Source organism: Bradyrhizobium sp. USDA 4011 (assembly GCF_054063415.1).
In genome coordinates this window covers 1,643,410-1,700,557 of record NZ_JBSSGG010000001.1, presented here as the reverse complement: position 1 = coordinate 1,700,557, position 57,148 = coordinate 1,643,410, and the positions used below count along the sequence as shown (strand labels likewise).

Below are 57,148 nucleotides of genomic sequence, written 5' to 3'. Positions count from 1 at the left end.
CGAAACCGAGCTCACCGCAGCCGTCATCCGCAGCTTCGACCAGACGCCCGATCCGCGGGCCAAGTTCCTGCTGCAGGAGCTGGTGAAGTCGCTGCACGACTATGTGCGCAAGACCGATCTCACCTTCGAGGAATGGGATCACGCCATCGGCTTCCTGACCCGCACCGGGCAGAAGTGCACCGACATCCGCCAGGAATTCATCCTGTTGTCCGACGTGCTCGGCGTGTCGATGCTGGTCGATGCGGTCAACCACAGGGATCGCGACGGCGCGACCGAGACCACCGTGCTCGGCCCGTTCTATGTCGGCGAGCACAAGGTGACACCGCACGGCACCGACATCTCGGCAAGCCTGCCCGGCGAGCGCATGTTCGTGCAAGGGCGCGTCACCGATCTCGACGGCAAGCCGCTGGCCAATGTGCCGGTCGATGTCTGGCACGCGGACGACGACGGATTCTATGACTCGCAGAAGCCGAGCTATGCCTCCGAAGGCCCGTCCTCGCGGGCGCGCTTCATCACCGATGCCGACGGTCGCTTCTTCTTCCGCACCATCGTGCCGTGCAGCTATCCGATCCCGACCGATGGTCCGGTCGGGCAGATGATCACGCAGACCAACCGGCATCCGATGCGGCCGGCGCATGTGCACTTCCTGGTCAATGCCAAGGGCCATGAGCCGCTGATCACGCATGTGTTCGTCGAAGGCGACAAGTACATCGACTCCGATGTCGTGTTCGGCGTGAAGGACGAACTGATCGCCAAGGTCGAGCGGCACACCGATCCTGTGATGCCCGACGGCCAGCGCTCGGATGGCCCGTGGAGCCTGATGACCTACGAATTCCACGTGAAGCCCGGCGGCGGAATGGCGCCCGCGCCGCTCGGCACCAAGGTCGCTGAAGACGCCTGATTACTGTCGTCCAAGCATTCTGCCCAATTCATGTGCGGCGCACAAGAATTGGGCGAATCGCATTTTTGGCAACGCGCGGAGACTCCGCGCGCGCTGCGGCAAGTTGCGCAAGACATCCACCCGCTCCTCCAACGAGTGAACCAACAATGATGTTCCTGGAAACGCCGCCGAAAGTGATCCCGACCGAAGTCTTCTCCGCCGTGCCGGCCGAATTCCGCCGCAAGGTGGCGAGCGAATGGGCCGACGCCAACCGGCCGGGCGCGGTGACCGACTGCTTCATCGAGGGACCGTCGTTCGATGCCGCCGGCAATCTCTACATCGTCGATATTCCATTCGGTCGCATCTTCAGGATTGCGCCGGACGGGTCATGGACGCAGGTCGCCGAATATGACGGCTGGCCGAACGGGCTGAAGATCAATCCGATGGGCCGCATCCTGATCGCCGACTACAGGCACGGGCTAATGGAGCTCGATGCCAGATCGGGCGAGGTCATGCCGCTGCTGCGCTCGCGCAATTCGGAATCGTTCCGCGGCTGCAACGATCTGCACATCGCCACCAACGGCGACATCTATTTCACCGACCAGGGCCAGACCGGGCTGCACGATCCGACCGGCCGGGTCTACCGCTTGAAGACCGGCGGGCAGCTCGACTGCCTGATCGACACCGGCATCAGCCCGAACGGCTTAGTGCTCGATCCGCACGAGGCGGTGCTGTTCGTCGCCATGACCCGCGACAATGCGGTGTGGCGCGCGCCGTTCATGAAGGACGGCAGCGTATCCAAGGTCGGACGGTTCTGCTCGCTGTTCGGCCCGAGCGGACCCGACGGCATGACGATGGACAGCGCCGGGCGGCTGTTCGTCGCGCACGCCTCGCTCGGCCATGTCTTCGTGTTCGCACCGAACGGCGAGTGCATCGCGCGGATCAAGTCCTGCGCCGGCCAGAGCTGCACCAATGTCGCGATCGGCGGCGCCAACCGCGACCGGCTCTACATCACGGAATCGGTGACGGGCACAGTGCTGGTCGCCGATATCAGCGGGCTCGACGGATAGTCACGCACCGGCGCTCGAACGAAGCACGTTGTCGCTCGGTGCGATGGCGGTGTGGGCGAATCTCAACGTGTGACCGCGCGTAATGCGGGCATTGCGGGTGCGGATCGGAGGATCCGCGCCGTTGCGATTACGTGAGACGGCGCAACAACCGCTGTCGTCCCGGCGAAAGCCGGGACGACGATGTGGAGACATGATCTCTCGTTTCCACTATCTTTGCGCTGGGCGAGAGGCGACCCACGCAGAACGAGGCGATCGTGCAGACAAGAAAGTTCGGCAACAACGGCCCGCAGGTCTCGGTGATCGGGCAGGGCACCTGGTATCTCGATCGCGGTGACCGCAAGGCAGCGATCGCTGCGCTGAAGCGCGGTATCGACGCCGGCATGACGCATATCGACACCGCCGAGATGTATGGCGACGCCGAGCTTGTGATTGCGGACGCGATTGCCGGCCGCCGCGACGAGCTGTTCCTGGTCTCGAAGGTCCTGCCGAGCAACTCCTCGCGGCGCGGCACCATCACCGCCTGTGAGCGCTCGCTGAAGCGGCTGAAGACCGATCGCCTCGATTGCTATCTGCTGCACTGGCGCGGAACCTATCCGCTCGCCGAGACCGTCGCGGCGTTCGACGAATTGGTCGCGGCCGGCAAGATCCGTTCCTGGGGCGTCAGCAATTTCGACGCAGCCGATCTCGATGAACTGCTCGATGTCGCGGGCGAGGGCGAGATCGCCTGCAACCAGGTGCTCTACCATCTGCGCGAGCGCGCCATCGAGCACGCCGTGATCCCGTGGTGCGAGCAGCATGGCGTGGCCGTGGTCGCCTATTCGCCGTTCGGCCACAATGATTTTCCTTCCGCATCGAGCAAATCCGGAGCGGTGCTGCAATCGATCGCGCAAACGCACCAGGCGACACCGCGCCAGGTCGCGCTGGGCTTTCTCACGCGGCTGCCGTCGGTGCTCGCGATCCCGAAGGCGTCGAACGCGGACCACGCAGCGGAGAATGCCGCGGCGGGAACGCTCAAGCTCAGCGGCGACGAAATCGCCGCGCTCGACGCGGCGTTTCCGCGCGGGCCGAAGCCGCGCTCGCTGCCGATGCTCTAGTTCGCGGGATTCACTCAAGCTCCGCTCCACACAGTTCTTAACAAACTGTTGCAGTTGCGGCCGCGCACGGTCTGCGGAGGCCGGTCGCGCGCTGGTGCATATCGGAGTCCCGTTTTCGGGCATTGTTCTTGCGGCGGAATTGGCGTTCTGTACGAATAGCAGATCCCCCTTATTTTGCCTTCGAGATTGCCGTGACACCGCCCCCCGCCGTAGCCGCCAGGCTGGACAGCGTTCCTCTTTCATTGCCCGCGAAAACTTCTGTTGCACGCAAGGCGCCGGCCCGCACCGACCGGCCGTTCAAGGGCATTGCGCTGATCCTGCTGTCGACGGTGTTTTTGGGCACCTCCGACGTCACCGCGAAATATCTGTCGTCCTCGCTGCCTTCGATCGAGATCGCGTGGATCCGCTTCCTGGTGTTCGCGTTGATCATGACGCCGGCGATGCTGCCGGGCACGCCGTTGTTCGCGCTGCGCAGCGGCCGTCCCGGCCTGCACGTGCTGCGCGGCGCAGCGCTGCTCGGCTCCTCCTTGATCTTCATCACGGGGCTGGGCTTCCTGCCGATCGCCGAGGCCTCGGCCACCAGTTTCGTCTCGCCGCTGTTCGTCACCGCGCTGTCGATCGCTTTCCTCGGCGAGAAGGTCGGCATGCGGCGCTGGATCGCAACCGCGGTCGGCCTCGCCGGTGTGTTCATCATCCTGCGGCCGGGCACCAGCGCCTTCCATCCTGCCGCGATCTTCCCGATCGTCTCGGCGCTGGCCTGGGCCGCCACGCTGATCCTGACGCGGATGATGAGCGGCAGCGAACGTCCGATCACCGTGATGACCTATTCGTCCATCGTCGGCGTCGCCATCGTCAGCGCGCTGGTGCCGTTCGTCTGGGTCACGCCGAGCTGGCACGACATCATGTTCGGCATCCTGATCGGCGTTGCGTCCACCGTCGGACAGTGGATCGTGGTGCTGGCGTTCCGCTACGGCGATGCCTCGGTGCTGGCGCCGTTCTCCTATACGCAGCTGCTGTGGGTCAGCATCCTCGGCTTCCTGATCTTCGGCGAAGTCCCCGATCGCTGGACCATCCTCGGCGCCGGCTTCATCGTCGCCTCCGGTCTCTACACCGCGCACCGCGAGCGCATGCGCCGCTCGCAATTGCTGGCGGTGGCCAGCGAGCCGTCGCCAAACGCCTGAGGGTGCACTTGCGTTTTCGGACGAAGCGGCTATCCCTTCCGTTAGAAAATGCATCAAAATGAGTGGGACAAAACCCACGCGGGAGGAAACATGCGCGCAGCGATCTTCAGAAACGGCGAGATTGTCGTCGACCAGATGCCGGAACCGAAGCCGGGCGCCGGCCAGGTGCTGGTCAAATCGCTCGCCTGCGGCATCTGCGGTTCCGATCTGCACGCGCGCAAGCATGCCCACCGCATGGTGGAGCTGAGCAAGTTCCTGCCCGGCCGCACGCCGATGGACCTGTCGCGCGACGTCGTGTTCGGTCACGAGTTCTGCTGCGAAATCCTCGATTACGGCCCGGGCACCACGCGCAAGCTGAAGCCCGGTACGCGCGTCTGCTCGCTGCCGGCGCTGCTGACGCCGGAGGGTCCGAAGGGCATCGGCTATTCCAACGACTATCTCGGCGGCTATGCCGAGCAGATGCTGCTCAGCGAGCCGCTGCTGCTCGAAGTGCCGAACGGGCTCGCCGCCGAGCACGCCGCGCTCACCGAGCCGCTTGCGGTCGGCGTCCATGCGGTGGCGATGGCCAACATCAGGGGCGGCGAGGTGCCGCTGGTGATCGGTTGCGGGCCGGTCGGCCTTGCGGTGATCGCGGCGCTGAAGATCAAGGGGCTCGGTCCGATCGTTGCCGCCGACTACTCGCCGGCGCGGCGGCTGCTCGCCGAGAAGATGGGCGCCGATGTGGTGGTCGATCCCGCCAAGACGCAGCCTTATGCGAGCTGGGCCGAGCACGCCCAGATGACCGAGGCAGAGAAGGCGGCGCGGCCGCCGATGCAGGCGCTGCTGCCGCCGCTGAAGCCCGCGCTGATCTTCGAATGCGTGGGCGTGCCCGGCGTGTTGCAGCAGGTGTTCGAGGGCGCCCCGCGCAGCGCGCGCATCGTCGTGGTCGGGGTCTGCATGGAGACCGACAAGTCCGAGCCGATGCTCGGCATCATCAAGGAGCTCAACGTCCAGTACGTGCTCGGCTATACGCCGGAGGAGTTCGCCTATTCGCTGCGTCTGATTGCGGAAGGCCAGGTCGATGCCGCATCGCTGGTCACCGGCCGCGTCGGCATCGACGGTGTCGCGCAGGCCTTTGCCGATCTCGCCAATCCCGAGGCGCACACCAAGATCCTGGTCGAGCCGTGGCGTTGAGTTGCCTGACGGCGCCGCGCGATTTGCATTTCGCGGGACCGAACCTATAGTTCGCTGTCTCTTATGCACTGACAGCACCCATCTCATGCGCGTTTCAATCATTACGGGAGGCGGCTCCGGCATCGGCGCCGCGGTTGCGCGCCGGCTGGCCGGCCCCGATCAGGGGCTGATGCTGCATGGCCAGGGCGCCGAGGCCAGCGGGCTCGCGCGGCTGAATTCGGTCGCGGAGGAATGCCGCAGCAAGGGCGCCAAGGTTGCGGTCTCTACCGGCGATCTCGCCGTGGTCGGCGCCGGCGCGTCGCTGGTCGAGGCTGCGCGCGCCGCATTCGGGCCGATCGACAGCATCGTGCACGCCGCGGGCTTCGCCGATCGCCGCGATTTCGCCAGTCTGCCGCGCGCGGCGCTGGAGCGCGCTTTCGCGGTGATGGCGGCGGCATTTCATGAAATCGCGGCGGCTGCACTGTCCGATCTCGCGCGCAGCGCGCAGGGTCGCGTCGTCGCGGTCTCGAGTTTCGGGCCGCATCGCTTCGTGCCCGGCGCCACTTATCCGGGATCGGCCGCCGCGAAGGCCGCGCTCGAAGTGCTGGTGAAGTCGCTCGCAATCGAGCTCGCAGCTTCGGGCGCCACCTCAAATGCCGTGATGCCCGGCTACACGCGCAAGGATCCCGGCCTGTTCGGTGCGCTGGACACCGCGACCTGGGAGCGGGTGGCGAAAGCCAATCCGATGCAGCGGCTGGCCGAGCCCGACGAGGTCGCCGCCGTCGTGGTGTTCCTGCTGTCGCCGGAAGCGGGCCACATCACCGGCGCTACGCTGCCGGTCGATGGCGGCCTGACCTTGATGTGACGGCATGAGCGAGGGCGCGTCCGCACAGCAGGCTGATGTCGTCGTGCTTGGCGCCGGCATGGTCGGCGTCTCGGCTGGCCTTGCCGCACGGCAGCGCGGTCTCTCCGTCGTCATCGTCGACCGCCGCGAGCCGGGCAGCGAGACCTCCTACGGCAATGCCGGCATCATCTCGTCCGGCTCGATCCTGCCGCTCAACACGCCACAGCTTTTGAAGAACCTGCCGAAATATCTCACCAACACGCATCCGGCGCTGCGCTGGAATCTTTCGTGGGCGGTCGCCAACGCCGGCTGGGTGATCCGCTTCCTCGCTGCGGCGACACCGTCGCAGACCAAACCCCGGGCCGCCGCGCTGCACGGCCTGATCGGGACGTCGCTGGCGCTGCATCGCGACTGGATCGTGCAGGCGGGCGCCGGCCATCGCATCAGAGAGACCGGCTGGCTCAAGGCCTGGCGCGGCGACGGGCTTGCGACCGCCAAGGCCGAGCAGGCGGCGCTCGCCGAATTCGGCATCAAAAGCGAGGTGCTCGATCGCCAGGCGATCTCCGCGCTCGAGCCGAACATCATTCCTGCCTACAGTGTCGGCCTGCTGCACACCCAGACGGCATCGGTCGATTCACCGGGCGCGGTGGTCAAGGCCTATGCGCAGATGCTCGCCGCCAGCGGCGGCACGGTGCGGCAGTCCGAGATCCGGCGGATCGAGCAACAGGACGAAGGCTGGCGCGTGCAGCTTGCCGACGGCGAGATCGCCGCGCGCCATGTCGTGGTCGCGCTCGGGCCGTGGTCGGCGGAGCTGCTGCGGCCGCTCGGCTATCGCGTGCCGCTGGCGTTCGAGCGCGGCTATCACCAGCATTTCGTGCCGAACCCGGCACGCAAATTGCTGCGGCCGATCCATGATGCGGAGGGGGCATTTCTGATGACGCCGATGGAGCAGGGCGTTCGCGTCACCAGCGGCGTCGAGCTGACCGCGCGCGACGCGCCGTCGAACTATGCGCAGCTCGAGGCCGTGGTGCCGATGGCGCGCGGCGTGGTCGAATTCGGCGAAGCGGTCGGCGAGCGCTGGCGCGGCGCGCGGCCGACGCTGCCCGACAGCCTGCCGATGATCGGACCAGCGCCGCGGCATCGCGGTCTCTGGCTCGCCTTCGGCAACCAGCATATCGGCTTCACCACCGGTCCCGGAACGGGCGCCGCGGTCGCGGCAATGATCGCGGGCGCCGCGCCGCCGTTCGAGGTGAAGGCATTTTCGCCGGGCCGGTATATCGCGTGACTTGCGCGAGGCCGCCTGCGATGCTGGGCCCGCAAGGCGCGCGCAAGACGTGTGGCAACCGAGGGGCAGGATGAACTACGTCTGGGATTTCGGGATCCTCGCCAAGTACAGCCATCTGTTCTGGCTCGGGCTCGGCTGGACCATGGCCTACACGATCGGCACCATCATCCTGGGCACCTTGATCGGCCTGATCGTCGGCATGCTGCGGCTGCGGCGGATTCCGGTGATCGACTGGCTCCTGATCGCCTATATCGAAGCCTTCCGTTGCACGCCGCTGTTGGTGCAGATCATCTGGTTCTACTACGCTTTTCCGGTCGTGATCGGCGTCAACATCCCGGCGCATGTCGCAGCGGTCAGCGTGCTGTCGCTCTATGGCGGCGCGTTCTATGCCGAGATCGTGCGCGGCTCGATCGAGAGCGTGCCGATCGGGCAGTGGGACGCGGCGAAGGCGCTCGGCTTCCGCGGCTGGCGCCTGATGCGGCTCGTGATCCTGCCGCAGGCGCTGAAGCCGATGATGGCGCCCTATGTCAACCAGTCGGTGACGCAGCTGAAGAACACCTCGCTGGTCTCGATCATCGCGGTGCCCGATCTTGTCTACAACGCCACCCTGATCAACGCCGACACCTACAGGCCGCTCGAGGTCTACACCATCGTGGCGCTGATCTATTTTGCGATCCTGTTTCCCTCGACACTGGTGGCGCGCCGGCTGGAGCGCGGGCTGACCTACGACAAGGTGTGATCGTTCTTCTCCCTCTCCCCGTTCTTACGGGGAGAGGGTCGGAGTGAGGGGCTGCTTCCACGAGTCTGGATCGCGGTGAGACCTGTACCCCCTCACCCGGATCGCATCTGGCGATGCGATCTGACCTCTCCCCGCAAGCGCAGGGCTGTCCGGGGAATGATTCACTGTGTCGCGGTGCATGCTCGGCGAAACCGAGGCAAATCGGTCTTTTCTGGTTGTCGAGACACAGAAGGCCGAGCATGCGATTTCGCGATAGCATTTTTAGTAGGCTGCTTGAACCGATCAATCGGCGGCAGTTTCAGGCGGCTGTGGATCGTCTGGACGGGGATGCCTATGACAAGTCGTTCAAGAGCTGGGATCACCTGGTAGCGCTGATCTATGCGCAGTTGAGCGGGAACAACAGCCTGCGCGCCGTGGTGACCGGCTTCAACGCCAATCCTCAGCATCACTATCACCTGGGCACCGGCAGGTTGTCCCGCTCGACACTGTCGGATGCCAACAGCCGCCGCCCGTCCAGCATTTTTGCGCAAACCTTTGCACGATTGTCGGCGATGGCAAGCCGGCAGTTGCGGGGCGAAGGCACGGAGATGGTGCGCCTGATCGATGCCAGTCCGATCCCGCTTGGCAAAGTTTGCACCTGGGCGGCGTGGAACGGCCGCATCCGCGGCATGAAGCTGCACGTGGTCTACGATCCCAAGGGCGATATCCCGAAGTGCGTCGAGGTGACGGCTGCCAACGTCAACGATATCGAGATCGGTCGCCAGACTCCGATCCAGGCCGGCACAACCTATGTGTTCGACAAGGGATATTGCCGTTTCGACTGGTGGCATAAGATCAATGACAGCAAGGCTTTCTTCGTGACCCGGCCGAAGACGAGCATCCGGCTACGCGCGGTCAGGCATCGCACCATCCGCAACAGCAAGGGGGACGGCTTCAAGATCATCGTCGACGACGAGGTGAAGCTCACCAGTAAGGGCGACTCGCGTTTGCCGATACCGCTGCGGCGCATCAAGGTCAGGCGGGAGAACGGCGGCGTGATCACGCTTCTCACCAACGACACGACCCGAACGGCTGTCGAGATCGCCGCCCTCTACAAGAGCCGGTGGCAGATCGAACTGCTGTTCCGCTGGATCAAGCAACACCTCGACATTCGCAAGTTCCTCGGCACCAATGACAATGCAATCCGCCTGCAAGTCCTTGCTGCGATGATTGCCTACCTACTGTTGCGCATTGCCGCGCGGTCCCACTGCATCAAAATGCTGCCGCTCAGGCTCGCCGAACTCGTCAGCCAGTTCCTGTTCACCCGGCGAGCCTTCGCCAGCATCGAAAAGCCTCCGCCAATCAACCCTGGCCGTCGCAAATCCACAACGTCCCTCGACCAGATGGAACTCTGCTATGGTTGAACTTCCCCGGACAGCCCTGCCGCAAGCGGGGCGAGGTGAAGACGAGCGCGGCTAGATGTTCAGCTCCACCGGCACGTCCTCCGGCTTGACGCCGGCGAGGCCGAGGCCCTTGACGAACCATTCGCGCATCTGGCCGATGCCGCGGTTGTAGTCGATCCACACCGACAGGAAATCGCGCCAGCGCTTGTCCTGTTCACGGCGCACCGCGGTGCCGCTCGCGATCGTCACCGAGGGCGAGGCCAGGATCTTGTAGGTGCCGAGGTTCGGATTCTTGGCGATCGCGGTCAGCCCGAGCACCAGCGCGTTGACCACGCAATCGACGCGGCCCGACGACATTTCCAGCATCACCTCGTCGCGCGACTTCAGCGACTTGATGGTGGCGTTCGGCGCAAAGCGCCGCGCCACCGCCTCGTTGGCCGAGCCGACGTCGACCGCGATCTTGACCTCGGGCTTGTTGATGTCGGCCCAGGTCTTCGCCTCCAGCCCCTTCTTCAGCATCGCGCCGAACGGATGCGGGAACACCAGATTGGTGAAATCCACCACCAGCGCCCGCTGCGGGGTCGGATTGAGCGCAAAGCCGAGATCTATCTTGTTGGCCTGCAGATCGAGGATCGAATTGCCATAGGTCGACTCGACATATTCCAGCTTGACGTCGAGCAGCTTGGCGAGGTCGTTGGCCATCTCGATCGAGAAGCCGGACCAGGTGCCGGTGGCGAGGTCCTTGTTGAAATAAGGCAGCTCGCCCGGCAGCACGGCGATCCGCAGCACCTTGTTGGCCCTGATGCGATCCAGGGTGTTGTCGGCCTGGGTCTGCGCCGCGGCCGGGGTTGCCATCGCGGCCGCGAGCGCCGCGCCGCTGCCGATCCCGAGCGCATAGCGCAGCGCGTCGCGGCGATCTTCGGAAATTGCGATGTCGTCGGATTGAGTCAAGCGGGCCTCCCTGCACCAGATCGGGGAAGCCTAGCGTCGGTATCCGGTGCCAGCAAGTGCGCACGCCTGCGCCATTGGTAGGCGAGGGGAAGGGGGGATGCCTAGCTTTTCACCTCGCCCCGCGCTTTGCGGGGAGAGGTCGGATCGCATCGCAAGATGCGACCCGGGTGAGGGGCAGGTCATGCTGCTCAACAAGCTGCAAGGTGCTCTCCGGATGGAAGCCCCTCACCCTAACCCTCTCCCCGCAAGAACGGGGAGAGGGGAAACGACCACCATCAATACGTTTCCGGCACGTACATCTCCGGCGGGATCGGGCCGCGGTGATAGTCGGGGTTGCGGACCCGCGGCGGCAGCACCACCGGTTGGTGGGCGACCTGCTGGTAGGCGATCTGGCTCAACAGGTGCGAGATGCAGTTGAGCCGGGCACGCTTCTTGTCGACAGCATCGACGATCCACCACGGCGAGTCCTGCAGATGCGTGCGCTCCAGCATGGTCTCCTTGGCCTTGGTGTAGAGCTCCCAGCGGGTCCGCGCCTCGACATCCATCGGGCTCAGCTTCCACTGCTTCAGCGGATCGTGAATACGCATCGAGAAGCGGAACGCCTGTTCTTCGTCGGTGATCGAGAACCAGTATTTCAGCAGGATGATGCCGGAGCGGATCAGCATGCGCTCGAATTCCGGCACCGACCTGAAGAACTCCTCATACTGCTCGTCGTTGCAGAACCCCATCACCTTCTCGACGCCGGCGCGGTTGTACCAGCTGCGGTCGAACAGCACGATCTCGCCGCCGGCCGGCAGATGCGAGACATAGCGCTGGAAGTACCATTGCGTGCGTTCGCGCTCGTTCGGCGCCGGCAGCGCCGCGACGCGGCAGATGCGCGGGTTGAGCCGCTGGGTGATGCGCTTGATGACGCCGCCCTTGCCGGCGGAATCGCGGCCCTCGAACAGCACGACGACCTTCTGCTTCTCGTGCTGCACCCAGTCCTGCAGCTTGACCAACTCGCCCTGCAGCCGCAGCAATTCGCGGAAGTAGAGCTTGCGGTCGATCGACGGCCGACCGGCGGCCCCGTCGTGGTCAAACTCGTCGAGCCTCACGTCGTCGAGCTCGAGCTCGAGTTCCTCGTCGAGGCTGTCGGCCATCTCCTGATGGATGCGGGCGCGCAAGGCTTCCTCGCGTAAGGCTTCGTCGCGCAAGGCGTCATCTCGGGCGGCTTCATCGGTGAGGTCGAAGGCGGTCATGACGGTCCGTCTTTCAGTGTGTTAGATGGATCGGCGGGAGCATTGACGGGCGATGTTACCCCTCTATGACATTGGCATGACCGCTGTTTCACGCAGCCGGCGGGACTGTGCTAACAAGCGATGACAAGATCAAAAAAGGAGACGCCGATGATTTCGCTCACGCCAAAGGACGTCCTGCCCGAGGACGGCACCGCCGGCACGCTGGTCGGACGGGTCTGGCTGCCGCAGGCGGGCGGGCCCGCCGTGGTCGCCGTGCGGGGCGACGGTGTGTTCGACGTCACCGCGCGCTTCCCCACGGTGAGCGTGCTGTGCGAGGAGGCGGATCCCGCGGCCGCGTTGCGCGCAACGCGCGGTGAGCGGATCGGCGATTTCGAGACCATCCTCGCCAACACCCCGCCCGATGGCCGCGACAAGGCGAGGCCGCATCTGCTCGCGCCGGTCGATCTCCAGGTGCTGAAAGCCGCCGGCGTCACCTTCGCGATCTCGATGCTGGAGCGCGTGATCGAGGAGCGGGCGCGCGGCAATCCGTCGTCGGCGGACGCGATCCGCAAGGAGGTGGTGCGGCTGGTCGGCGACGATCTCTCCAAGCTGAAGCCGGGCTCCGAGCCGGCGATGCGGCTGAAGCAGGTGCTGATCGACCAGAACGCCTGGAGCCAGTATCTAGAGGTCGGCATCGGCCCCGACGCCGAAGTGTTCACCAAGGCGCCGACGCTGTCCTCGGTCGGCACCGGGATGGATGCCGGCCTGCATCCGAAGTCGACCTGGAATAATCCGGAGCCGGAGGTTGTGCTGATCGTCTCCGGCGCCGGCGGGATCGTCGGCGCGGCGCTCGGCAACGACGTGAACCTGCGCGATTTCGAGGGCCGCTCGGCGCTCTTGCTGTCGAAGGCCAAGGACAACAACGCCTCCTGCGCGATCGGCCCGTTGCTGCGGCTGTTCGACGGGACCTTCTCGCTCGACGACGTCAGGAAGATGGATGTCGGCCTGACCGTGAGGGGAACAGACGGCTTCGTGCTCGAGGGCCATTCCTCGATCAGCAAGATCAGCCGCGACCCGACCGATCTGGTCGCCCAGACCATCGGGCCCGTGCATCAATATCCCGACGGCTTTGCGCTGTTCCTCGGCACGATGTTCGCGCCGGTCAAGGACCGCGATGCCAAGGGCGAGGGTTTCACCCACAAGCGCGATGACATCGTCACCATCGAAGCGCCGCAGCTGGGCAAGCTCGTCAACCGCATGCGTGGCAGCGACGAATGCGAGCCCTGGACTTTCGGCGTCGGTGCGCTGATGAAAAACCTGGCGCAGCGGAAGGTGCTGTGAGGATGAGCGCTACGCGTAGGTGGATTAGCTAACGGGTCCGCCCGAAGGGCGGCCCGATGATAAACTCCGCGTAACCCACCGTGTCGCCTGCAGCAAAGATGGTGGGTTACGCCTTCGGCTAACCCACCATACGCGCTGCGCGCTGACGTGCTATCTTGCTTGCTGTCGCCGCTGGCGTTGTCGAACATGTTCAGAAACCTGCGCGGCAGATCAATCGCGTGCTGCAACTTGAGGGCGCGCGGATGCATGAAATTCGGAGCGACCGCTTGTCGCGCCCTTATGTGATCCAGTTCATCCTCGTTCGCGCTGCTTCGCTTCAGCATACGGGCTCTACGCGAACAGAAGGAGTCGCGGACATGAGCGAGCAGCCATCGAATGGAATGCCTGATTGGCTCACGACCGATATGCTGGTGATTGCTGTCGCACTGGCCATCATCGTGGTTGGCATGTGGATCGCGCCGTAGCCTAGTTGCTCCGGCTGGTTGCCACGCTGAGACATCGAGGGATGATGTCACCGCCCTAGGCGCGAGGCGATGGCGTGCCCTACAAGCCGATCATCCGGAAGATCATGCCGCCGATATTGGGGCCATGATGGTGGTGACGGCGATGATGGCTTCGCGGCGGTTCGTCGCCGCCTGCGGCGGCCATCGCGCTTCTGCCGCCGTCCCGCTCGGGGCCGACAGCGTCGAACGCGGCCTTCTGCTCGTCGCTGAGCGCGTTGTAGAAAGTGTCCACGGCCGGACGCACCGTGCCGATCGCCTGAAGCATGGAATCGAGTCTCGCGCCGACCGCCGCAAGGCGTGCCGGTGGCGTGCGCGCATCGGTGGGCGGACAGGACGATTTTAATGTGTCCTCAGCCTTTGTCGCAGCGTCCCGCAAGGCATCGAGGCTCGCCCGCTGTGCATCGGTTGGCTTGACGTTGCGTTCGATAATGTCGCCGGGCCATGCGATGGCCGCAGGCTGCGCCGTATTGCAGTTGCCGTTGTCCGCCGTCGCCTCGTGCTGGCCGCGGTGCTGATCTGCCACCAGCGCGGTCACCTTCGCTTTCTGATCGTCGCTGAGCAGCCCATAGAACCTCTCCAGCGCCGGCTGAAGAATCCCGACCGCGTCGCGCATGGCCTGGAGGCGCTGCTGCATCGCGGCGAGGCGGCTCGGCGCCGTCAGCGGCACGTCCTTGGGGCATGAATTGAGAATGGTCGCGGATGCCTTCTGCGATGCGCTGGCGAGTTCGTCGAGCGCGGTGCTCTGCTCTGCATTGGGCTGAATGGCGCTCCGGAACTGCTCGATGGGGAAGCCCGCGATATCGCTTCTGTCGCTGCCGCACATGTCGGCAAGGGTTGTGGTCTGAGCGGTGGCGCGCGATCGACCCGTGGCCGGCGGCCGGGGACCGGCATAGCCGGGCAGGTAGTAGGCATAGCCGCTCAAGGCATCGTAGTCATAGGGACCGAACAGGCCGGCATACAGATCGCCATAGCCGTAATCCCAGAAGTACGGGTCATAGCCCCCGCCCCACCAGGCGTAGTCATAAAGATCGTAATAGGCATAGGGCCAGAAGATCGGGCCGACCCAGCCATAGCCGCCATTCGGATGACGCCACCACCCAACGCCATGTTGATGGCTCCAGGCGGCTCCGGCGGCGGCCGTCGTGATTGCGGCGCGCGTCATCGGATTGCGCAGGCCGCCCGGTCTCTGCATCGCGGCGCGGACCTGGTGCGAGGCCAACGCGTGCCCCACGGCGCTCGCATTGTGCCGCATCGCGGCGGGCGAGGCGGCATGGCGGCCGGCGGCTACGCTCGGCGCGACGTGCGCGGCATGAGCGGCGGGCCGGAATTGGTTATGACGCGCGCCGGAGCCGCCGCCGAGCCGCGTGCCGGCTCTTGCAGCGGGATGAATGGTGTGAAAGCCGCCGCCACGCGCGCCGCCGGCGTGGAATCCGCCGCCGTGGAAACCACCACTGTGGAAGCCGCCTCCGCCGCCATGAAAGCCACCGCCGCCACCATGAAATCCGCCCCCGCCGCCATGAAAGCCGCCACCGCCATGACCTCCACCGCCGTGGCCGCCACCGCCACCGCGGGCAGCATCGGCGCTGCCTGCGAGCAGCGCAGCCGATGCCGCGACCGCGAGGATCGTGGCGAGCGCCAACACGGTGTGTCTGCAGCGGGCAGCCCTCAGCATATTTCCTCACCCTTCGGATACTCAGTGATGCTTGACATCAACATCGAGGGCCGCCGCCGGGTTCCCGCGACGATCCGGTGGCGACGATTTAATTTGCAGCATCGTCGTCCTGGCGAAAGCCAGAACCCATTACCCCAATTGTCCGTCGTTGTATGACGCTGGGGCCGCGATCCCATCCATCATCAAATGCGCTGGTTATGGGTCCTGGCCTTCGCCCATAGGCGCTAAGATAGTTTGATCATTGCCTGATAGCGGCGCTTGCGTCTGGGGGGCTCGCGCAGATGTCGCCGGAGAGCACGGCTTGCTCTGCGCAGACAAGCGATCGTGGGTTGGGGAATGACGGCTTGGAGCAATGAGGCGATGAGCTGACGTAGCAGGCGCCATGCGGAAGGTCCGGTCAGGCGGCTTCGTCCAAGCGGGGAGAGTCCTCGAGTTCGTCGACCAACGGCTCGAGCAGTAGAGTGATCAGCAGGTGAGCGAGGATATGGGGTTTAGCGGACCGCTGGTCAGTTCCGGGAGGTCCCTTCAAGCCAATCAAGCTCTTCAGCCGCTTGAAGCCGAGCTCAATCCGCCATCGCAACCGGTAGAGGGCAATGACGTCAGCAGCCGTGAAGTCCTCGCCCTTGAGCGAGGTCGCCAGGATTACCCAATCTGCGGCCTCAAGCGTTTGCCTGGAGAGTTGATGGCCTCCCTTCTGGGCTGTCCTGCGTGCCTTGCGTCGCGCCTCCGCGGCCGCATGCGCCGGCTTTTTGACCGCAACCAAGCGCACAGCAAGCGGTTGCGCACCGGACTTGCGCTCTATCCAGATCGGTCGATCGATCATGCCGCCTGCCAAGGCCTTGCGCAGCTCTGCGATGAGATCGACAAGGTTGCCGTTGCGATCCAGCCAACGCGCGCTCTTCCAGCCCGCGCGGATCACGAAGTCCGCGCCGGCATCGACCAGATGCGCCTTGCGCTCTGGTTGCAGGTAGGCACGGTCGGCAAGACGGATCTCGCCGGCAGTCACGGGTATCCGATCCAGTGTCTCGCCTGCGCCCTCATCGGTCAGCTCGAAGTGCCCAAAGCGCTCTTGCGGAAGATCGAACGCACTGTGGATACGCCACACTGCGTTGTTTTGCCTGCCCTCGGTTCCGGCTTTGGGGACCGTCGTGGCGTCAACGATGCGGATCAGCCGACCGCGGCTTGCCTTCGGCGCACCACTCGCAAGTGCCTGACCTATCAGTTGCGCCAGCCAATCTCCGGACTGACGCAAGCGATACAACAGAGCCACGTTGGAGATGTCGACAAGGCCCACCGACGTCGCCCACGCCGCCGTCAGCCGCAAACCCCGCGTGCCCAGACAATACGCAAGGATCAGCCGCAGCAAATCAACCGCATTGGTGATCTCGCGCGGACGAACAAACGCCTTCGTCTCGCGCGCGCCAACCTCCAGAGCCTCAGCCCCACCAAGCCGAGCAACAACACGCGCCCAGTCTTCGTTCACAAGCGATTCGTGTCTCATCCCTTCTTGGAATCACATACAAATTCAACGCGCAAATCCTATTTTAGCGCCTATGGGCCTTCGCCAGGACGACATTGGGACGTTGGCACGGCTAGAGTCACCAACCAGCGCCCTCACACCGGCAACGCTGTCGAATACTTCACCTGGCTCAGCGCAAAGCTCGACTCGATCGAGGCGATGCCGTCGAGCCGGGTCAGCTTGTTCTTCAGGAACGCCTCATAGGAGGAGAGGTCGGCGGCGACGACGCGCAAGAGATAGTCGCGGTTGCCGGTCATCAAATAGCACTCGAGCACCTCGTCCCATTTCGAGATCGCGCGCGCGAAGCGGTTGAGGTCTTCCTCCTTCTGCCGCGCTAGCTTGATCGAGATGAAGACCGAGACATGCAGCCCGAGCGATTTCTGGTCGACGGTTGCGATATAGCGAGAGATCACGCCGCGCTCCTCGAGCAGCTTGACCCGGCGGTGGCAGGGCGACACCGACAGCCCGACCTTGTCGGCGAGCTCCTGCATGGTCATGCGGCTGTCGGTCTGGAGCAGGCTCAGGATCTTGCGGTCGATGGCGTCGAGGGCAGGCATTGGGATGAACTCGTTGGTTAAGGCCGGATCGTGGGAATTTATCCCAATTTTTCCTGTGCTGTCGCGCGGAATTGAGATTTTCGGCGGCCCCCGCGGCAGTAACATCGGAGATATTCGCTGGGAGCATTGCCATGGGAATCGCGCCTGAACGCCTCGACATGCTGTCCGCTCTGGCCCGCAAGGTGCTGTGGCTGTCGTCGTGGACCATCCATCACGCCAACCATGTGCGGCCCTCGACCGACGGACTGAAGGTCGGCGGCCATCAGGCCTCGTCGGCCTCGCTCGCCAACATCATGTCGGCGCTTTACTTCTCGGTGCTGCGCCCGCAGGACCGCGTCGCGGTGAAGCCGCATGCAAGCCCGGTGTTCCACGCGATCCAGTATCTGTTCGGCCACCAGACCCGCGACAAGCTGGAGAATTTCCGCGGCTACAAGGGCGCGCAGTCCTATCCGTCGCGCACCAAGGACACCGACGACGTCGACTTCTCCACCGGTTCGGTCGGCCTCGGCGTGGCGCAGACGCTGTTCGCCTCGCTGGTGCAGGACTACGTCAAGGCGCACGGCTGGCTGAAGGACCGGCCCGAGGGCCGCATGATCGCGCTGGTCGGCGACGCCGAGATGGACGAGGGCAACATCTTCGAGGCGCTGCTCGAGGGCTGGAAGCACGGCCTGCGCAACACCTGGTGGGTGGTCGACTATAACAGGCAGTCGCTCGACGCCGTGGTGCGCGAGGGGCTGTGGGCCAAGTTCGAGACCATGTTCCGCAATTTCGGCTGGGACGTGGTGATCGTGAAATACGGCAAGCTAATGCTGGAGGCGTTTGCCGAGCCCGGCGGCGAGGCGCTGCGGCGCTGGATCGACAATTGCCCGAACCAGATGTATGCGGCGCTCTGCTTCCAGGGCGGCGCGGCGTTCCGCAAGCATCTGCGCGACGATATCGGCGACCAGGGCGATGTGTCGGCCCTGATCGATCGCCGCAGCGACGACGAGCTGCTGGCGCTGATGTCGAATCTCGGCGGCCACGATATGGCGAGCATGATCGAGGCCTTCGAGGCGATCGACCATGATCGTCCGGTGTGCTTCATCGCCTACACCATCAAGGGCGTCGGCCTGCCGATGCAGGGCCACAAGGACAACCACGCCGGCCTGATGACGGTGGCGCAGATGGAGAAGTGGCGCGCCGCGCAGAACATCCGCACCGGCCATGAGTGGGACAAGTTCGAGGGCCTGTCGCAGGAGCCCGCGAAGCTCGAGGCGTTCCTGGCCGAGACGCCGTTCAACCGCGAGGGACGCCGTCGTCTCTCGGCGCCTCAAATCGGCGTGCCGGAGCGGCTGGCCTTCAAGGCCTCCGCGCAGATGTCGACGCAGCAGGGATTTGGGCTCGTACTGCATGAGCTCGGGCGCGGCGAGAGCGAGCTTGCGTCGCGCATCGTCACTGCATCGCCCGACGTCACGGTGTCGACCAATCTCGGCGCCTGGGTCAACCGCCGCGGCCTGTTCGCGAAGGCGGAGAACCACGACCTGTTCCGGCAGGAGAAGATCCCGTCGGCCTACACCTGGGAATATTCGCCGAAGGGCCAACACCTCGAGCTCGGCATCGCCGAGATGAACCTGTTCATCATGCTCTCGGCGCTCGGCCTGTCGCACCAGATCAACGGCGCGCGGCTGCTGCCGGTCGGCACGTTGTACGATCCCTTCATCGAGCGCGGGCTCGATGCGCTGAACTATGCCTGCTACCAGGATGCCCGCTTCATGGTGGCGGCGACGCCGTCGGGCATCTCGCTGGCGCCGGAAGGCGGCGCGCACCAGTCGATCAAGACGCCCTTGATCGGGATCGGGCAGGACGGGCTTGCCTCGTTCGATCCGGCCTTCGTCGATGAACTTGCCGTGATCATGGGCTGGGGCTTCGGCCACATGCAGCGCGAGGGCGTCGAGGGCGGTTCGGTTTACTTGCGACTCTCGACCCGGATGCTGGAGCAACCGCAGCGGATCATGACACCGGACCTGCAGCGCGACATCACCGATGGCGCCTACTGGATGCGCCGGCCGGGCCCGAACTGCGACATTGTTGTTGCGTATACCGGCACCGTCGCGCCGGAAGCGATCGAGGCGGTCGGCCTGATCGGCGAGAGCCACCGCGATGTCGGTCTCCTGGCGGTAACCTCCGCCGACCGGCTCTATGCGGGTTGGTCCGCCGCGCGGAATTTGCGCCGCGACCGCCGAGGCACGCAGCATTTGAGTCATATCGAGCGCATGCTGGCGCCCCTCGACCGCGACTGCGGCATCGTGACCGTGATCGATGGCCATCCGGCCTCGCTCGGCTGGCTCGGCAGCGTGCGCGGCCACCGGGTCGAGGCGCTCGGTGTCGAGCATTTCGGCCAGACCGGCACGATCGGCGACCTCTACCGCCATTACGGTATCGACGCCAACGCCATCATCGATGCTGCGGAAAGCCTCTCGGTCGGCGCCCCGGTGCGGCATCGCAAGATGGCGGTGTAGTTTCACCCTCCCCTTGAGGGCCCTTGAGGGGGAGGGTCGTTGCGCATGAAGCGTAGCGGAATGCGCAGCGGGGTGGGGTGATCTCTCCACTCGGGTACTGTTGGATGTGGAGAGACCGTCACCCCACCCCGCCGCTCATTTCATTCGCGTCGACCCCTCGCCCTCCAGGGGAGGGTGAAGAAGTCTTGTCACTCGCTTGCCTGCGACATTATATGCCGTGGGCGTGCACGAGCCGCGCCCCGCATATGGCGGGTTCAATTCGCCCTGCTTTCGTGCAAGGATGCCTGCCGAACGCTTTCCGTTCCCCTTATCCATACGCCCCCTACAAGAGGTTTCCGATGGTCAATCGCATGCAATTCTACATCGATGGCGCCTGGGTCGATCCCGTCGTCAAAGGCAAGTCCACCCCCGTCGTCAATCCGGCGACCGAAGAAGCGATGTATGAGGTTGCACTCGGCTCCAAGGCCGATGTCGACAAGGCAGTCGCCGCCGCCAAGCGCGCGTTCGAGACCTATTCCCGGACCAGCCGCGAGGAGCGCATCGCGCTGCTCACCAAGATCGTCGAGGTCTACAAGGGCCGCATGAAGGAGATCGGCGCCGCCGTCTCCGACGAGATGGGCGCTCCGCTGCCGATGGCCGAGAAGCTGCAGGCCGGCGCCGGCCTTGGCCACCTCATGAACACCCTCGAAGTGCTCAAGAAGTACGAGTTCGAGGAGACCATGGGCACCGCCGTGATCGTGCGCGAGCCGGTCGGCGTCGTCGGCATGATCACGCCCTGGAACTGGCCGCTCAACCAGATCGCCTGCAAGGTCGCGCCCGCGCTCGCCGCCGGCTGCACCATGATCCTGAAGCCGTCGGAGTTCACCCCGACTTCGGCGCTGATCTTCGCGGAAATCCTCCATGAAGCCGGTGTGCCGAAGGGCGTGTTCAACCTGCTCAACGGTCTCGGCCCGGAGGTGGGTGCCGCGATGAGCGAGCACCCGGACATCGACATGATCTCGTTCACCGGCTCGACCCGCGCCGGCGTCGATGTCGCCAAGCGCGCGGCGCCGACCGTGAAGCGCGTCAGCCAGGAACTCGGCGGCAAGTCGCCGAACGTGATCCTCGAGGGGGCCGACCTCGTCAAGGCGGTGACCGGCGGCGTGATGCACATGTTCAACAACTCGGGCCAGTCCTGCAACGCGCCGTCGCGCATGATCGTGCCGCTCTCCAAGATGAAGGAAGTCGCCGCGATCGCGAAGGGCGTCGCCGACAAGACCAAGGCCGGCGATCCGCGCGCCGACGGCACCACGATCGGTCCGGTCGTCAACCGCGGCCAGTGGGACAAGATCCAGGCGCTGATCCAGAAGGGCATCGACGAGGGCGCAACGCTCGTCGCAGGCGGCCCGGGCCTGCCCGAGGGCGTCAACAAGGGCTTCTATGTCCGCCCGACCATCTTCGCCGACGTCACCAACGACATGACGATCGCCCGCGAGGAAATCTTCGGACCGGTGCTGACCATCATCGGCGCCAAGGACGAAGCCGACGCGGTCAAGATTGCCAACGATACGCCGTATGGTCTCGCCGGTTACGTCTCTGCCGACACCGTGGAGACCGCGCGCCGGGTCGGCCGCCAGATCCGCGCCGGCAACGTCAACCTGCAGGGCGTGCCGAACGAGCGCAGCGCGCCATTCGGCGGCTACAAGCAGTCGGGCAACGGCCGCGAGTGGGGCCGCTACGGTCTGGAGGAATATCTCGAAGCCAAGGCGGTCGCCGGCTACAACGCCGCGTAAGCCGGAAGCACGAGAGACAAGATTCTGGCGCCGGGGCGGACCACCGCTCCGGCGTCAGACGTTTGGAGGAGACTTTGTCCTCTTTGCCTTCTAACCGCCGAGCGCGCCTTGGGTGTTGACGTAGAGCGCATAGATCGACTGGCTCGCCGCCATGAACAGGCGGTTGCGCTTCAGTCCGCCGAAGCAGAGATTGGCGCAGCGCTCCGGCAGCGCGATGCGGCCGATCATCACGCCGTCGGGCGCGAACACCACGACGCCGTCGAGCTCGGGATCGCCCATCCCCCAGCCGCACCACAGATTGCCGTCGATGTCGCAGCGCATGCCGTCGGGCGTGCCCGGGCCGGCGTCGATGAACACGCGCTTGTTCGCGATCGTCTTGCCGTCGGCGGAAACGTCATAGGCGAGGATCTTGCGGTTCGGCTCGCCGCGCGATTCCACGACATAGAGGATCTTCTCGTTCGGCGAGAAGCACAACCCGTTCGGGCCGAGCACGCCCTCGGCGACGATGCTGGCCTTGCCGGTTTCGGGATCGAGCCGGTAGACGTTGGGCTCGATCTCGGGATCGGCCTTGTAGCCCTCGTAATTGCCGAGCAGGCCGAAGATCGGATCGGTGAACCAGATCGCGCCGTCGGATTTCACCACGACGTCGTTCGGCGAGTTCAGCCGCTTGCCGCCGAAGGAATCGATCAGCACGGTAATCGATCCGTCATATTCGGTGCGCACCACGCGGCGGCCGCCATGCTCGCAGGTGATCAGCCGGCCCTGGCGGTCGCGGGTGTTGCCGTTGGCGAAGTTCGACGGCTTGCGGAAGATGCTGAGCACGCCGGTCTCTTCTTCCCATTTGAGGATGCGCTGGTTCGGGATGTCGCTGCACAACAGATAGCGGCCGTCGCCGAACCACACCGGGCCTTCGGCCCAGCGCAGGCCGGTGGCGATGCGCTCCACGGCGGAGAGCTTCAGCCAGTATTTCTCGAAGCGAGGATCGAGCGCGTGGATCGCGGGATCGGGATAATAGGTCGCGGGACGCCAGCCGGTGGAATGAACATCGGACATTTGCTGTTCTCGTTGTTGTGTTTCGATGGTGTTTCCTTGAGCGCATGGTTTGCTATCATTGTCGGCCTGCGACCGCAATTCGGTCCGATGATCCCCTTGAGCAAACAGGAAAGACGAGGGACGGCATGCCACGCATATTGATGACCGGCGCATCGGGTGGAATCGGCACCAGCCTGCGCAAGCTGCTGCCGCCGATCTATCCGGATCTCCTGCTGAGCGACATCAAGAATCCCTCCGATCTCGGCAGCAACGAAAAGTTCAAGGCGGCCGATCTCGCCGACCTCGCAGAAGTCGAGGCAATCTGCGAGGGCGTCGACGGCATCCTGCATTTCGGGGGCTATTCGGTCGAAGGTTCCTGGGATGCGATCCTGCAGGCCAACATCATCGGCTGCTACAATCTGTTCGAGGCGGCGCGCAAGCAGGGCGTCAAGCGCGTGATCTTCGCCTCATCCAATCATGCGGTCGGCTTCTACCCGCGGCATCACCGCATCGGCACCGACGTCACGGCGCGGCCGGACAGCCGCTACGGTGTCAGCAAGGTGTTCGGCGAAGGCGTCGGCGCGCTCTATGCCGACAAGCACGGCATCAAGGTGACCTGCATCCGGATCGGCAATTTCGGCGAGGCGCCGCTCGATCACCCGCAGGCTGTCGATCTGGCTCAAGCCGGAAGATCTCGTGCAGCTCTGCCGGATCGGGCTCGAACATCCAGACATTCATTTCGAGGTGCTGTACGGCGCGTCGTACAACGAGCGCTCGTGGTGGGACAATCACCGCGCCTACGATCTCGGCTATCGTCCGACAGGTCGTGGCGAAGACTTCCGCGAGCACGCGATGGCTGAGCAGGCCAAGCTGCCGCCCGATCCGGTCGGCGATTTCTACCAGGGCGGCGCGTTCTGCAGCATGGAGTTCGACGGCGACAGGACAGGGGTGATCGACTGGAAGAAGTGATCAGTTGTCGCACTGCGGCAGTTGCTTCACCGCTTCGGTGCGCTCGCGTTGCGTCCCATTCGAGCTTTGTCCCGATGCCTTGGGCGCGCTGCCGGGCCCGTCATAGGTCTGCGAAAAGTGCGCGAGCGGGAAGTTGAGGCTGATCTTCTGCCCGGTCAGGTTCTTCGCTTCCAGCACGATCGCTTGCGCGTGTTTCAGCCGCTCGATCAACTCGCCATTGGCCTCCAGCGTGCCGCCGCAACCGAGCGTGTAGCAGTGCGTCCTGGCGATCTGCATCGGTTCGTCCTGATCGATGCGGAGGCTGATCGTGCCTTCCAGCATGGTCCGCGTTCCGACATTGGCGGTGAGCAGCGCGCGCGTGCTGGTCTGTGGCGAGACGCTGATGGAGCCGCCCGACGGCGCGCACTGGCCGCGCGCGGCGGCAGCGACGAAGCAACTCGCCTCGGTCAGGCAGGTCTTGGTCCAGGGCTCATAGGTGAGCTCGGCCGCGCGCGGGTCGGCGGCGTTGACAATTCCGCCCAGCGCGAGCTGCACGGCGATCGATCCAAGACATATAGCTAGGTGGCGCATCGCCGTCTCCTTCACGAGGAGGCCGCGTATCGCGCTATTGCGGCTTTTTGTCGTTGGAGATGCGGACCAGATAATCCGCCTTGCTGTACTGCATGTGATCGACGCAGAGTTGCGCCAGCGCCCAGCTATCGCGGCCCCTCAAGAGCTCGATCATCAATTCGTGCTGGCGGCGCGACAATGCGAGGCCTTCGCTGTCGGCGAGGTTCTTGGCGCGCATCGGCAGCGTCAGGTTCATGTAGTCCTGCAGCGAGCGGACGAGGTAGGGATTGCCGCAGGCCGAGAACAGCGCGAGGTGGAATGCATCGTTGGTTTCGTGAATGCCGCGCATGTCCTGCGCGTCGGCCTTGAGGCAGTAGTGCCGTTGCAGCTTGCTCAATTGCTCGATCAGGCTGTCAGGCGCGGGCAGGGCAATCATCAGCGCGGCCTGGCGCGTCAGCATCTCGCGCACCTCGTAGATCTGCCGTACTTCCTCGGCCGAATAGAACCGCACCGTGGCGCCGACATTCTTCTCGCGCAGCACGATGCCCTGACGTTCGAGCTGGAACAGCGCCTGGCGAACGAAATGCCGGCTCGCGCCGTAGCGCTGCATCAGGGTATCCTCGACCAGCCGCAAGCCAGGCGCGAAGCGGCCGAAGATGATGTCCTCCTCCAGCCGGCGGATCACTTCCGCCTGTTCCTCCTCCCGCGAGGGGGCCTGGAGTTCGGGCAAGGCGGGCTCGGCTTTCATGCGCTCTCGGCTTCGGGTCGGTGCCTGAGGTCAGCATGACGTCATGGCTATTGTCAATAATGGGGGCGGATTTGCGGCAGGCCAGCCGCGCTTCTCCGCCAGATTATCTCATATTGACAATAATTCCTGCCGCTCCTTAAGTGCGGCCAACCAACACACGGGAAGAGAAGAAAATGGCCGACGGACTTCGCAAGGGACTGACCAGCTATGGCGACGCCGGCTTCTCGCTGTTCCTGCGCAAGGCGTTCATCAAGGCGATGGGCTATTCGGACGATGCGCTCAATCGCCCGATCGTCGGCATCACCAACACCTACAGCGACTACAATCCCTGTCATGGCAACGTGCCGCAAATCATCGAGGCGGTGAAGCGCGGCGTGATGCTGTCGGGTGCGATGCCGTTCGTGTTTCCAACCATCTCGATCGCCGAGAGCTTTGCGCATCCGACCTCGATGTATCTGCGCAATCTGATGGCGATGGATACCGAGGAGATGATCCGCGCCCAGCCGATGGATGCGGTGATCGTGATCGGCGGCTGCGACAAGACCCTGCCGGCGCAGATCATGGCCGCCATCAGCGCCGATCTGCCGACGGTGGTGATTCCGGTCGGCCCGATGGTGGTCGGTCATCACAAGGGCGAGGTGCTGGGCGCCTGCACCGACTGCCGCCGGCTGTGGGGCAAGTATCGCGCCGGCGAGATCGACGATGTCGAGATCGAGGCGGTGAACGGCCGCCTCGCGCCGTCGGTCGGCACCTGCATGGTGATGGGCACGGCCTCCACCATGGCCTGCATCACCGAGGCGCTCGGCCTGTCACTGCCGATGAGTGCGACGATCCCGGCGCCGCATGCCGAACGCTTCCGCTCTGCCGAGGCCAGCGGCCGCGTTGCGGCCGAAATGGCGAAGGCCAAGGGGCCGAAGCCGAGCGAGATCCTGACGCCGTCGTCGTTCCGCAACGCCCAGGTCGTCATGCAGGCGATCGGCGGCTCGACCAACGGGCTCATTCATCTGACCGCCATCGCTAATCGTTCGCCGCACAAGATCGATCTCGAGGCGTTCGACAAGCTCGGCCGCGAGGTGCCCGTGCTGGTCGACCTCAAGCCGTCGGGCGAACACTACATGGAGCATTTCCATCACGCCGGCGGCGTGCCGAAGCTGATGGCGCAGCTCGGCGACCTCATCGACCTCGATGCCAGGACCATCACCGGTCAGACCTTGCGCGAGGTCGTCGCCAACGCGGAGGACGTGCCGGGGCAGGATGCAATCCGCTCCAAGGCGAACCCGATCAAATCCGAGGGCGCGATGGCGATCTTGCACGGCAATCTCGCGCCGCGCGGTGCCGTCATCAAGCAGTCGGCGGCGAGCCCAAAGCTCTTGCAGCACACCGGCCGTGCCGTGGTGTTCGAGTCGGTTGAGGACATGACGCTGCGGGTCGACGACCCCGAGCTCGACGTAACCGCCGACGACGTGCTGGTGCTGCGCAACGCCGGCCCGAAGGGCGCGCCGGGCATGCCGGAGGCGGGCTACCTGCCGATCCCGAAGAAGCTTGCGCGCACCGGCGTGAAGGACATGGTCCGCATCTCCGATGCGCGGATGAGCGGCACTGCGTTCGGCACGATCGTGCTGCACATCACGCCGGAGTCTGCCGTCGGCGGTCCGCTAGGTCTCGTGCAGAACGGCGACATGATCCGGCTCGATGTCGCCAAGCGCAGCATCGATCTGCTGGTCGACGAGGCCGAACTGCAGAAGCGCCGCGCCGCGCTCGCCCCTGCCGGCACGCCGGACTGGGCCAAGCGTGGCTACGCGCATCTCTTCAATGAAAGGATCCTGCAGGCCGACGAGGGCTGCGATTTCGACTTCATGCGCGCCAAGGGGAAGTAGCGAGCGCCGTTCGGCGCAGTTGCCGAATTATCGATAATTCGAGTGACGCAGTACGTGATCGTGCCTGTGGGCGTTCAATTGCCTCTGTTTTATTGACAATCCCGCGGGACTGGTGGGATGATCGCGTCAATCAAAAACAGGGGGAACGTCGCGATGGGCACTTCAGCCAGGATCGTCGGGATCGCCATGGCCGCGGCAGCGTTGCTGCTGCCGGCGTGCGTCGGCGCGCAGGAGGTCAAGCACTTCCGCTTCGCCTACGACCAGCCGCGCAACACCGGCTATTCGGTCGCCGGCGATCTGTTCGCCGAGAAGCTCAAGGAATTGAGCAAGGGGACGATGATCGTCGACCAGTATCCCGGCGCGCAGCTCGGCCAAGAGCCGCAGCTGCTGCAGCTCGTGAAATCAGGCGATATCGAGTTCGCGATCGTCTCCTCCGCCAACACGGCGACGATCTCGCCGCAGGCCGGCGTGATGTCGCTGCACTTCCTGTTCCGCAACGACGCCCATGTGATCAAGGCGCTGGCGGACCCGAAGGTGTTCGACGCCATCAGGACGATGATCGACGAGACCACACAAGGCCTGCATGTGATCGGCACCGGTTCGCAGGGCGTGCGCCACATCTACAGCAAGAGGGAAATCCACAACGTCGGCGACCTCAAGGGCGTGAAGGTGCGGGTGCAGGCGACCGCGACCGAGGACACCATGTTCCCGGCCTATGGCGCGCAGACGGTGCACATGCCGTTCGGCAGCGTCTATACCTCGCTGCAGACCGGCGTGGTCGACGCCGCCGAGAACAGCATCAACGTCTATCTCGTCAACAAGCACTATGAGGTCGCGCCCGTGCTGTCGATCACCGAGCACGAGGCCAACAATGCCCTGCTGTTCGTCTCCGACAAGCTGTGGCAGAGCCTCTCCGCCGAGCAGAAGCAATGGGTACAGGCCGCCGCCAACGAGGTCAGCGCCAAGGAGCCGCAGAAAGCCTTCGAGCTGGAGCGGAATGCGCTGACCAAGCTGAAGTCGTTCGGCGTCAAGGTGGTCGATGACGTGGACAAGAAGAGCTTCACCGCGATCGCCGATCCCTATCTCGATAAGCTCGCCAAGGAGCTCGGCCCGCACGCGGAGAAGATCAAGAACCTGATCCGCGCCATCAATTAGACCAGCGTCGTCCCGGCCGAGTGCGCGATTGCGCACGGGGGCCGGGACCCATACGCCGCGGCGTTTCAGTTGAGCGATTAGGTCGCCGACTTTCTGCAACCAACTCGAGCCGGGGGTAATGGGTCCCGGCCTTCGCCGGGACGACGGGGAATTTCGAGCCATGGCCATCGCCGACAGACTGGTGCTGCAACGGCAGCGGCATCTGAAATGGCGGGCGCTGGATCGGCTCGAGCTGATCCTGATGATGCTGTGCGGCCTGTTGTGCTTCGGCTTCTCGCTCTCGGTGACCGCCGACATCGTCACCCGCACCATCGGTCATCCCTGGCTGTGGCTGCAGGAGGTGACCTCGACGCTGTTCATCTACGCGATCTTCGTCGGCGCCGCGGTCGCGACCAGGCGCAACGATCATCTCTATCTCACCGCGCTTTCGGAGGCGATGCATGGCAGGTCGCGGCTGGTCGTCGAGATCGTCATCAGGCTGGTGGTGCTGGGCGTCGCCTTTTGCCTGGTCTGGTACGGTTATCAAAACTACCTTCGCGGCTTCGGCAGTTTCCGGCTGCCGTCCGGCACGCCGATCGCGTCGCTCTATGCGGTGATCCCGCTGTCCGGCATCCTGATCGGCCTGTTCACGGTCGAGCAGCTCGTCAACGGCATCCGCAACGGATTTGAGCATCCGGAGCCGCCGGACGAGGATCTTGCGATTCCCGCGATCAATACCAGTGCGACCACGGGAGCGCAGCCGTGAGCGCACCGGTCGTGCTGGTGTTGATGTCGTCCTGCTTCCTGTTCTTCGGTTATCTCGGCGTGCCGGTGCCGTTCTCGCTGATGGCGGGCGTATTCGTCGGCGCAATGCTGTCGGATGTATCGCTCGCCGCGATCATCCAGAAGATCTTTGACGGCGTCGATTCCGAGGCGCTGCTGGCGATCCCGTTCTTCCTGCTGGTCGGCGAGCTCATGAGCTCGGCGAATGTCGTGGTCCGCATTGCCAACCTGTCGGTCTCGCTGGTCGGTCATATCAGGGGCGGGCTGTCGCAGGTCGTCGTCGTGTTCAGCATGTTCTTCTCGGAGATGTCGGGCTCGACCACCGCCGATGTCGCTGTGATGAGCAGGGCGCTCGGCGGGCCGATGCGGCGGGAGGGCTATGAGCCGGCCTTCATCGCCGCGATCATCGCCTCGGCCTCGACGATCGCGGCGCTGGTGCCGCCGAGCATCACGGCCGTGGTCTATGGCGCGGTCGGCAATGTGTCGATCGCGGGTCTGTTCATGGCCGGCGTGGTGCCCGGCCTGATGATCGGCTTCGGGCTGATGATCTATTGCTATTTCTTCGGGCCGTCGGGCCTGCGCAAGCCGCGGGCGCCGCTGCGCCAGATCGCGTTCGCCGCCGGTGACGCCGCGCTGCCGCTGATGATCCCGGTGATCCTGCTCGGCGGCATCCTGACCGGCTGGTTCACGCCGACCGAGGCCGGCGTCGTGGCGGTCGCCTACATCATCCTCGTCGTGATCCCGGCGCTGAACCGCGGGCACCTGAAAAAGATCCCGTATGACTTCTGCCTGGCCGGCCTGATCTTCTCGCTGCCGCTGATCACGATCGGCGCGGCAAATGCATTCGGCTGGATGCTGGCCTATCTGCGCGGCGCCATCTACATCGCCGACTGGATCACCTCGATCGCGGGCAACGATCCGCACCTCATCATGCTGCTGATGGTGCTGCTGTTCACCGTGGTCGGCGACTTCATCGAGCCGGTGCCGACCATCATCATCTTCATGCCGCTGGTCAACGCGCTGACCCAGGCGGGGGACATCAACGGCGTGCATATGGGCGTCGTGCTGATCGCGACGCTCGCTTTCGGCCTGATCACGCCGCCCTACGGGCTGGTGCTGCTGATGGCCTCGAAATTCGTCGGCATCAGCTTTGCAAAAGCGCTGCGGGCGGCGCTGCCGATCTACGTCGTGTTCCTGGTCACGATCTGCTTCACGATCTATTTCCCGAAGGTCGTGCTGTGGCTGCCCAAGCAGGTGATCCCGGAATCCGTCGGCTGCTTCAAGGCGCCCGGCGGCAGCGGATACATCTGCCCGAATTAAAGCCTGATGAGATTAGGTCGAGCTGGAACGGCGTCGCAAGTTCACCTCTCCCTTGGGAGAGGTCGATTTGCGCAGCAAATCGGGTGAGGGGTTACGGTCTATCGAGAGAGCAAGAGCCCTCACCCGGATTGCACTGGACGATGCTTCGCATCGCCAGGCGCAATCCGACCTCTCCCCAACGCGGAGAGGTGAACCGAGACCGCGCCAAGCCGGTTCAGCCCAAACTTATCCCGCTTTAGCCCAACCCCTATTTCGACTTGCTGGCGAACTTCTTCACGGCGACGCGGAAATCCTCGGTATGCATCGACGTGATGATCTTGTGTTCCTCGGCATCGAGCTGCTGCTTGGTCGGTGTGGTGGCCGCCTGATAGACCAGCGACTTGGTCCCCGCGATCGCGGCGGGCGGATTTTTCGCCAGGCGCTCGGCGAGCTGCCGGGTGGCTGCCTTCAGCTCGGCTGCGGGGACGGTCTTGACGACCAGTCCCCATTCATAGGCTTGCTGCGCGGTGAAGCCATCCTCGGCGAGGAAAATCTGCAGCGCGCGACGGGTCCCGACCGTGCCGACGATGCCGACCGTGCTACCGCCGTCCGGCGATACGCCGATCTTGGCATAGGCGGGCGTGAAACGGGCATCCTCCGCGGCGATGCACAGGTCGGTCACGAAGGCGAGGCCCATGCCGGCTCCGGCTGCCGACCCGTGCACGCTGGACAGCACGATCTTCGGCATCCGCCGAACCGTCTCGATGAAGGCGTGATAGTGGTGAAGCATCTCGCCGACCACGGGCGCGATGTTGTTGGCTTCGGTCGCAGCACCGATGGTTTGCAGGTCGCCGCCGGCGCAGAAGGCGCGGCCTTCGCCCTCGATGACCAGCACGCGGATGTCCTTGTTGGCTTCGACCTCGGCGCCGAGCTGCTCGAGCTTTTTGGCGATCGTCATGTCGATCGCGTTGAACGCGGCCGGCCGGTTCAGCGTGATGGTCGCGATGGCGCCGTCGATGCGGAGCAAAGCGGGGTCGTTGGGGGAGGCGGGATCGGGCATTTTGAGGACCTTGGGCTTGTTATTTCCGGACATTTAAGGCCTTGGCGGGAGCTGTGGCAATCCGGCAGGGGCTCGAAGGCGGCTTTCGGTGCCCTGATTTGCCGGAGACCCCCTTGCATCAGGGCGAGCCATGGGGCCAAATGGCGCGCGCCTTCGGTACGCAGACACGAGCGCTGTGGTGACGGGGCACGCAAGCTAACATCGACAAGAGGAAACGGCATGGGTCACTCCTGCTCGCGCGTATTTGGGTTGTTCCGATGACAGGCTCGGTCATCATCGTCGGCGCCGGACATGCCGGCTTCCAGCTCGCGGCGTCGCTGCGCCAGGCCGGCTTCGCCGAGCGCATCGCGCTGATCAATGACGAAGGCCATTTGCCGTACCAACGGCCGCCTTTGTCGAAGGCCTATCTGAAGGGGACCGGAGGGCCCGAGACCCTGATGTTCCGGCCCGACAAGTTCTACCAGGACAACAAGATCGAGCTGATCTCCGATCGCGCCCATGCCGTCGACCGCAATGCGCGGAAAGTGGCACTCGCCTCCGGCGCGTCGCTCGACTACGGCCACCTGGTGTTCGCGACCGGCGCGCGGAACCGGCTGCTCGATATTCCCAACGCAAAGCTCGACGCAGTCCGCTACCTGCGCACCCTCGACGAGAGCCAGGCGCTGCGCGATCTGATCGCACCCGGCATGCGCGTCGTTGTGATCGGCGCGGGCTTCATCGGGCTCGAATTCGCGGCCACCGCGCGGGCCAAGGGCCTCGAGGTCGACGTGGTCGAGCTCGCCTCGCGCGTGATGGCGCGCGCGGTGACTGCCGAGATCTCCGAGTTCTCGCAGTCGCGCCACAGCGCCGCCGGCATCCGGATCCACCTCGGGGTGCAGGTCACGGCGATCGAGGCCGATGGCGCCAAGGTCACCGGCGTCAGCCTGAGCAACGGCACGCACATCCCGGCCGATCTCGTCGTGGTCGGCGTCGGCGTGCTGCCGAACGTCGAGCTCGCCGCGGAAGCCGGCCTGCCGGTCGCATCGGGCATCATCGTCGACGAGCATCTTTCGACCGCCGATCCGAATATCTCCGCGATCGGCGATTGCGCGCTCTACACCAGCAAGCGCTTCGGTGGATCGCTGCGGCTGGAGTCGGTGCAGAATGCGACCGATCATGCGCGCTGCGTGGCGGCGCGGCTGACCGGCAAGACCGAGGTTTATGACGGCCTGCCGTGGTTCTGGAGCGACCAGGGGCCCGACAAGCTGCAGATGGCGGGCCTCACCACCGGCTACGACCGCGTCGTGGTGCGCGGCGACCGCGCGCAGGGGGCGTTCTCGGCGTTCTGCTACCGCGGCGACAGGCTGCTCGGCATCGAGTCGGTCAATCGCGCCGGCGATCACATGTTCGGCCGCCGGCTGCTCGGCGCGGGCGGCTCGATCACGCCGGAGCAGGCGGCGGATGCGAGCTTTGACCTCAAGAGCGCGCTGGCGTGACAACCTCGTCGTCCCGGCGAAGGCCCATAGGCGCTAAAATAGGATTTGCGCGTTGAATTTGTATGTGATTCCAAGAAGGGATGAGACACGAATCGCTTGTGAACGAAGACTGGGCGCGTGTTGTTGCTCGGCTTGGTGGGGCTAAGGCTCTGGAGGTTGGCGCGCGCGAGACGAAGGCGTTTGTTCGTCCGCGCGAGATCACCAATGCAGTTGATTTGCTGCGGCTGATCCTTGCGTATTGTCTGGGCACGCGGGGTTTGCGGCTGACGGCGGCGTGGGCGACGTCGGTGGGCCTTGTCGACATCTCCAACGTGGCTCTGTTGTATCGCTTGCGTCAGTCCGGAGATTGGCTGGCGCAACTGATAGGTCAGGCACTTGCGAGTGGTGCGCCGAAGGCAAGCCGCGGTCGGCTGATCCGCATCGTTGACGCCACGACGGTCCCCAAAGCCGGAACCGAGGGCAGGCAAAACAACGCAGTGTGGCGTATCCACAGTGCGTTCGATCTTCCGCAAGAGCGCTTTGGGCACTTCGAGCTGACCGATGAGGGCGCAGGCGAGACACTGGATCGGATACCCGTGACTGCCGGCGAGATCCGTCTTGCCGACCGTGCCTACCTGCAACCAGAGCGCATGGCGCATCTGGTCGATGCCGGCGCGGACTTCGTGATCCGCGCGGGCTGGAAGAGCGCGCGTTGGCTGGATCGCAACGGCAACCTTGTCGATCTCATCGCAGAGCTGCGCAAGGCCTTGGCAGGCGGCATGATCGATCGACCGATCTGGATAGAGCGCAAGTCCGGTGCGCAACCGCTTGCTGTGCGCTTGGTCGCGGTCAAAAAGCCGGCGCATGCGGCCGCGGAGGCGCGACGCAAGGCACGCAGGACAGCCCAGAAGGGAGGCCATCAACTCTCCAGGCAAACGCTTGAGGCCGCAGATTGGGTAATCCTGGCGACCTCGCTCAAGGGCGAGGACTTCACGGCTGCTGACGTCATTGCCCTCTACCGGTTGCGATGGCGGATTGAGCTCGGCTTCAAGCGGCTGAAGAGCTTGATTGGCTTGAAGGGACCTCCCGGAACTGACCAGCGGTCCGCTAAACCCCATATCCTCGCTCACCTGCTGATCACTCTACTGCTCGAGCCGCTGGTCGACGAACTCGAGGACTCTCCCCGCTTGGACGAAGCCGCCTGACCAGACCTTCCGCATGGCGCCTGCTACGTCAGCTCATCGCCTCATGGCTCCAAGCCGTCATTCCCCAACCCACGATCGCTTGTCTGCGCAGAGCAAGCCGTGCTCTCCGGCGACATCTGCGCGAGCCCCCCAGACGCAAGCGCCGCTATCAGGCAATGATCAAACTATCTTAGCGCCTATGGGCGAAGGCCGGGACCCATACTCCGCGGCCTGTGTTGTGAGCGGGATCGTCGTTCCAGCGCTGCACAACATTGGACATTTGTGGTTATGGGTCTCGGCCTTCGCCGGGACGACGCGTGGAGAGAGCGGCCTTCACCTCTTCAACGGTCGGCATGGACGGTGCAGCGCCCATTCGCTGCACGCAGATCGACGCAGCAATGTTGGCGTATGACATCGCAGCCTGGATCTGCTGTCCGTCCGCGAGCAGGGCTGCGACGGCTCCGACAAAGCAGTCGCCTGCGCCGGTGCTATCGACGGCTTTGACCGCTCGCCCCCGATCGACGTGCATGTTGCCATTGACGAGGGCAACAATGCCGCGCTTGCCCAGCGTAACGCAGATGATCTGGTCCTCGCGGACCTGCAGCGACCGCGCGGCCTCCATGAATGTCTCGTATTCGTCTCCGTCCTTGAGCTCGCGCCCGGTGAGCAGGCCAAGCTCGGTCTCGTTGAGGATCAGGACGTCGACAAGATCGAGTAGCGCCTTGTCGACCGGTTTGGCCGGTGCCGGATTGAGGATGGTGGTGGCCCCGGCGGCGCGGGCGCGGCTGAAGAATGCGGCGATCGTCGGCAGCGGGATCTCGAATTGGCTGACCGCGACGTCACCCTTCGCAAGCACGGGGGCTGCGACATCATCGGCATCGACCAGCCCGTTGGCGCCCGGCACGACGACGATCGTGTTGTCGGCATTGGCAAGCGTGATGATCGCCGTGCCTGAATGCGTGCCGCCGGTGTCCTTGACGAAAGTGAGATCGACGCCTTGCGCGGCGAGGAAGGTTCGCAGCTCCTTGCCGAACGCATCGGTGCCGAGCCGGCCGACCAGCGTGGTCGGCACGCCCTGCTTGGCCGATGCTACCGCCTGGTTGGCGCCCTTGCCGCCGGGAAAATACAGTACGGCCTCGCCGGCGACGGTCTCGCCTACCTTCGGATGGCGCTCGGCGGTCGCCACCACGTCCATATTGATGCTGCCGGCGACGAAGACGCGCCCCATGCCCAATCCCACTCTGTCCTGTCAGACCGCGGCGCCGAACTCCTGCTTGACTGCCTCGATGTCGGCGAGCGTCGGCAGGCCGGCCTCGTTGCCGAGCTTCTGGATCTTGAAGGTCGACGCTGCGCGCGCGAACTCGAAATGCTCATGCCAGGCTTTGCCGGGATTGGCGAGATAGGAATAGATGTAGGCGCCGTGGAAGACGTCGCCGGCGCCGTTGGTGTCGATCACGCGCTCGCGCGGAATCGGCAGTGCCGGCAGCGTTTGCACAATGCCCGCCTCGTCATACCAGAGCAGGCCGCGCTCACCCATGGTGACGCCGCCGACCCGGCAGCCGCGGCTCTTGAGATAATCGAGCATCTGCTCCGGCGTCTTGTCCATCTGCTCGCACAGCCGTTCGGCGACGATCGCGACGTCGATGAATGCGAGCAGCTCGTGGGTGTTGGTGCGCAGGCCGCCGCCGTCGAGCGAGGTCAGGATACCGTCCTCACGGCAGAGCTTTGCGTAATGGATCGCGGCGTCCGGCTGGTGGCCGTCGATGTGCAGCGCGCGGCAGCCCTTGATATTCAGCAGCGGAAAGGGATGGATGTGCTGGTCGTCGCGGCAGCGGACGATGGCGCGCTTACCGTCGTTGGGCATGATGAAGGACAGCGAGGAGGAGTTCACCTTGCGGGGATGGAACGAGATGCCGTACCTGTCGGCCATGTCCCAGAACATCCGGCCCAGCCAGTCATTGGCCATGGTGGCGATCAGGTCCGGTTCGATACCGAGCTTGGCGCAGCAGAACGCCGCGGTCACCGCGTTGCCGCCGAACGACACCGCATAGGCGTCCGCAACGTGCTTCTCGTCGCCGACAGGCATGTGATCCGTGATGAAGGTGACGTCGATATAGGTCTGTCCGATGAAGAGAGCCTGCATTCGCTTCCCGTGATCGCTTGGTGTGGTCCCGGCCGAAGATGAGACTAGCACCGCTGATCGGCCGATATCGCTGAAATTATTCGCAACCCTGCTTGGTTTACAGGTAGAGATGATGGATGTGCCGGGCCGTTCTGGTATGCGGCATAACGGCCGGTGGCAGGCCGCGGTTCCGGGATGCGCAAGGAGAAGCACAATGACGGCAGATTCAGGGAGGCCAGAGCCATGATTACCGGTCTCGATCATGTCGTCGTCCTCACCGGCGACATTGCTGCCGCCAGCGCCGCCTACGAGACGCTGTTCGCGCGGGCGCCGGCCTGGCGCAACAGCGGCGACGGCGCCGACCGCGTGCTGTTCACGCTCGACAACACGACGCTGGAATTGATGGCGCCGCGCGGCGACGACGATGCCGCCCAGCGCGTCCGCGGTGCGCTCGTCACGCAAGGCGAGGGGCTTGCGAGCCTCTGCTTCCGCACCAGCGATATCGCCAGGACACACCGCAGGCTCGAGCGGCTGACCCTGAGGCCCGAGCCCGTCGCCGAGGTCGAGAGCCGCGATGAGACCAGCGGCGCCGGGCTGTCGTGGAAGCGCACGCGCGCGGCGACCGACGCGACGCGGGGGGTGCGCATGTTCTTCCTGGAGCGGGCGCAGGAGCGGCCGCTGTCGGTGCGCACCACGCCGGCCTCGATCACCGCGATGGATCACGTGGTGGTCTCGACCGCCGACCCGGAGCGAGCGGCCGCACTCTACGGCGCGCGGCTCGGGCTCGACATGGCGCTCGACCGGTCGCATCACGAGTGGGGCCGGCTGATGTTCTTCCGCTGCGGTGACCTCGTGGTCGAGGTCACGCACCGGCCGGGCAAGGAAAACAAGGCGGAGACGGACGCGCCGGACCGGCTGCGCGGCATCTGCTGGCGCGTCACCGATATAGATGCCACCCGCGCGCGGCTGGTTGCCGCCGGCGTCGACGTCTCGGAGATTCGCACCGGCCGCAAGCCCGGCACGCGCGTGATGACGGTGCGCAACGGCACGTGCAGCGTGCCGACGCTTCTGGTGCAGCCCTCACAGGGAAAGCCAGACTAGGCCGCGTTTCATGCGCGCGTCGTCCCGGCAACGTGCGTGCGAAAGGCACTGAGTTTCATCGTCTTTCCGGGGCTCGCGAAGCGAGAACCCGGAATCCATCAAGCAACGTGTTCCGCGGATGAATAGATTCCGGGTTCGTGCGGAGCCTGTCGTCGGGCGCGCATTCGCGCGACCCGGTGGCACGCCCTCAGGTGCCCAATTGCGCACCGGGGAATGACAAAGGAGAGGGACTGCCCGCGCTGCGAGAAATATTCCCGCATGGCCGTCACGACAACATTCGTTCGCAAACGCCGCGCGTCATGCTACATTCATCAGCCCAGCATCACGGGCGATCGATTTGGCGAAGGCAAAGCGGATACAGAGATGGCAGCGCGACCCCCAGGGGATGCGACTGCGGATTCTCGAGGCGGCCAAGCAGGAGTTCGCCGCCCATGGCCTTGCCGGCGCGCGGGTTGATCGCATCGCGGCCAATGCCGACGCCAACAAGCGCATGCTCTATTACCATGTCGGCAACAAGGAGGATCTCTATCTCGAGGTGCTTGAGGGCGCCTACGAGAAGATCCGCGCCGAGGAGCGCACGCTCGATCTCGAGCATCTCGACCCGCCCGAGGCGATCGCGCGCCTGATTAATTTCACGTGGAACTATTTTCTGCGCAATCCCGAGTTCCTGGCGTTGCTGAACACGGAAAACCTCGCCAAGGCAAAGCACCTGAAGCGCTCGACCAAGGTCAAGTCGATGCACTCGCCGTTTGTCGAGATGATCCGCACAGTGGTGACGCGTGGGGTCGAAAGCGGCGATTTCCGCGACCCGGTCGATCCAGTGCAACTCTATATCTCGATCGCCGGGATGGCGTTCTTTTATCTCTCCAACAGCGCCACGCTGAGCGTGATCTTCGGCCGGGACCTGCTCAAGAAGGACGCCCGCGACGAGCGGCTGGAGCACATGACCGCGCTGGTGCTGGCGGCGCTGACCGGCAAGTCCACCGCCGCATTCGGCGCGATGCCGGTGCGGCACGCCGCGGAACACCGCGTGGTTTAAGTTCCCGAGCTCGCTAAGACCTCATTGCGAGGAGCCGAGCGACGAAGCAATCCATGCCGCAACACGCGGAGCAAATGGATTGCTTCGCTCCGCTCGCAATGACGCCGTAGCCCGGACGGAGCCATCGGGCGCGCGTTCGCGCGACCCGTTGGCTTAATCCCGGGCTACCGACCATCAAAAATCTCGCCTGACGAAAGTAGCGTGCTTCGGCGCGATTTTGCCGCGTGCCAGGGGCTGGACAGTATTTATCCAACGGGTTAATTTCTACTCGAACGAGAGAGACTGGAAGGGAGCGTGACGTGGCGGAGGCAAAGAGCCCTTCGGGCGTGTCGAAGGTGCTGAATGCGGCGTGGGTGCGTCCGTTCCTGTTCCTGGTGGTCATCGTGGTGGCCTGGGACCTCGCGATCCGGCTGTTCCACATCCCGGCCTATCAGATCCCGTCACCGGGCGACGTCGTCGCGGTGCTGTGGAGCGACTGGCCGGAGCTGCTGCGGCAGTCCTGGCCGACCACCTATGCGACGATCTGCGGTTTCCTGCTCTCGGCACTGTTCGGCATTCCCGCAGCGATGCTGATCGCGGGCTCGAAGACGGTGGAGAGCTACGTCTATCCGCTCCTGGTGTTCTCCCAATCGGTGCCGAAGATCGCGATCGCGCCGCTGTTCGTGGTGTGGTTCGGCTTCGGCATCATCCCCAAGGTGATTTCCGCGTTCCTGCTCGGCTTCTTCCCCGTCGTGGTCTCGGCGGTGCAGGGCTTCAAGTCGGTCGATCCCGACATGGTCGACCTGGCGCGCGCGATGCAGGGCAGCCGCTTCAAGGTGTTCTGCGCGGTCAACCTGCCGCATGCGATGCCCGCGATCTTCTCCGGCCTGAAGGTCTCGGTGACGCTCGCCGTGGTCGGCGCGGTGGTCGGCGAGTTCGTCGGCTCCAATTCCGGCATCGGCTACGTGATGCAGCGCTCGATCGGTACCTTCGACCTGCCGACGATGTTCGCAGCGCTGGTGATCCTGGCGCTGCTCGGCGTCATCCTGTTCTGGATCGTCGACCGCATCGAGCGGCTGGTGATCCCCTGGCACGTCAGTCAACGCGACGACATCATCTTCGCGTCCTAGCGCAGCAGCCGGACAAGCGGCCCAGACAAGGGCCGCGGTACAATAAAAGGGAGAACAACCATGAAGCGTTTGATTGCGGTCGCCGGCGCGGCACTGGCCTGGACCGCGCTTGCGGTGGCGCCGGCATCTGCCGCCGACAAGGTCGTGCTGATGCTGAACTGGTACGTCTATGGCGAGCACGCGCCGTTCTATTACGGCAAGGCCAAGGGCATCTATGCCACTGAGGGCATCGACCTCGAGATCCAGGAAGGCCGCGGCTCGGCCGCGACCACGCAGGCGGTGGCCGCCAAGACCGCCGATTTCGGCTATGTCGACGTGCCCACGATGATGCGCGCGGCAGTGAAGGGCGCGCCGGTCATCGCAACCGGCGTGCTGCTGCAGACCAGCCCGATGTCGGCGATGGGCTTCGTCGACAAGAACATCAGGAAGCCCGAAGACATCAAGGGCAAAACGGTCGCGATCACCCCGGCGGATTCGATGACCCAGATCTGGCCGCTCTTCCTGAAGAAGACCGGGCTGAAGGAAAGCGACTTCCAGACCGTTGCCGGCGACGGCCAGACCAAGCTCAACGCCGTGATCAACGGCCAGGCCGATCTGTTGCTCGGCTACGTCATGGACCAGTCGATGAAGATCAAGGACGCCACCGGCAAGGACGTCTATCCGATCAAGTTCGCCGACTACGGTATCAATTTGGTGTCGTCGGGCATTATCGCGAACTCCGATTACGTGAAGGCCAATGCCGACCTGGTCCGCCGCTTCATGTCGGCGACGACCAAGGCGGTGGAAGCCGCGGAGAAAGAGCCGAAGGCGGCCGCGCAGTCGATCCTCGATGCCAACCCGAAGGGCGGCAAGATCGACACGCTGACGCAGGGTTTCGAGCTGACGATCCCGCTCTATCGCACGGCGGAGACCAAGGCCAAGCGGCCGTTCCAGGTCACCGACCAGAACATGACCGAGTCGGTCAACCTGATGGTCGAATATGGCGGCCTCGACACCAAGGCCAAGGCCAATCCGAAGGCGTTCTACACCAACGACTATCTGCCGAAGGGTAATTCGTGAGCCACAAATATCCCCGGTCGTCCCTGCGCAAGCAGGGACCCATAACCACCAACTTCAATTGTTGCGGAAGGTCTCGACCCGCGTGTCCGAGGGCGAGGGCACGGCGTATGGGTCCCTGCTTGCGCAGGGACGACGCGTCGAGAGGCCTGCGATGAACCCGGCGATCAAGCCAATCCATATCGACCAGCCCGCCGCGCATCTGCGCCTGGTCTCGGACCGCGCGGCCGGCGCCACGCCGGGCATCAAGCTGTCGGGCGTGTCGAAGACCTACCGGTCGCGCGACGGCGACGTGCCGTCGCTGCGGCCGCTCGACTTCACCATCAATGACGGCGAGTTCTTTGTCGTGGTCGGGCCCTCCGGATGCGGCAAGTCCACGCTGCTGAAGATGATCTCCGGCCTGTTGCCGCCGACGACCGGCGAGGTGCTGGTCGACGGCGAGCCGGTGACCAGGCCGCACGGCAATGTCGGCATCGTGTTCCAGAACGCGCTGCTGCTGCCGTGGCGCAACATCCTCTCCAACGTGATGCTGCCGATCGACATGAAGCGGCTGCCGCGGGACAAATATCTCGCCCGCGCCAAGGCGCTGCTGCAACTGGTCGGGCTCGAGGGGTTCGAGAAGAAGCTGCCCTGGCAACTGTCCGGCGGCATGCAGCAGCGCGCCTCGATCTGCCGAGCGCTGGTGCACGATCCCAAGATCATGCTGATGGACGAGCCGTTCGGGGCGCTCGACGCCATGACGCGGGAGCGGATGAATGTCGAGCTGATGCGGATCCAGCGCGAGACCGGCAAGACGGTGCTGCTGATCACGCACTCGATCCCGGAAGCCGTGTTCCTCGCCGACCGCGTTCTCGTGATGACCGAGCGGCCCGGCGCGATCGCTGCGATCTACGACGTGCCGATGCCGCGGCCGCGCTCGCTGGAGACGATGTCCGATCCGGTCTTCACCGAGCTGGTGCAACGGATCCGCAAGCATTTTTTCACGCAGGGGTCGCTGGACTAGACCCATGAGATCTAACAAGCCTCTCACCGCATCATCGGTTCACCTCTCCCCCTGTGGGAGAGGTCGGATGGCACCGTTAGATGCCATCCGGGTGAGGGGTTCCGATCTCTCGTGGGACCCGCGCCCCCTCACCCGGCGCTTCGCGCCGACCTCTCCCCGGTGGGGAGAAGTGACGCGCGCGGAACCGGCTCGATCAAACCATATTGAACTTTGGCGTTGAAACTCCAATGCCGCTTCGCCTCAAAGTCAACGATATCGCCTTCTTCGAACGGCCGCTGGTGTTCGCCCGGCCGTTCCGTTTCGGCGCGGTGACGATCACGGCGTCGACGCAGTTGTTCGTGCGGGTCGAGATCGAGGTGGAAGGCAAGGGCCGCGCCACGGGCGCCAGTGCCGAGATGCTGGCGCCGAAATGGTTCGACAAGCGGCCGCAGCTGACGGAAGCACAGTCGCTCGACGGCCTGCGCCGTTCGCTTGCGATTGCCCGCGAGCTCTATCTGGCGAACCGGTGTTTCGAGACCGCGTTCGGCTTGCACGCCTTGTGTATCGGCCCGCAGGTTGCGGCCTGCGCTGCGGAGGATATTCCGCCGCTCGCCGCCGGCTTTGGTCCGGCCGAGATCGACAAGGCGATCCTGGATGGATTGCTGCGCGTGGCGGGTGTCAACTTCTTCGACGGCATGACCGGCAATGTCGCTGATATCGACGCGCGGCTGACGCCGGATCTCGACGACGCGGCTATCGTACGGTTCCTAGCGACCCGCAAGCGGCTCGATCGTGTCGCCGTCCGGCATACAGTCGGGATGGACGACAAGGTTGAAGGCGAGGGCGGCGTCGCCGACGCAGGCGAGAATGCCGGTGCGCGCTATTTCAAGCTCAAGCTGAATGGCGATCCCGCCCATGACGCGGCGCGGCTGGCGCGGATTGGCAGCGAGCTCGCAAGGCTGGCTTACGCCACTAAAGTCACGCTCGATGCCAACGAGCAGTACGCCGACCTTGCCGCACTGGGCGCGCTGGTCGACCGGCTCGACCACGATGCGGCGCTTGAATCGATCGCGGCAAACTTGCTCTACATCGAGCAGCCGATGCCGCGCGATATCACAAGGTCCTCGCCGCTCGGGACGCTGGCCGGGCGGAACTTCATCATCGACGAGGCCGACGATTCCTACGATGCGTTCGCGCAGGCGCGGGCGCTCGGCTATCGCGGCATCTCCTCGAAATCGTGCAAGGGCATTTACAAGTCGATCATCAATGCCACGCGCGCGGCGGCGTGGGCCACCGGTGGCGATCGGTACTTCATCAGCGGCGAGGACCTGACCTGTCAGGCCGGGCTCGGCGTGCAGCAGGATCTCGCGCTCGGGGCGCTGATCGGCGTCACCCATGCGGAACGTAATGGACATCATTACGTCGACGGCTTTGCCGACACCCCGGCCGATGAGGCCGAGGCTTTCCTCGCCGCGCATTCCGATCTCTACACGCGCGCCGGCGGCAAGGTCCGCCTCGCGATCCACGACGGTGATCTGCTGACCGGATCGATCGCCGCCATACCGGGCTTTGCCAGTTCGGTCCATCCGGACTGGTCCACCATGCAGCCGCTCAAGCGGCCCACACCACGCGTTTCGCAGGAGCAGACAGTATGACGACCAAACGCCTCGGCCTGATCATGAACGGCATTACGGGCCGGATGGGGCTCAACCAGCATCTGATCCGCTCGATCGTTGCGATCCGCGAGCAGGGCGGCGTGCTGCTCGCGAACGGCGACCGCATCATGCCCGATCCGATCCTGGTCGGCCGCGATGCCGAGAAGGTTGCTAGCCTGGCCAAACGCTTCAACATCGAGCGCCACACCACCGATCTCGATCGCGCGCTGGCCGACAACGGCGATACCGTGTTCTTCGACGCGGCCACGACGCAGGCGCGGCCTTCGTTGCTGACCAAGGCGATCAACGCCGGCAAGAATGTCTATTGCGAGAAGCCGATCGCGACCAATCTCGAGGAAGCCGTTGCGGTCGTGAAGCTCGCCAATGCCAAGGGGCTCAAGCACGGCACGGTGCAGGACAAGCTGTTCCTGCCGGGCCTGAAGAAGCTCGCCTTCCTGCGCGACTCCGGCTTCTTCGGCCGCATGCTCTCGGTGCGCGGCGAATTCGGCTATTGGGTGTTCGAGGGCGGCTGGCAGGAGGCGCAGCGGCCGTCCTGGAACTACCGCGCCGAGGATGGCGGCGGCATCATTCTGGATATGGTCTGCCACTGGCGCTACGTGCTCGACAATCTCTTTGGCGAAGTCGAGAGCGTGGTCTGCATCGGGACGACAGATATCCCCGAGCGCTATGACGAGAAGGGCAAGAAGTACCAGGCGACCGCCGACGATTCCGCCTACGCCACCTTCAAGCTGAAGGGCGGCGTGATCGCGCATATCAACATGAGCTGGGTGACGCGGGTCTACCGTGACGACCTCGTCACCTTCCAGGTCGACGGCACCCATGGCTCTGCGGTGGCGGGCCTGACCGACTGCATGATCCAGCCGCGCCAGGCCACGCCGCGGCCGGTGTGGAATCCGGACGAGAAGCGCATGCACGATTTCTATGCCGACTGGCAGAAGCTCCCTGAGAACGTCGTCTACGACAACGGCTTCAAGGAGCAGTGGGAGATGTTCATCCGCCATGTCTGCGAGGACGCGCCCTACAAATACACGCTGCTCGAGGGCGCCAAGGGCGTGCAGCTCGCCGAATGTGCGCTGCAGAGCTGGAAGGAGCGGCGCTGGGTCGACGTCGCGCCGATCGTGGTCTGAGAAAGGGCTTTTGCCATGAACAAGCCAGTCCTGCCCAAGCCCATCCTGACAAAGTCGTCGCTGTCGCTGAAGCTGCCGACCGCCGATGGCGGCCTCGAGACCTATCGCCTGGCGGCGTTGCGGACGTTTCCGGCGAAGCTCGAGGGCACGCTGAACCGCGTCGCGTTCTCGGCCGCCCATGTGGTCGCCGATCCGCGCGCCGACGTTGATCCATGGCTGACGGCTGCGATCGACTGGGACAAGACGATCGCATTCCGTGAGCACGTCTGGGACCTCGGCCTCGGCGTTGCCGAGGCGATGGATACCGCGCAGCGCGGCATGGGCCTCGATTGGACGACCTCGCTCGAATTGATCCAGCGCTCGGTGAAGGCGGCGAAAGCAAGAGGCAACGCGCTGGTGTTTTCGGGCGCCGGCACCGACCATCTCGCGGTGGCGGACGCCAAATCGATCGACGATGTGATCCGCGCCTATGAGGAGCAGATCGCGGCGGTCGAGAAAGCCGGCGGTCGCATCATCCTGATGGCCTCGCGCGCGTTGGCAAAACTCGGCAAGAGCGCGGAGGACTACGCCAGGGTCTACGGCCGCGTGCTGTCGCAGGTCCGCGAGCCCGTGATCATCCACTGGCTCGGCGACATGTTCGATCCGGCTCTGTCTGGCTACTGGGGCACGGCCGATCTCGACGAGGCGATGGACATTGCGGTTGCGATCATCAACGCCAATGCCGCCAAGGTCGATGGCGTCAAGGTTTCGCTGCTCGACAAGCAGCGCGAGATCGACATGCGGCGGCGGCTCGACAGCAGCGTGAAAATGTACACCGGCGACGACTTCAACTATGCGGAGCTGATCGCCGGCGACGACAAGGGATTTTCCCACGCGCTGCTTGGCATCTTCGACGCCATCGCGCCCGCCGCGTCCTATGCGCTGTCGCGCCTGGCTGCGGGGGACGAGGCCGGCTTCCACGACGTGCTGGGACCAACGGTGCCGCTGTCGCGCCACATCTTCAAGGCGCCGACGCGCTTCTACAAGACCGGCATCGTGTTCATGGCCTACCTTAACGGCCATCAGGACCACTTCACGATGGTCGGCGGACAGGAGAGCGCGCGCTCGACATTGCATCTCGCCGAGCTGTTCCGGCTCGCCGACCAAGCGGGGCTGCTCGCCAATCCGGAGCTCGCGACGCGTCGAATGGCGGCGATCCTGGCCACGCGGGGCGTTGACGCCTGATGCGCGATTTTTCCAACGACCACCGCTGGCTGTCGCTGAACACCGCGACCGTCCGCAAGCAGGGCGATCTCATCGCCATCATCGATGCCTGTGCGCGACACGGCATCCGCGCGATCGATCCCTGGCGTGACCAGGTCGCTGCCGTCGGCCTCGACCGCGCCGTGCGCGCGGTCAAGGACGCCGGGCTCGATCTGTCAGGCTATTGCCGCGGCGGCATGTTCACGGCTGACAGCGCGCATCGCAGCGAGGCGCGCGACGACAATCGCCGCGCGGTGGACGAGGCGGCCGCGCTCGGCGCGTCCTGCATCGTGCTGGTGGTCGGCGGCCTTCCGCAATATTCGCGGCCGGGCAGCGCGGCGTCCAAGGATATCGCTGCGGCACGGTCGCAGGTGCACGACGGCATCGCCGAGATGCTGGAGTACGCAAAACAGGCAAAGCTGCCGCTCGCGATCGAGCCGCTGCATCCGGCCTATGCCGCCGACCGCGCCTGCGTGAACACCACGAAACATGCGCTCGACATCTGCGACACGCTCGATCCCGTTCGCACCGGTGCGATCGGCGTTGCGCTCGACGTCTATCACATCTGGTGGGACCCCGAACTCAAGAGCCAGATCGCGCGCGCCGGCAAGGATCGCCTGCTCGCGTTCCACGTCTGCGACTGGCTGGTGCCGACCAAGGACATTCTCAACGATCGCGGCATGATGGGTGACGGCGTCATCGACATCAAATCGGTGCGCGCGGCGGTCGAGGCGCAGGGCTATGCCGGCTATTCGGAGATCGAGATCTTCTCGAATGACTGGTGGACGAAGCCGATGGATGCGGTCCTGACGACCTGCATCGAGCGGCACCGCTCGGTGGTCTGACCCAACCACCGGTTCGGTGGACAAGGCGAAGCGGGCCCGTTATTCCGGAGCTGTCGGTGTGAACGGCACTGGAGGCCGTTGAACTCCGCGGTCTGGACCTTCGGAGCACGACATGCGCGTGAGCGATTGCCACAATTTCCATGACTTCCGCGAGCTGGCGAGGCGCCGGCTTCCGGGGCCGATCTTCGACTATATCGACGGCGGGGCGGACGATGAGGCGACGCTTCGGCAGAACACCGCGAGCTTCGAGCGCTGCGACCTGGTGCCCACCGTCCTGCGCGGCGTGGAGAACGTGGACCTCTCGGTCACAGTGATGGGCCAGAAGCTCGCAACGCCATTCTATTGTTCGCCAACCGCGCTGCAGCGCCTGTTTCATCACCGGGGCGAACGGGCCGTCGCTGCCGCCGCGGCGAAATACGGAACGATGTTCGGCGTGTCCTCGCTCGGTACCGTGAGCCTGGAGGAATTGCGCAAGGCCTACGATACCCCGCAGGTCTATCAGTTCTATTTCCATCGGGACCGGGGCCTGAACCTGGCCATGATGCAGCGCGCCAAGCAGGCCTGCGTCAACGTGATGATGTTGACCGTCGACAGCATCACCGGCGGCAACCGCGAGCGCGACCTGCGGACCGGGTTTTCGATTCCCTTCAGACTCACGCTCGGCGGCATGCTGCAGTTCGCCATCAAGCCGGCGTGGGCCATCAACTACGTCACCCATGAGAGCTTTAGGCTGCCGCAGCTCGACGAGCATGTCGATATGAGCGGCGGTGCGATGTCGATTGGGCGTTATTTCACTGAAATGCTCGATCCAGCGATGACGTGGGACGACGTCGCGCAGATGGTCCGGCAGTGGAACGGCCAGTTTTGCCTGAAGGGCGTCATGTCGGTTGATGATGCCAAACGCGCGGTCGAGATCGGCTGTACCGGCATCATTCTGTCCAATCACGGCGGCCGGCAGCTCGACGGCTCGCGGGCAGCGTTCGATCAGCTAGCCGAGATCGTCGATGCCGTGGGCGACCGCATCGATGTGATGATGGACGGCGGCATCAAGCGGGGCAGCCATGTGCTGAAGGCACTGTCGCTGGGCGCCAAGGCCGTCGGCCTCGGTCGCTTCTATCTCTATCCGCTGGCATCAGCCGGCCAGGCGGGGGTCGAGCGGGCGCTTGGTCTGCTGCAGGCGGAGCTGGTGCGGGACATGCGGCTGATGGGGTGTTCCTCGATCAGCCAGCTTTCCCGCGCAAACCTGCGGTTCAGATAGCCGCCCGGCCAATCTCGATTGCGCTCACGAATCCTGATCGCTATGCGTGATCTCGAGCGTCACGAGCCGCGCCAGCAGCGTTGCGGGATAGAGCTGGCCGAAGATCGCCTCGAGATTGCACAGGCTGCGTGCGATCGGATGCAGCGGAGCGACGTCGCCATAGCCGGTGGTCGTCAACGTCATGAAGCTGAAATAGATCAGCTGGTTCGCCAGCGCAGGACTGTCCTCCATCTTCATTCCGGAAAAGGCGTTCGGCAGCAGCGTGCCGATGAAGGTGTAGAGTGCCGAGAAGATCACGGCAACGGACAGATAGAGCAGGACGGCGCCGATCACGCGGTGATAGGTGACGCGGCCCGGCGCAAATGTCGCGCGAGCCACCGTCACAGCCAGGGTGATGCCGACGATCAGCCACGAGCCAGCGAACAGATTGAGGTCGAGGATCGAGGGCGAACGTAGCCTCAGGACTCCGCCCGTGGCGATCATGGCGAGCGCAATCAGCATCGCGGCGACCGCGATTGCGCTTCCCGACATCAGGAACACGCCGCCGACCAGGAACAGCGCGAGCAGCAGCTCGAAGATCTGGAATTCGAACAGGCCGAGGGCCTGGAGCGGTGCGATCACGAACATCATGATCATGATCAGGGCCGTGAGCACGGTCAGCAGGGAATCACCCCTGCGCTCGCGCAGCTCACCGATGCTCGTCCAACCCCGCTTCATATCCGCCCCGCCGTTCGGCATCGCTTCAGGATGCGCCGGTGCCAAACATTGCTGCGGGGCAGCGGCAAAGGCAAGACGGAGCCCGGCCTCGCGCGCCGGGCGGTCGGGATGGTAGGCTGGGCCTCAGGGGCTCGCGACCCGCTCCAGGGTGTTGAAGCGTGCCTTCTGCTCGCTGCTCAGCGAGGCATAGAACTTGTCCAGCGCGGGCTCGATCAGCTTCGCGGCCTTCTGCATGGCCTCGAGCCGGTGCTGCATCGCCTCCAGCCGGCCGACCGGGGTCAGCGGCACGTCGTTCGGGCAAGCCGCCTGCAGGTCGGCTATGGCTTTTGTGGTCGCATCGCTCAGGCGGTCGAGCGCTTCCTTCTGCTTGCCCGCCGGATGGAGCGAGGCCTCGATCCTGTTGATCGGCAGTTGAGCGAGGTCGGATTTCGAATCGCCGCAATTGCCGGATTGCGCGGCCGCTTCCTGCTGTCCCGCCGAACGCTCGCCGATATGTGGGCCGAGCGCATTGAAGCGGGCCTGTTGCTCGTCGTTGAGCGAGTTGTATAAATTCTCCAGGGCGGGCCGCACGATCTTGATCGCCTCGAGCGTCGCGCTGATGCGGTTTTGCATCGACCGCAGGCGGCCGGTTGGCGTCATGGCATAGCTGTCCGTGCAGGAGTCCTTGAACACATCGGCGGCCTTCGCCGCGGCAGTCTTCAAGTCGTCGAGCAGGGCGCGCTGCTGCTGGTTCGGCCGCACCGCGCGCGCGATGTCGGCAAGCGGCCAGGCCGTGACGCCCTTGTCCGGCTCTCCGCATAATTGTTTGATCGCCTGCGGGCTGGTGTCGGACCGTTGACGGGACCGATAGCGGCCTGCGGTCGCCGGATAGTCGTCAGGGTTGATGCTGGCGTAGGCGGAGTAAGGACTGTTGGTGTCCCAGAACACGGTGTCGACGAAGTCGTCATAGGCGTAGGCCCAATAGCCGGGCTCGTAGGCATAGGACCAGAACGTGTAGTCGAAGATGTCCGAGTAGGCGTAAGGCCAGAATACCGGGCCAAGCCAAGCCACGAATGCCGCGCGGTGGCCGCGTCGCCAGGCATGCCGAGGCGCCCAGCCGCCCTGGCGCGCCGCGAGCGCCGCCTGGGATTGCGGTCCTGCCTGCTCGCGGAAGTGTGCGGCAAATCGCTCGCGCTGGGCCGCCTGCGTCTTGGCCATGGCTGCGGCGGCGACCCCAACCGTCGCTGCCGGCGCCAATCGCTGCTGGCGGGCGAGGTCGGCTTGCTGTGCGCGCTGCTCGCGTTGCAGCAGGCGGTTCTGCGCCTGCAGGGCACGGTCATGGACGCGTTGTGCGCGCGCGCCTTCGATCTTTTGCGACTGCAACTGCTGCACGCGCTGCTGCAGGCGATCGATCCGGGTCTGCCGCTCCGTGGTCTGCCGTGCGAGCGCATCCCGCTGCCTCTGCTGCGCCGTCTGCTGACGCTGCTGGATCAACGTCTGACGCTGCTGTGCACGCTGTTGAATTCGCTCCGTCGGCGACGGCCGCTCGCTTAAGCGCGCCGGTGGGCTTGGGCGTGATGGCGCGGCAATATGCGGAGCCTGACGCCGCGGTGCCTCACGACGGAATTCGGGTCGACGCGTTGCGACGCGCGGTGCGGCTATACGGGGAGCCTGGCGGAATGACGGTGCGGCGAAATGCGGTGCCGGGCGCGGCGTCATCGCCGGTCGCTGCGGGGCATGGAACGCGGGTGCAGCCGGCCGAGCCATCGCGGGTGGCCGAGCCATCGCAGGCGGTCGAGCCATTGCAGGAGGGGCGGCGCGCACCATCGGGGCGGCAGGATGCGCCATCGCGGGCGGTGCGGCTGGACGTGCCGCAACTCCAGGCGGTCCGCCTTTCTCGTGCGGCTGGGCGGACGCGTCACCGCTCGCCGCCAGCAGCGAAACACCAATCAAAAACACAACAAATCCAACGCGACTGGAAAGCATGACGTAGCTCTCCGTTCAGCAGTCGCCCGCAGCGCTTCAACGCACAGACGTCGGATTCGTTCGTTGTGGCCAAAGCCGGTGTTGCGGTCTTCCGACGCAGGGAACCGTCAGGAGACATCCTGCGTGAGGGCGGCCGCGATCCGCTCCAGCGCCCAGTCGACCTGATCGCCCGTGATCACCAGCGGCGGGGCGATGCGGATGGTGTGCTCGTGGGAATCCTTGGCAAGGATGCCGCGCGCCTGCAGCGCCAGGCAGTAGCGTCGGGCACCGCCGGCTTCCGGGTGGAGTTCGATCGCCAGCATCAGCCCGCGCCCGCGCACCTCGCGGATCACGTTGGCGCGGATGTCCTGCAATCCGGCGAGAAAGCGCGCGCCCTGTTGCGCAGCGTTCTCGATCATTCCCTCGTCGATCAGCACGCGCAGCGCCGCCCGCGCCACCGCGCAGGCCAGCGGGTTGCCGCCGAAGGTCGAGCCGTGCTGGCCGGGCCGCAACGTGCCGAGCACGGCGTTATTGGAAAGCACCGCCGACACCGGATAGAAACCGCCCGACAGCGCCTTGCCGAGCAGCGTCACGTCGGCTTCGATGCCCTCGTGCTGTTCGGCGAGCAGCTTGCCGGTGCGGCCGAGCCCGGTCTGGATCTCGTCGAGCACGAGCATCACATTGTGCGCCGTGCACAGCTCGCGCGCGCGAGCGAAATAGCCGGGCGGGGGAATGATGACGCCGGCTTCGCCCTGGATCGGCTCGACCAGGAACGCCGCGGTGTTCGGCGTGATCGCCTGCTCGAGTGCCGCGGCATCGCCGAACGGGATGATCTTGAAGCCCGGCGCGAACGGGCCGAAATGGTCGCGCGACGCCGGGTCGGTCGAGAAGCCGACGATGCCGAGCGTGCGTCCGTGGAAATTATTGGCGCAGACGATGATCTCGGCCTGGCCGTCCGGCACGCCCTTGACCTCATAGGCCCATTTGCGAACCGACTTGATCGCGCTCTCCACCGCCTCGGCGCCGCTGTTCATCGGCAGCACCTTGTGCGATCCGGTCAGTTCCGCGAGCTCGCGGTAGAACGGACCGAGCTGGTCGTTGTGGAAGGCGCGCGAGGTCAGCGTCAACCGATGCGCCTGCTCGATCATCGCTGCCAGGATCTTCGGATGACAGTGGCCCTGGCTCACCGCCGAATAGGCCGAGAGACAATCGAGATACCGGTTGCCATCGGTGTCCCAGACCCAGACGCCTTCGCCGCGGGACAGCACGACCCCGATCGGCTCGTAATTGTGAGTGCCGAACCGCGCTTCGGTCGCGAGGAAATCAGTGACCGATGCATTCATCATGCGTCACTCCCGCTGCAGCACAGGAGAGATTACATCAATCCGCGCTTGCAGTTGATGTGGGTGTCAGTTCCTCCACAGGGAAGTGGTGCAGCCGGCCAAATTCGCAGGGGACAATGCGCTGTTCTATGCGCTGATGCGGCATGGCACGCTGAGGAAGCCGCGGAAGCGCACCCGGCCGCCGCGCACCGGCTCGCCGTCGAGCACGTAGTTCGGGAAGCGCGCCAGGAAGTGCGAGATCGCGATGGCGCCTTCGAGGCGCGCCAGCGCCATGCCGGCGCATTGATGCGCGCCGGTCCCGAAGGCGAGGTGGCGGTTCGGCGTGCGCGCGACGTCGAAGCCTTCAGGGTTGGGGAATTGCGCAGGGTCGCGGTTGGCGGCGCCGATGCACAGCGTGACCAGCGTGCCGGGAGGCATCGTGATGCCGCCGAGCTCGGTCTCCTCCACGATCATCCGGTTGCCGAGCTGGTTCGAACTCTCGTAGCGCAGCATCTCCTCGACCGCGGTCTTGATCAGGTCGGGCTGCGCGATCAGCCGTTGCTTCTGCTCGGGATATTGGGTGAGCGCCACCAGCCCGTTGCCGATCAGGTTGGTCGTGGTCTCGTGGCCGGCGTTGAGCAGGAAGATGCAGTTGTGCAGCAATTCCTTCGCGGTCAGCCGCTCGCCATTGTCCTCACCCTGGATCAACCGGGTCAGCACATCGCGCTCGGGATTGCCCGGCTTGGCGCGGCGCCTTTCGACCAGGGTTTCGAGATAGGCGAGGAAATCCTTCACTGCATCGTTGCCGCGGTCGAACGCGTCCTTGCCGATCACCGGCTCCAGCGCGCCCAGGATCGCCAGCGACCAGTCGCGCAGCGGCTCGCGCTCGTCGTGCGGCACGTCGAGCAGATTGCCGATCACCTCGACCGGGATTGCGGAGGCGAAGTCGCCGATCAGCTCGAAGCGGTCTTTCGCGGCGATCCGGTCGAGCAGGCCGTCGACCAGCGCGATCAGGTCCGGCTCCATGCCGGCGATCGCCCGCGGCGACAAGGCGCCCATGATCAATCGCCGCACGCGGGTGTGCGCCGGCGGGTCGTTGAAGACGAGGCTGGTCGTGTGGTGCTCGTAGAGCAGCGAGTTGCCGTATTTCGGCAAGAACTCCTTCTTCTTGTCGGAGGAGAAGGTCTTGGTGTTCTTGTAGGCGGCGATGAGGTCGTCGTAGCGGGTCAGGAAATAGCAGCCGTTCGGCAGCCGCTTCACCGGGGCGTGCTCGCGTAGCGCGCGATAGGTCGGGTAGGGGTTCGCGTAGAAGTCAGGCGTCAGCTTTTCCAGGTCGAAGCGGTCAGCCAGCTCTCGCGCGTGCCCGTTCATGGCGGATATCCAACCCATATTAGTTTCATTTGCAACTATCGTAAGCCGCGGGCGGCGGCTGCGCAACAGAATTTGCGTACCGAGATTGGCGCGGCGCACGCGCGCGATGCGAGTAAATCGCAGAGCCATATGCGGTTTTGCACTTTGATGAAGCGCGTGCGCCCCTCTACAGTCGCGGCCAAACAATCAAGACCGGAAACGCCGATGCATGCCCGAGCCGACACCGCGGCCTCCTGGCCCGAGGAGATTTTTTCGATTCTGCAGCGCTTCGAGGTGCGTCAGGTGCCCTACGTGCCGGACGCCGGGCATTCAGAGCTGATCGAGCGCGTGCTGGAATCGTCCTCGATGCGCGGCATTGCGCTGACCACCGAGGAGGAGGGCGTGGCGCTGCTCGCAGGCGCCTGGGCCGGCGGCCAGCGCGGCGTGCTGCTAATGCAGTCGAGCGGGGTCGGCAATTGCATCAACATGCTGTCATTGGTGCAGATCTTCCGCTTGCCGTTCCTGACGTTGGTGACGATGCGCGGCGAATGGGGCGAGTTCAATCCCTGGCAGGTGCCGATGGGCTCGAACACTCAGGGCATTCTCGAATTGGCGGGGATCAAGGTGCTGCGCGCCTCGCGTCCTGATGAAGTCCGCGAAGTCGTCGAAGCCGGCGCCGCGCAAGCCTATAACGCCTGCACGCCAACCGCCGTCCTGCTGTCGCAGCGCCTGATCGGGGCAAAGGTCTTCACCAAATGAGCACAGCCAATCTCCTCGACCGCCGCGCCGTGGTTTCCGAACTGCTGAGGGATCGCAAGGGCGCCTTCGCCATCGGCGGCCTCGGTGCCTCGACCTACGACATCGCCGCGGCCGGCGACCACGACCGCAACTTCTATCTGTGGGGCGGCATGGGCGGCGCGGTGATGATCGGGCTCGGCCTCGCGCTGGCCCAGCCGACGCTGCCGGTTGTCGTGATCACCGGCGACGGCGAGATGCTGATGGGGATGGGGAGCCTCGCGACCGTCGCGCTGCAGCAGCCGACAAACCTCTCGATCATCGTGCTCGACAACGAGGCCTATGGCGAGACCGGCGGCCAGGCCAGCCATACCGGCGGGCCCGCCGACCTCGTGGGTGTTGCCAAGGCCTGCGGAATCGGGGATAGCCGGGCGATCAGCACGATGGCCGAGGTCGAGGCTTTTGCTTCGTCTTTGCAAGATGTTACGGCGGGGCCGCGGTTCGCCAGCGTGAAGATCGACGGGGACAATCTGGAACGCGTGCTGTCCGGCCGCGACGGCACCTACATCGTCAACCGGATCAGAGGGTCGATCGGACACACTCCGATATAAAGCGACTTTCGCGGTGCAATAGAACCTTGACTTTTGGTAAAGTGAGTGATTACTCACGATCCAAATGTCTACCTTACGCATGACGAGTGACTTGCGGCGTCAGTTGATCCTGAGCGCCGCCAAGCGGTGTTTCGCCCGCAACGGCTTTGCCGGCACCACGACAAAGAGCGTGGCGGCCGCGGCTGCCATTTCGGAAGGGCTGCTGTTCAAGCACTTCCCGTCGAAGGCGGCGCTCTACGCCGAAATCCTTGCCGAAGAGTGCGAGGCGGATCCCGATCTCGCGCATCTGCTCGGCCAGGAGCCCTCCACCGCGACGCTGATCGAACTGGTGCAGGGCATGGTCGGCCATTTCATGCAGCTGCGCGACGCGCCGGACCAGGAAGAGGCGCAACGGATGCGGCTGATGGTGACGAGCCATCTCGACGACGGCGAGTTTGCGCGCTTGCTCTACGACAAGGTCGGCAAGCTGATCGGCCCGACTTTCGCTGCCTCGCTCGAGCGCGCGATCGCGGCTGGCGAAGCGACGCGGATCGGTGACGAGCCGCTCAACCTGTTCTGGTTTGCGCACCATACCGTGCTTATGGGCGCGCTGACGCAACTGCCTGCGACACCTTGTCTCCCCTATGGGGATGCCGCCGCGGCCGAGCGGCAGCTTTGCCAGTTCATTCTTCGCGGCATCGGACTTACCGAAGCCGCAATTTCAACTCATTTGGGCCGCCAGCCGTCGCCGAGCGCAGGACCGTCGGTAACTGCAGAAAGTGCATGACATGAATATTCAGACCGAAAGCCACATCTCGGGGCAACCGATCAAGGAGAAGCAAGCCAAGCGCCCGGTCCGTCTGGTGCGCTGGTTCATCATCGTGGGACTGCTGCTGGCCCTGCTGGTCGGCGCGCTGGTCGGCTTCAACGCCTTCCGCAGCCACATGATCGCGCAGTTCTTCGCCAACAATAAGCCGCCGCCGTCGAACGTCTCGATCGCCGAGGCGAAGACCGAGGTGATTCCGAATCTGCTGACCGCCGTCGGCGATCTCGTCGCCGTGCACCAGGTCAATGTCACGACCGACGTACCGGGCCGCATCACCCAGATCCTGTTCACCGCCGGCAGCCATGTGAAGGCGGGCACGCCGCTGGTGCAGTTGTTCGATGCACCGGAGCAGGGCGACCTCGCCAGCTTCAAGGCGCAGGCGACCGTGGGCGAGCAGCAGCTCGACCGCGCCAAGCAGCTGGCGTCGCGCCAGTTCGGACCGCAGTCGACCGTCGATACGGCGCAGGCTGCCTACGACCAGGCCAAGGCGGGCATTGCCAAGACTGAAGCGCTGATCTCGCAGAAGCTGGTGCGCGCGCCGTTCGAAGGTGATCTCGGCGTTCGCCAGGTCGAAGTCGGCCAGTATCTGACGGCCGGCACGCAGATCGTGTCCTTGACTGATCTGTCGGTGCTGTACGCCAACCTGACCGTGACCGAGAAGCAGAGCTCGCAGATCAAGGTCGGCCAGACCGTGCGGGTCGCTGTCGACGCCTATCCGGGCCGCACCTTCGAGGGCAAGATCACCACCATCGAGCCGCAGATCGCAACCGAGACCCGCAACATCCGGGTGCAGGCCACGATCCAGAATCCGGACAGCATCCTCAAGCCCGGCATGTTCGCGACCACCACGATCGTGCTGCCCGAGAAGCCGCCGGTCGTGACCATTCCGGAAACCGCGGTCGATTACACGCTGTACGGCGACTCGGTGTTCCTGATCACCGAGAAGAAGGGTGAGGACGGCAAGACCACGCTGACCGCGGACCGCACCTTCGTGAAGACCGGCAACCGCGTCGAAGGCCGCGTCGAGATCCTCAAGGGCCTGAAGGCCGGGGACAAGGTCGTGGCCGTCGGCCAGATCAAGCTGCAATCGGGCATGCCGGTTGTGATCTCGACCGATCCGCCGCCGCCGGTTCCGGCCGAGCCGCCGCGCTACTAATTCCGACCTTAACCCGGAGGGCCGAATGGCCCTCCGCCACATGTTGCCGCAACCGGCAGACAACACGAATCGAGTTGGCGATGGCCTTCACTGATATTTTCATCAAGCGCCCGGTGCTGTCGGTCGTGGTCAGCCTGCTGATCCTCTTGATCGGCTTGCGCGCGGCGATGGTGCTGCCGATCCGGCAATATCCGAACCTGTCGAATACCGTCGTGACGATCACGACGTCCTATCCCGGCGCGTCGCCCGAGCTGATCAACGGCTTCATCACCACGCCGATCGAGCAGGCCGTCGCTTCGGCCGAAGGCGTCGACTACATGACGTCGAACTCGGTGCTCGGCACCTCGACGATCCAGGTCTACGTCAAGCTCAATCACGATCCGAACCAGGCGCTGACCGAAGTGCTCGCCAAGGTCAATTCGGTCAAATATCTGATCCCGAAGGAAGCCTTCGATCCGGTCGTGAGCAAGGCGACCGGCGACACCATCGCGGTGATGTATCTCGGCTTCTCCAGCGAAGAGCTGACCGGATCGGCGATCTCGGACTATCTGACCCGCGTCGTGCAGCCGGTGCTCTCGACGGTCGACGGCGTCGCTTCGGCCGACATCCTGGGCGGCCAGACCTTCGCGATGCGCGTCTGGCTCGATCCGAACCGGATGGCCGGACGCGGCGTGTCGCCCAACGACGTTGCATCTGCGATCGCCGCCAACAACTTCCAGGCGGCCGCCGGCCAGACCAAGGGCTTCTTCATCGTCTCCAACGTCTCGGCCAATACCGACCTTCAGAACATCGATCAGTTCAAGCGGATGATCGTGAAGGCGAAGGATGGCGGCTTCGTGCGCATCGAGGACATCGCGACGGTGGAGCTCGCGGCGCAGTCGACCGACGCCAGCGTCGCCTTCAACGGCGAGCATGCGATCTTCATTGGCATCAAGGCGACGCCGCAGGGCAACCCGCTGACCCTGGTGAAGGGCGTGCGCGCGCTGTTCCCCGACCTCGAGCGCAACCTGCCGCCGTCGATGAAGATGAAGGTGGCCTACGACTCCACCAAGTTCATCCAATCGTCGATCGACGAGGTCGAGAAGACGCTGACCGAAGCGGTCCTGATCGTCGTCGTCGTTATCTTCCTGTTCCTGGCGTCGCTGCGCTCGGTGATCATCCCCGTCGTCACCATTCCGCTGTCGCTGATCGGCGTCTGCATCCTG

50 protein-coding genes and 1 pseudogene (2 of these 51 running past the window's edge) are annotated in these 57,148 nt (G+C 64.8%); 36 read left to right on the top strand and 15 right to left on the bottom strand.

Going from position 1 to position 57,148, the window contains the following annotated elements; genetic code table 11:
* The 9 genes from ACVW1C_RS07895 to ACVW1C_RS07855 form a co-directional block, all read left to right on the top strand.
* Window positions 1–901, top strand: the 3' portion of a protein-coding gene (locus ACVW1C_RS07895; protein WP_456757926.1) for an intradiol ring-cleavage dioxygenase. Its footprint begins 14 nt before the window's first position; 901 of the gene's 915 nt are visible here — the last part of the coding sequence; the start codon falls outside the window, past its left edge; the stop codon is at window positions 899–901.
* A gap of 146 nt (window positions 902–1,047) precedes the next feature.
* Window positions 1,048–1,950, top strand: coding sequence for an SMP-30/gluconolactonase/LRE family protein (locus ACVW1C_RS07890; RefSeq protein WP_456757925.1), 903 nt, complete (start codon window positions 1,048–1,050; stop codon window positions 1,948–1,950).
* A 254-nt stretch (window positions 1,951–2,204) separates the two neighbouring features.
* On the top strand, window positions 2,205–3,044 hold the full coding sequence (locus ACVW1C_RS07885; RefSeq protein ID WP_456757924.1) for an aldo/keto reductase: 840 nt from the start codon (window positions 2,205–2,207) through the stop codon (window positions 3,042–3,044).
* A 191-nt stretch (window positions 3,045–3,235) separates the two neighbouring features.
* Window positions 3,236–4,225 carry a DMT family transporter gene (locus ACVW1C_RS07880; protein WP_456757923.1) on the top strand — a complete coding sequence of 330 codons (990 nt, stop codon included), beginning with the start codon at window positions 3,236–3,238 and terminating at the stop codon, window positions 4,223–4,225.
* 90 nt (window positions 4,226–4,315) lie between these two features.
* Complete coding sequence (locus ACVW1C_RS07875; protein WP_456757922.1) at window positions 4,316–5,398, top strand: zinc-binding dehydrogenase; 1,083 nt, start codon at window positions 4,316–4,318, stop codon at window positions 5,396–5,398.
* Window positions 5,399–5,483: 85 nt separating this feature from the next.
* On the top strand, window positions 5,484–6,242 hold the full coding sequence (locus ACVW1C_RS07870) for an SDR family NAD(P)-dependent oxidoreductase (RefSeq protein WP_456757921.1): 759 nt from the start codon (window positions 5,484–5,486) through the stop codon (window positions 6,240–6,242).
* 4 nt (window positions 6,243–6,246) lie between these two features.
* A complete protein-coding gene (locus ACVW1C_RS07865) occupies window positions 6,247–7,506 on the top strand; it encodes an NAD(P)/FAD-dependent oxidoreductase (protein ID WP_456757920.1) in 1,260 nt (419 codons plus the stop codon).
* A 70-nt stretch (window positions 7,507–7,576) separates the two neighbouring features.
* A complete protein-coding gene (locus tag ACVW1C_RS07860; RefSeq protein WP_207836161.1) occupies window positions 7,577–8,245 on the top strand; it encodes an amino acid ABC transporter permease in 669 nt (222 codons plus the stop codon).
* Between the two features lie 239 nt (window positions 8,246–8,484).
* Window positions 8,485–9,648: an IS4 family transposase gene (locus ACVW1C_RS07855; protein ID WP_456757919.1), complete on the top strand. Its 1,164-nt coding sequence runs from the start codon at window positions 8,485–8,487 to the stop codon at window positions 9,646–9,648.
* Between the two features lie 51 nt (window positions 9,649–9,699).
* Here the strand turns inward: ACVW1C_RS07855 and ACVW1C_RS07850 are convergent, their stop codons facing one another.
* Window positions 9,700–10,578, bottom strand: coding sequence for a transporter substrate-binding domain-containing protein (locus ACVW1C_RS07850; protein WP_456757918.1), 879 nt, complete (start codon window positions 10,576–10,578; stop codon window positions 9,700–9,702).
* A gap of 275 nt (window positions 10,579–10,853) precedes the next feature.
* Complete coding sequence (ppk2, locus tag ACVW1C_RS07845; RefSeq protein WP_456757917.1) at window positions 10,854–11,816, bottom strand: polyphosphate kinase 2; 963 nt, start codon at window positions 11,814–11,816, stop codon at window positions 10,854–10,856.
* Between the two features lie 147 nt (window positions 11,817–11,963).
* Between ppk2 and ACVW1C_RS07840 the strand changes: the two genes are divergently transcribed.
* Complete coding sequence (locus tag ACVW1C_RS07840) at window positions 11,964–13,136, top strand: fumarylacetoacetate hydrolase family protein (protein ID WP_456757916.1); 1,173 nt, start codon at window positions 11,964–11,966, stop codon at window positions 13,134–13,136.
* A 155-nt stretch (window positions 13,137–13,291) separates the two neighbouring features.
* Window positions 13,292–13,600 (top strand): hypothetical protein, encoded by a 309-nt coding sequence (locus ACVW1C_RS07835; RefSeq protein ID WP_456757915.1) that lies wholly within the window; start codon window positions 13,292–13,294, stop codon window positions 13,598–13,600.
* A gap of 79 nt (window positions 13,601–13,679) precedes the next feature.
* Here the strand turns inward: ACVW1C_RS07835 and ACVW1C_RS07830 are convergent, their stop codons facing one another.
* The 3 genes from ACVW1C_RS07830 to ACVW1C_RS07820 form a co-directional block, all read right to left on the bottom strand.
* Entirely contained in the window at window positions 13,680–15,311 is a 1,632-nt protein-coding gene (locus ACVW1C_RS07830; protein ID WP_456757914.1) for a Spy/CpxP family protein refolding chaperone, read from the bottom strand.
* Between the two features lie 397 nt (window positions 15,312–15,708).
* A complete protein-coding gene (locus tag ACVW1C_RS07825) occupies window positions 15,709–16,794 on the bottom strand; it encodes an IS4 family transposase (RefSeq protein ID WP_456757913.1) in 1,086 nt (361 codons plus the stop codon).
* Between the two features lie 131 nt (window positions 16,795–16,925).
* Window positions 16,926–17,387 carry an Lrp/AsnC family transcriptional regulator gene (locus ACVW1C_RS07820; protein ID WP_024579268.1) on the bottom strand — a complete coding sequence of 154 codons (462 nt, stop codon included), beginning with the start codon at window positions 17,385–17,387 and terminating at the stop codon, window positions 16,926–16,928.
* A gap of 131 nt (window positions 17,388–17,518) precedes the next feature.
* Here ACVW1C_RS07820 and ACVW1C_RS07815 point away from each other — a divergent pair, with 131 nt between their 5' ends.
* Window positions 17,519–19,885, top strand: a complete 2,367-nt coding sequence (locus tag ACVW1C_RS07815; RefSeq protein ID WP_456757912.1) for a transketolase — start codon at window positions 17,519–17,521, stop codon at window positions 19,883–19,885.
* Window positions 19,886–20,223: 338 nt separating this feature from the next.
* Entirely contained in the window at window positions 20,224–21,657 is a 1,434-nt protein-coding gene (locus ACVW1C_RS07810) for an aldehyde dehydrogenase family protein (protein ID WP_456757911.1), read from the top strand.
* 90 nt (window positions 21,658–21,747) lie between these two features.
* On the opposite strand, the gene ACVW1C_RS07805 is transcribed toward ACVW1C_RS07810, so the two are convergent.
* Window positions 21,748–22,710, bottom strand: coding sequence for an SMP-30/gluconolactonase/LRE family protein (locus ACVW1C_RS07805; RefSeq protein ID WP_456757910.1), 963 nt, complete (start codon window positions 22,708–22,710; stop codon window positions 21,748–21,750).
* A gap of 125 nt (window positions 22,711–22,835) precedes the next feature.
* Here ACVW1C_RS07805 and ACVW1C_RS07800 point away from each other — a divergent pair.
* Window positions 22,836–23,658, top strand: a pseudogene (locus ACVW1C_RS07800) (NAD-dependent epimerase/dehydratase family protein).
* On the opposite strand, the gene ACVW1C_RS07795 reads toward ACVW1C_RS07800, so the two are convergent.
* Both ACVW1C_RS07795 and ACVW1C_RS07790 read right to left on the bottom strand, forming a co-directional pair.
* Entirely contained in the window at window positions 23,659–24,228 is a 570-nt protein-coding gene (locus tag ACVW1C_RS07795) for an invasion associated locus B family protein (protein ID WP_456757909.1), read from the bottom strand.
* Window positions 24,229–24,262: 34 nt separating this feature from the next.
* The gene (locus ACVW1C_RS07790; protein ID WP_456757908.1) at window positions 24,263–24,955 is read right to left on the bottom strand and encodes a GntR family transcriptional regulator; all 693 of its coding nucleotides are present in this window, start codon (window positions 24,953–24,955) and stop codon (window positions 24,263–24,265) included.
* A 173-nt stretch (window positions 24,956–25,128) separates the two neighbouring features.
* Between ACVW1C_RS07790 and ACVW1C_RS07785 the strand changes: the two genes are divergently transcribed.
* From ACVW1C_RS07785 to ACVW1C_RS07770, 4 genes are all read left to right on the top strand, one after another.
* The gene (locus ACVW1C_RS07785; protein ID WP_456757907.1) at window positions 25,129–26,832 is read left to right on the top strand and encodes an IlvD/Edd family dehydratase; all 1,704 of its coding nucleotides are present in this window, start codon (window positions 25,129–25,131) and stop codon (window positions 26,830–26,832) included.
* A gap of 186 nt (window positions 26,833–27,018) precedes the next feature.
* Entirely contained in the window at window positions 27,019–27,987 is a 969-nt protein-coding gene (locus ACVW1C_RS07780) for a TRAP transporter substrate-binding protein (protein ID WP_456763017.1), read from the top strand.
* A 160-nt stretch (window positions 27,988–28,147) separates the two neighbouring features.
* Window positions 28,148–28,732, top strand: a complete 585-nt coding sequence (locus ACVW1C_RS07775; protein WP_456757906.1) for a TRAP transporter small permease — start codon at window positions 28,148–28,150, stop codon at window positions 28,730–28,732.
* Complete coding sequence (locus ACVW1C_RS07770; protein WP_456757905.1) at window positions 28,729–30,069, top strand: TRAP transporter large permease; 1,341 nt, start codon at window positions 28,729–28,731, stop codon at window positions 30,067–30,069. Before ACVW1C_RS07775 ends, ACVW1C_RS07770 begins: the two co-directional genes overlap by 4 nt.
* A gap of 247 nt (window positions 30,070–30,316) precedes the next feature.
* Here ACVW1C_RS07770 and ACVW1C_RS07765 read toward each other — a convergent pair whose 3' ends face one another.
* Window positions 30,317–31,108, bottom strand: a complete 792-nt coding sequence (locus tag ACVW1C_RS07765; RefSeq protein WP_456763016.1) for an enoyl-CoA hydratase/isomerase family protein — start codon at window positions 31,106–31,108, stop codon at window positions 30,317–30,319.
* A 257-nt stretch (window positions 31,109–31,365) separates the two neighbouring features.
* Here ACVW1C_RS07765 and ACVW1C_RS07760 point away from each other — a divergent pair, with 257 nt between their 5' ends.
* A complete protein-coding gene (locus tag ACVW1C_RS07760) occupies window positions 31,366–32,583 on the top strand; it encodes an NAD(P)/FAD-dependent oxidoreductase (RefSeq protein ID WP_456757904.1) in 1,218 nt (405 codons plus the stop codon).
* Between the two features lie 98 nt (window positions 32,584–32,681).
* Window positions 32,682–33,767 carry an IS4 family transposase gene (locus ACVW1C_RS07755; RefSeq protein ID WP_456756841.1) on the top strand — a complete coding sequence of 362 codons (1,086 nt, stop codon included), beginning with the start codon at window positions 32,682–32,684 and terminating at the stop codon, window positions 33,765–33,767.
* Window positions 33,768–34,032: 265 nt separating this feature from the next.
* Here ACVW1C_RS07755 and ACVW1C_RS07750 read toward each other — a convergent pair whose 3' ends face one another.
* The gene (locus ACVW1C_RS07750) at window positions 34,033–34,974 is read right to left on the bottom strand and encodes a ribokinase (protein ID WP_456757903.1); all 942 of its coding nucleotides are present in this window, start codon (window positions 34,972–34,974) and stop codon (window positions 34,033–34,035) included.
* Between the two features lie 21 nt (window positions 34,975–34,995).
* Window positions 34,996–35,889: a sugar kinase gene (locus ACVW1C_RS07745; RefSeq protein ID WP_456757902.1), complete on the bottom strand. Its 894-nt coding sequence runs from the start codon at window positions 35,887–35,889 to the stop codon at window positions 34,996–34,998.
* Between the two features lie 222 nt (window positions 35,890–36,111).
* Here ACVW1C_RS07745 and ACVW1C_RS07740 point away from each other — a divergent pair, with 222 nt between their 5' ends.
* From ACVW1C_RS07740 to ACVW1C_RS07695, 10 genes are all read left to right on the top strand, one after another.
* Window positions 36,112–36,969 carry a VOC family protein gene (locus ACVW1C_RS07740; protein ID WP_456757901.1) on the top strand — a complete coding sequence of 286 codons (858 nt, stop codon included), beginning with the start codon at window positions 36,112–36,114 and terminating at the stop codon, window positions 36,967–36,969.
* 385 nt (window positions 36,970–37,354) lie between these two features.
* Entirely contained in the window at window positions 37,355–38,008 is a 654-nt protein-coding gene (locus ACVW1C_RS07735; protein ID WP_456757900.1) for a TetR/AcrR family transcriptional regulator, read from the top strand.
* A 299-nt stretch (window positions 38,009–38,307) separates the two neighbouring features.
* Window positions 38,308–39,117: an ABC transporter permease gene (locus ACVW1C_RS07730; RefSeq protein WP_456757899.1), complete on the top strand. Its 810-nt coding sequence runs from the start codon at window positions 38,308–38,310 to the stop codon at window positions 39,115–39,117.
* A 60-nt stretch (window positions 39,118–39,177) separates the two neighbouring features.
* Window positions 39,178–40,176, top strand: a complete 999-nt coding sequence (locus tag ACVW1C_RS07725; protein ID WP_456757898.1) for an ABC transporter substrate-binding protein — start codon at window positions 39,178–39,180, stop codon at window positions 40,174–40,176.
* A 151-nt stretch (window positions 40,177–40,327) separates the two neighbouring features.
* Complete coding sequence (locus ACVW1C_RS07720) at window positions 40,328–41,176, top strand: ABC transporter ATP-binding protein (RefSeq protein ID WP_456757897.1); 849 nt, start codon at window positions 40,328–40,330, stop codon at window positions 41,174–41,176.
* A gap of 227 nt (window positions 41,177–41,403) precedes the next feature.
* On the top strand, window positions 41,404–42,810 hold the full coding sequence (locus ACVW1C_RS07715; RefSeq protein WP_456757896.1) for a hypothetical protein: 1,407 nt from the start codon (window positions 41,404–41,406) through the stop codon (window positions 42,808–42,810).
* Window positions 42,807–43,958: a Gfo/Idh/MocA family protein gene (locus ACVW1C_RS07710; RefSeq protein ID WP_456757895.1), complete on the top strand. Its 1,152-nt coding sequence runs from the start codon at window positions 42,807–42,809 to the stop codon at window positions 43,956–43,958. The genes ACVW1C_RS07715 and ACVW1C_RS07710 overlap by 4 nt, the downstream gene beginning before the upstream one ends.
* Before the next feature lie 15 nt (window positions 43,959–43,973).
* On the top strand, window positions 43,974–45,182 hold the full coding sequence (locus ACVW1C_RS07705; RefSeq protein WP_456757894.1) for a dihydrodipicolinate synthase family protein: 1,209 nt from the start codon (window positions 43,974–43,976) through the stop codon (window positions 45,180–45,182).
* Window positions 45,182–46,045 carry a sugar phosphate isomerase/epimerase family protein gene (locus ACVW1C_RS07700; protein ID WP_456757893.1) on the top strand — a complete coding sequence of 288 codons (864 nt, stop codon included), beginning with the start codon at window positions 45,182–45,184 and terminating at the stop codon, window positions 46,043–46,045. Before ACVW1C_RS07705 ends, ACVW1C_RS07700 begins: the two co-directional genes overlap by 1 nt.
* Window positions 46,046–46,157: 112 nt before the next feature.
* A complete protein-coding gene (locus tag ACVW1C_RS07695) occupies window positions 46,158–47,303 on the top strand; it encodes an alpha-hydroxy acid oxidase (RefSeq protein ID WP_456757892.1) in 1,146 nt (381 codons plus the stop codon).
* A gap of 24 nt (window positions 47,304–47,327) precedes the next feature.
* On the opposite strand, the gene ACVW1C_RS07690 is transcribed toward ACVW1C_RS07695, so the two are convergent.
* Window positions 47,328–48,020: an ion channel gene (locus ACVW1C_RS07690; RefSeq protein ID WP_456757891.1), complete on the bottom strand. Its 693-nt coding sequence runs from the start codon at window positions 48,018–48,020 to the stop codon at window positions 47,328–47,330.
* Between the two features lie 123 nt (window positions 48,021–48,143).
* Entirely contained in the window at window positions 48,144–49,070 is a 927-nt protein-coding gene (locus ACVW1C_RS07685; protein WP_456757890.1) for a Spy/CpxP family protein refolding chaperone, read from the bottom strand.
* Window positions 49,071–49,082: 12 nt separating this feature from the next.
* Between ACVW1C_RS07685 and ACVW1C_RS07680 the strand changes: the two genes are divergently transcribed.
* Window positions 49,083–49,553, top strand: a complete 471-nt coding sequence (locus ACVW1C_RS07680) for a hypothetical protein (RefSeq protein ID WP_456757889.1) — start codon at window positions 49,083–49,085, stop codon at window positions 49,551–49,553.
* 539 nt (window positions 49,554–50,092) lie between these two features.
* Here ACVW1C_RS07680 and rocD read toward each other — a convergent pair.
* Both rocD and ACVW1C_RS07670 read right to left on the bottom strand, forming a co-directional pair.
* A complete protein-coding gene (rocD, locus tag ACVW1C_RS07675; protein ID WP_456763015.1) occupies window positions 50,093–51,307 on the bottom strand; it encodes an ornithine--oxo-acid transaminase in 1,215 nt (404 codons plus the stop codon).
* Window positions 51,308–51,433: 126 nt separating this feature from the next.
* Complete coding sequence (locus ACVW1C_RS07670) at window positions 51,434–52,657, bottom strand: cytochrome P450 (RefSeq protein WP_456757888.1); 1,224 nt, start codon at window positions 52,655–52,657, stop codon at window positions 51,434–51,436.
* Between the two features lie 204 nt (window positions 52,658–52,861).
* Between ACVW1C_RS07670 and ACVW1C_RS07665 the strand changes: the two genes are divergently transcribed.
* The 5 genes from ACVW1C_RS07665 to ACVW1C_RS07645 form a co-directional block, all read left to right on the top strand.
* On the top strand, window positions 52,862–53,395 hold the full coding sequence (locus ACVW1C_RS07665) for a phosphonopyruvate decarboxylase (RefSeq protein ID WP_456757887.1): 534 nt from the start codon (window positions 52,862–52,864) through the stop codon (window positions 53,393–53,395).
* Window positions 53,392–53,982, top strand: coding sequence for a thiamine pyrophosphate-dependent enzyme (locus ACVW1C_RS07660; protein WP_456757886.1), 591 nt, complete (start codon window positions 53,392–53,394; stop codon window positions 53,980–53,982). The genes ACVW1C_RS07665 and ACVW1C_RS07660 overlap by 4 nt, the downstream gene beginning before the upstream one ends.
* Window positions 53,983–54,046: 64 nt before the next feature.
* Entirely contained in the window at window positions 54,047–54,748 is a 702-nt protein-coding gene (locus ACVW1C_RS07655) for a TetR/AcrR family transcriptional regulator (protein ID WP_173641598.1), read from the top strand.
* A gap of 1 nt (window position 54,749) precedes the next feature.
* On the top strand, window positions 54,750–55,943 hold the full coding sequence (locus tag ACVW1C_RS07650) for an efflux RND transporter periplasmic adaptor subunit (RefSeq protein ID WP_456757885.1): 1,194 nt from the start codon (window positions 54,750–54,752) through the stop codon (window positions 55,941–55,943).
* An 80-nt stretch (window positions 55,944–56,023) separates the two neighbouring features.
* On the top strand, window positions 56,024–57,148 hold the 5' portion of the coding sequence (locus ACVW1C_RS07645) for a multidrug efflux RND transporter permease subunit (protein WP_456757884.1). 1,977 nt of this gene lie beyond the right edge of the window; only the first 1,125 of its 3,102 coding nucleotides appear in the window; the start codon lies at window positions 56,024–56,026; its stop codon lies beyond the right edge, outside the window.

Excerpts from the sequence above, each read along its gene's own strand:
- ACVW1C_RS07695 (WP_456757892.1), top strand. The coding sequence starts at position 46,158 with ATGCGCGTGAGCGATTGCCACAATTTCCATGACTTCCGCGAGCTGGCG.
- ACVW1C_RS07720 (WP_456757897.1), top strand. The coding sequence starts at position 40,328 with ATGAACCCGGCGATCAAGCCAATCCATATCGACCAGCCCGCCGCGCAT.
- ACVW1C_RS07890 (WP_456757925.1), top strand. The coding sequence starts at position 1,048 with ATGATGTTCCTGGAAACGCCGCCGAAAGTGATCCCGACCGAAGTCTTC.
- ACVW1C_RS07655 (WP_173641598.1), top strand. The coding sequence starts at position 54,047 with ATGTCTACCTTACGCATGACGAGTGACTTGCGGCGTCAGTTGATCCTG.
- ACVW1C_RS07660 (WP_456757886.1), top strand. The coding sequence starts at position 53,392 with ATGAGCACAGCCAATCTCCTCGACCGCCGCGCCGTGGTTTCCGAACTG.
- rocD (WP_456763015.1), bottom strand. The coding sequence starts at position 51,307 with ATGAATGCATCGGTCACTGATTTCCTCGCGACCGAAGCGCGGTTCGGC.
- ACVW1C_RS07785 (WP_456757907.1), top strand. The coding sequence starts at position 25,129 with ATGGCCGACGGACTTCGCAAGGGACTGACCAGCTATGGCGACGCCGGC.
- ACVW1C_RS07775 (WP_456757906.1), top strand. The coding sequence starts at position 28,148 with ATGGCCATCGCCGACAGACTGGTGCTGCAACGGCAGCGGCATCTGAAA.
- ACVW1C_RS07665 (WP_456757887.1), top strand. The coding sequence starts at position 52,862 with ATGCATGCCCGAGCCGACACCGCGGCCTCCTGGCCCGAGGAGATTTTT.
- ACVW1C_RS07710 (WP_456757895.1), top strand. The coding sequence starts at position 42,807 with ATGACGACCAAACGCCTCGGCCTGATCATGAACGGCATTACGGGCCGG.
- ACVW1C_RS07860 (WP_207836161.1), top strand. The coding sequence starts at position 7,577 with ATGAACTACGTCTGGGATTTCGGGATCCTCGCCAAGTACAGCCATCTG.
- ACVW1C_RS07705 (WP_456757894.1), top strand. The coding sequence starts at position 43,974 with ATGAACAAGCCAGTCCTGCCCAAGCCCATCCTGACAAAGTCGTCGCTG.
- ACVW1C_RS07815 (WP_456757912.1), top strand. The coding sequence starts at position 17,519 with ATGGGAATCGCGCCTGAACGCCTCGACATGCTGTCCGCTCTGGCCCGC.
- ACVW1C_RS07725 (WP_456757898.1), top strand. The coding sequence starts at position 39,178 with ATGAAGCGTTTGATTGCGGTCGCCGGCGCGGCACTGGCCTGGACCGCG.
- ACVW1C_RS07790 (WP_456757908.1), bottom strand. The coding sequence starts at position 24,955 with ATGAAAGCCGAGCCCGCCTTGCCCGAACTCCAGGCCCCCTCGCGGGAG.
- ACVW1C_RS07715 (WP_456757896.1), top strand. The coding sequence starts at position 41,404 with ATGCCGCTTCGCCTCAAAGTCAACGATATCGCCTTCTTCGAACGGCCG.
- ACVW1C_RS07805 (WP_456757910.1), bottom strand. The coding sequence starts at position 22,710 with ATGTCCGATGTTCATTCCACCGGCTGGCGTCCCGCGACCTATTATCCC.
- ACVW1C_RS07750 (WP_456757903.1), bottom strand. The coding sequence starts at position 34,974 with ATGGGGCGCGTCTTCGTCGCCGGCAGCATCAATATGGACGTGGTGGCG.
- ACVW1C_RS07735 (WP_456757900.1), top strand. The coding sequence starts at position 37,355 with ATGCGACTGCGGATTCTCGAGGCGGCCAAGCAGGAGTTCGCCGCCCAT.
- ACVW1C_RS07765 (WP_456763016.1), bottom strand. The coding sequence starts at position 31,108 with ATGCCCGATCCCGCCTCCCCCAACGACCCCGCTTTGCTCCGCATCGAC.
- ACVW1C_RS07810 (WP_456757911.1), top strand. The coding sequence starts at position 20,224 with ATGGTCAATCGCATGCAATTCTACATCGATGGCGCCTGGGTCGATCCC.
- ACVW1C_RS07690 (WP_456757891.1), bottom strand. The coding sequence starts at position 48,020 with ATGAAGCGGGGTTGGACGAGCATCGGTGAGCTGCGCGAGCGCAGGGGT.
- ACVW1C_RS07780 (WP_456763017.1), top strand. The coding sequence starts at position 27,019 with ATGGCCGCGGCAGCGTTGCTGCTGCCGGCGTGCGTCGGCGCGCAGGAG.
- ACVW1C_RS07670 (WP_456757888.1), bottom strand. The coding sequence starts at position 52,657 with ATGAACGGGCACGCGCGAGAGCTGGCTGACCGCTTCGACCTGGAAAAG.
- ACVW1C_RS07740 (WP_456757901.1), top strand. The coding sequence starts at position 36,112 with ATGATTACCGGTCTCGATCATGTCGTCGTCCTCACCGGCGACATTGCT.
- ACVW1C_RS07840 (WP_456757916.1), top strand. The coding sequence starts at position 11,964 with ATGATTTCGCTCACGCCAAAGGACGTCCTGCCCGAGGACGGCACCGCC.
- ACVW1C_RS07855 (WP_456757919.1), top strand. The coding sequence starts at position 8,485 with ATGCGATTTCGCGATAGCATTTTTAGTAGGCTGCTTGAACCGATCAAT.
- ACVW1C_RS07830 (WP_456757914.1), bottom strand. The coding sequence starts at position 15,311 with ATGCTGAGGGCTGCCCGCTGCAGACACACCGTGTTGGCGCTCGCCACG.
- ACVW1C_RS07820 (WP_024579268.1), bottom strand. The coding sequence starts at position 17,387 with ATGCCTGCCCTCGACGCCATCGACCGCAAGATCCTGAGCCTGCTCCAG.
- ACVW1C_RS07745 (WP_456757902.1), bottom strand. The coding sequence starts at position 35,889 with ATGCAGGCTCTCTTCATCGGACAGACCTATATCGACGTCACCTTCATC.
- ACVW1C_RS07760 (WP_456757904.1), top strand. The coding sequence starts at position 31,366 with ATGACAGGCTCGGTCATCATCGTCGGCGCCGGACATGCCGGCTTCCAG.
- ACVW1C_RS07870 (WP_456757921.1), top strand. The coding sequence starts at position 5,484 with ATGCGCGTTTCAATCATTACGGGAGGCGGCTCCGGCATCGGCGCCGCG.
- ACVW1C_RS07875 (WP_456757922.1), top strand. The coding sequence starts at position 4,316 with ATGCGCGCAGCGATCTTCAGAAACGGCGAGATTGTCGTCGACCAGATG.
- ACVW1C_RS07650 (WP_456757885.1), top strand. The coding sequence starts at position 54,750 with ATGAATATTCAGACCGAAAGCCACATCTCGGGGCAACCGATCAAGGAG.
- ACVW1C_RS07795 (WP_456757909.1), bottom strand. The coding sequence starts at position 24,228 with ATGCGCCACCTAGCTATATGTCTTGGATCGATCGCCGTGCAGCTCGCG.
- ACVW1C_RS07865 (WP_456757920.1), top strand. The coding sequence starts at position 6,247 with ATGAGCGAGGGCGCGTCCGCACAGCAGGCTGATGTCGTCGTGCTTGGC.
- ppk2 (WP_456757917.1), bottom strand. The coding sequence starts at position 11,816 with ATGACCGCCTTCGACCTCACCGATGAAGCCGCCCGAGATGACGCCTTG.
- ACVW1C_RS07700 (WP_456757893.1), top strand. The coding sequence starts at position 45,182 with ATGCGCGATTTTTCCAACGACCACCGCTGGCTGTCGCTGAACACCGCG.